We start from the raw sequence: 57,671 nt of genomic DNA on the forward strand, positions 1-57,671 counted from the left end.
CCACGGCGGCTTTCAAAGCCCGTAGGCTGGGCAGTAAGGGACCACGGGGGCGGCAGCCGCCTCCGCCGTTGACGGAGGGAGATGCCGGGTGATCGAGCTGGAAGACCTTCCCGAGTTGATCGACCCGGTGATGATCTGCGCCTTCGAGGGCTGGAACGACGCCGGCGACGCGGCCTCGGCCGCACTCGGACACCTCGACGAGACCTGGGGCGGCAAGGTGTTCGCCGCGCTCGACGCCGAGGACTACTACGACTTCCAGGTCAACCGGCCGACCATCTGGCTCGACGGCGGGGTCCGGCGGATCACCTGGCCGACCACCCGGCTGTCCGTGGTCCGGGTCACCGACCCCAAGCCGCGCGACCTGGTGCTGGTCCGGGGCATCGAGCCGAGCATGCGCTGGCGCTCGTACTGCAACGAGATCCTGGGCTTCGCCCACGAGTTGGGGGTCGAGCTGGTCGTCGTCCTGGGCGCCCTGCTCGGCGACACCCCGCACACCCGGCCGGTGCCGGTCTCCGGCGTCACCTCGGACCCGACGGTGGCCCGCTCGCTGGACCTGGAGGAGAGCCGCTACGAGGGCCCGACCGGCATCGTCGGCGTCCTCCAGGAGGCCTGCGCGCACGCGGGCGTCCCCGCCGTCACCTTCTGGGCCGCCGTCCCGCACTACGTCTCGCAGCCGCCCAACCCGAAGGCCACCCTGGCCCTGCTCAACCGGGTCGAGGACCTGCTGGACCTGCGCATCCCGCCGGGCGAGCTCGCCGACGACGCCCGGGCCTGGCAGCTGGGCGTCGACCAGCTCGCCGCGGAGGACTCCGAAGTCGCCGAGTACGTCCAGCAGTTGGAGGAGGCGCAGGACACCGCGGAGCTGCCGGAGGCGTCCGGCGACGCGATCGCCCGCGAGTTCGAGCGCTACCTGCGGCGGCGCGACAACCAGGGGCCCAAGGGCGAGAAGCCTGCCACGGGGCACGCGACGGAGCGGCCGAAGGACGAGGACGAGGAGTAGGCGCCGGGCGCGGAGCGGGGCGCAACGCGGATCGGCCCGAGGAGGGTGGTGCTCTCCTCGGGCCGATCCTGCTGTCGGTACCGGGTTGCTCGCGCAGTTCCCCGCGCCCCTGGCGGGGCGCGGGGGGTTCTACAGGGCCACGCCGAGCAGGGCGTCGACGGTGCGGGAGACCAGGCCCGGGGCGCCGGTGTCCTCGCCGCCCTCGGTGGCGGCGGTCGCGGCCCAGCGGTCGACGGCGGCCAGGGCGGCCGGGGCGTCGAGGTCGTCGGCGAGGGCGGCGCGGACCTCGGCGAGCATCGCCTCGGCGGGCGGGCCGTCGGGGCGGGAGACCGCGGCGCGCCAGCCGGCCAGGCGGGTCAGGGCGGCGTCCAGGTCGGCGGCCGTCCACTCCCAGTCACTGCGGTAGTGGTGGGCGAGCAGGGCCAGCCGGATCGCGGCCGGGTCGACGCCGTCGCGGCGCAGCGCCGAGACGAACACCAGGTTGCCGCGCGACTTGGACATCTTGTGGCCGTCCAGGGCGACCATGCCGGCGTGCACGTACGCCCGGGCGTACGGGTGCTCGCCGAGGGCGACCTGGGCGTGCGCGGCGCCCATCTCGTGGTGCGGGAAGGACAGGTCGCTGCCGCCGCCCTGGATGTCGAAGTCCATGCCGAGGAACTTCAGCGCGATGGCGACGCACTCGATGTGCCAGCCGGGGCGGCCGCGGCCGAGCTCGGTGTCCCAGGCGGGTTCGCCGGGGCGGGCGGCCAGCCAGAGCAGGGCGTCCAGCGGGTCCTTCTTGCCGGGGCGCTCGGGGTCGCCGCCGCGCTCGGCGAAGACCGGGAGCATCTGCTCGCGGGTCAGGCCGGAGACCTCGCCGAAGCGCGGGTCGGACGCGACCGAGAAGTAGACGTCGCCGTCGACCTCGTAGGCGGCGCCGGAGGCGAGCAGCCCCTGCACCAGCGGGACGATCCACGGGATGGACTCGACGGCGCCGACGTAGTGCGCGGGCGGGAGCATCCGCAGCGCGGTCATGTCCTCGCGGAACAGCGCGGTCTCGCGCTCGGCGAGCGCCGTCCAGTCCTGGCCGGTGGCCTCGGCGCGCTCCAGCAGGGGGTCGTCCACGTCGGTGACGTTCTGGACGTACAGGACGTCGTGGCCGGCGTCCTTCCAGACCCGCTGGACCAGGTCGAAGGTGGTGTAGGTGGCTGCGTGGCCCAGGTGGGTCGCGTCGTAGGGAGTGATGCCGCAGACGTAGAGCCGGGCGGTCGGGCCGGTGGGCACGACTTCTCGGACACTGCTCGTGGCGGTGTCGTAAATGCGCAGGGGAAGCCCCTGACCGGGCAGGGCGGGAACCTCGGAGGCGGGCCAGGCATGCATGGGACCGACTCTAACCTTGCGATCATTTGAAAGACCAACCTACGGACGTGATCGGCCGGAATCCGTTCGTCCTCGGTTTCGGATCGGTATCAGACCGGCGGCCAGGGAATAGACGGCCACTCCGCCGACGGCAGCGGATGCCGTCCGTCGGCCAGCAGCGCGGCGGTCCGGGCCGCCAGGGCGGCGATCTCACCCGCCGTCAGATGCGGGCGCAGCCGCTCGCCGAGCGGTCCGGCCAGGTCGGCGGCGAGCCGGTCGAGCGCCTCGCGGGCCTCGTCGGTCAGCGGCTGCCCGGCCCAGCCCCAGAGCAGGGTGCGGAGCTTGGGGGCGGGGTGGCAGGTGACGCCGTGGTCGATGCCGTAGATCCGGCCGTCGGCGGCCGACAGCCAGTGGCCGCCCTTGCGGTCGGCGTTGTTGAGCACGGCGTCCAGGACGGCGAGGCGGCGCAGCCGTTCGTCGTCGCGGTGCACCAGCCAGGCCAGGCGGCCGCCGTCGACCTCGGCGCGCAGGATCGGCAGCCAGCCCGGGCGCGGCCCGGTCTCCAGCGGCTGGAGGTCGAGCAGTTCCGGGGCGTCCGGGTCGGGCTCGATCCACAGCTGCACCATCCCGGGCCCGGCCGGGCCCTCGCGCAGCAGCGTCGGCGGGACCAGCCCCCAGCCGGTGGCGGCGGACACCTCGTGGGCGGCGGCCTCCCGACCGGCCAGGGTGCCGTCCGGGAAGTCCCACAGCGGGCGTTCCCCCGCGACGGGCTTGTACACGCACGGGGCGGTCAGCCCGTCCAGCGTGACGGTGCAGTACAGGACGGCGTTGGACGCGTCGGTGACCCGGCCGTGCACGGTCAGGACGCCCTCGCGCAGCAGCGCCAGCGCGGTGTCCGGGTCGGCGGCGAGCGCGGCGCTGGTGGCCGGGTCGGTGCCGGGGGCGTCCGGGGCCTGTTCCTCGGTGCCGGGGGCGGTCTCGGTGCCGGGGGCGGTCTCGGTGCCGGTCTCGGTCTCGGTCTCGGTGCCGGGGGCGTCCGCGGCGGGCTGCTCGCTCAGCGCCGGTACCCGTTCGCGCGCGGGCACAGGTGGCCCTCCGGGTCGAGCGGCAGGTTGCAGAACGGGCAGGGCCGGCGGCCGGCCGCGACCAGGTCCAGGGCGCGCTTGGCGAACACCCGGGCCATCGCGCCGCTGAGCCGCACCCGCAGCATGTCGGGCCCGTTCTCGTCGTCGAAGACCGCCTCGCCGCCGTCCTCGTCCTCGTCGGACTCCTCGACGTACGCCTGCGCCTCGACCACCAGGCACTCCTCGCGGGCGTCCCAGGCCAGCGCCATCGTGCCGACCCGGAACTCCTGCTCCAGCGGCACGTCCAGCGGCGCGGTGTCGAGCAGTTCGGCCGGGGCGACGGCCGGGATCGGGGCCTCGCCGCCGCTGCGCCGCAGCGCCTCGTCGAGGACCTCCTCGATGCGCTCGGCGAGCGCCATGACCTGGGTCTTCTCCAGCAGCACGCTGGTGATCCGGCCGCGCGAGGACGCCTGCAGGTAGAACGCGCGGGCGCCGGGCTGGCCGACGGTGCCGGCCACGAACCGCTCGGGCTGGTCGTAGAAGTGGACCTGACGGGACACGCTGCTCGCTCCGAATGGGTTGCGGTGTTCTCGATCTCACCCTACGGCCAAACCGACCGGAGGTGGGGCCGGGGGCGGCCGGTTTCCGCGCACTGCCGGGGAGTTCGCTCCGTCCGGGGTGCGCGGCGGCGCCCCGGTGCTGCCCGGCGCTCAGGCGGTGCCGGTCTCGCCGCCGACCACCGCGTCGTCCCCGGCGGAGCGGCCGTGCGGGCGCGGGGCCAGCGCGCCGAGGTCGCCGGTGTCGCCGAGGCGGAGCAGGTAGGGGCGGTGCGGGGTGTAGCGGATCGCGGTGACCGAGCAGGGCTCGACCGAGATCCGCTGGAAGTGGTCCAGGTGCAGGCCGAGCGCGTCGGCCACGATCGCCTTGATCACGTCGCCGTGGGTGGCGGCCACCCAGAGCGCGTCCGGCCCGTGGTCGACGGCAATCTTGTCGTTCCACTCCCGGACGGCGTCCACCGTGCGGTGGCTGAGCGCGCGCAGCGACTCGCCGCCGGGGAAGGCGGCGGCCGAGGCGTGGTCCTGGACGGTGCGCCAGAGCGGTTCCTGGGCCAGCTCGGACAGCGGGCGGCCGGTCCACTCGCCGTAGTGGCACTCGCCCAGTCGCTCGTCCGGCTCCGGTTCGGCGAGCTCGGGGCGGGCCGCGCGCAGCGGCTCCAGGGTCTGCCGGCAGCGCTCCAGCGGGCTGCTGACCAGCCGGGCGATCGGCAGCCCCGCGAGGCGGCCGGGCAGCGCGGCGGCCTGGGCGCGGCCGGTCTCGTCCAGGTCGATCCCGGGGGTCCAGCCGGCCAGGATTCCGGCCGAGTTGGCGGTGGACCGGCCGTGGCGCACGAGCAGCAGGGTGGGCATGCGGACAAGGGTACGACGCCGAACGCGCCCCGCGGGCGGCCCGGCCGGGTCACAATGGCGGGCATGATCGTGGATTGCGGCATCTACCGGGACGGGCGGCGCACCGAGGGCCCCGCGGACTTCTCGGACGCCCTGGCGGAGGTCCGGGCGGCCGGCGACGGCTTCCTCTGGATCGGCCTCGCGGACCCGACCGAGGCGGAGTTCGACCACGTCTCGGAGGAGTTCGGCCTGCACCCGCTGGCGGTGGAGGACGCGGTGACGGCGCATCAGCGCCCGAAGGTGGACATCTACCAGGACTCGGTGTTCACCGTCCTGAAGACCGCCGCGTACCACCAGAAGGACGAGACGGTCTCGATCGGCGAGCTGATGATCTTCCTGGGCGACTCGTACGTGATGACCGTCCGGCACGGGCCGGAGAGCCCGCTGGCCGCGCTGCGCGGCGACCTGGAGAAGCAGCCGGAGCTGCTGGCCCACGGCCCGGCCGCGGTGCTGTACGCGATCTGCGACATGGTGGTCGACCAGTACCTGGACGTGGCGACCGAGCTGCAGACCGACCTGGACGAGCTGGAGGCGGAGATCTTCTCCCCCGGCCGCTCGCGCGGCGCCGCCGAGCGGATCTACGGCTTCAAGCGGCAGGTGGTCGGCTTCCGGAAGGCGACCTTCCCGCTGATGGAGCCGGCCCTGCGGCTGACCCGGGCGGGCAGCGCGGGCGAGGTCAAGGTCCCGTTCGTGGCGGACGGCCTGCGGCCGTACTTCCGGGACGTCGCCGACCACCTGGCCAAGGTCAACGAAGTGGTGGAGAGTCTGGACCGGCTGCTCTCCGACATCCTCTCCGCCAACCTGGCGCAGGTCAGCGTCCAGCAGAACGACGACATGCGGAAGATCTCCGCCTGGGCGGCGCTGGCGGCCGTCCCCACCATGATCGCCGGCATCTACGGCATGAACTTCGAGCACATGCCGGAGCTGCACCAGCCCTGGGGCTACCCCGCGGCCGTCGCCGTGATGGTCGGGGTCTGCCTGGTGCTGCACCGGCTCTTCAAGCGCGCGGGCTGGCTGTAGGGCCTCCCGGCCCGCGCGCTCGTCGACTCGGCGTCAGTCCTGCTGCTGCCTGCGGCGGGCCGCGACCAGGGTGCCCGCGCCGAGCAGCAGCGCGGTGGCGCCGCCGACGGCGAGGGTGCCGAGCGGGGCATCGGTGCCGGTGGTGGCGAGCTGCGTGCCGGTGGCCGTGGCCGTGGCCGTCGGCGTGCCGGTGGTGCCGGTGGTGCCGGTGCTCTGCGGGGCCGTGGTGGTCGGGGTGGTGTCGGCGACCGGGGTGACGGTGCTGCCGCCCTGGTTGCCCTGGTTGCCCTGGTTGTTCTGGTTCGCCTGCTCGGCGGCGGCGTCCACGGCCTTGGCGGCGTCCCAGCCGTGCTCCAGGAACGCGCGGATCGCCTCCGGGCTGCCGTCCTCCAGCGCGGCGCGCGCGGCCTTGCGGACCTCCGGCCCGCCGGTGGCGATGATCTGCGCGATCCGGACCCGGTCGTCGCTCAGCCGGAGCTCGGGCAGCTTCTGGAGGAAGGCCGCGACCTCCATGTCGGTGCCGTCGATCGCCTTCTCCGCACCCTCCCGGGCGAGTCGGCCGAGCGTCCTGTCCTCCAGCAGCTGCGAGACCCGGACCCGGTTGTCGGACGCGGCGGCGGGCCAGGCCACTTGGAGGAAGTGGTCGACGGCGGCCTCCGTGTGCGCGGTGAGGGTGTCCTGGGCGGCCTGCCAGATCGGGCTCCGGTACTCGGACACGCTCATCAGCTGGGTGACGCGGATCATCTTGTCGTCCATGATCACCGTGTGCAGCGCCTTGTCCAGGAAGGGCTGCCACCCGGAGGCCGGGCCCGCCAGCACCCTCACGATCTCGTCGTGGAAGTACTTGTAGTGGTTGGGCTCGACGAGTAGTTGCTCCAGTCGCGCTCGGGCCGCGGCCTCGCCCGCGCTCGGGTCGACCGGCGCCGGGTTCGCGGGCGCCGGGTCGGCGGCCGGGGCGGGCTCGGCTGGAGCGGGGTTCGCCGGGGCGGGCTCGGCGGGAGCCGGGGCGTCCGGCTGGGAGGTGCCGGGGGTGGGGGTGGGGGTGGTGTCGGCCATGGCCTGGGTGGTGCCGAGGACGGTCGGGGCGGAGACGGCGGCCACGAAGACGGCGGCGGCTATGGATCGACGGATGCTCAAGGTTCCCCCGGGGAGATGCGGATCGTGCGTCGGACGCCGCCGTGGCCGATGGTCACACGGCGGCGGACGCGCAGATCGTATCGGAACCTTTCACACCGTCATAACGACTTCTTGTGCGTCCCTTTACTCAGGCCAGGCCGGACCGCTCCAGGGCGGCGACGCCCGTGCGGAGGGCGGCGATGCGTTCGTCGAGGGTCCAGCCGGCCGGGGCGAGGGTCAGGGTGGTGACGCCGGCGGCGGCGTAGGCCTGCATGCGGTCGGCGATCCGGGCGGTGTCGCCGAGGAGGGAGGTGGCGTCGATGAAGTCGTGCGGGACAGCGGCCGCGGCGGCGGCCTTGTCGCGGGCCAGGTAGTGGGTCTGGACGTCGTCGGCGGCCTGCTCGAAGCCCATCCGGCGGGCGAGCTGGCTGTAGAAGTTCTTCTCCTTGCTGCCCATGCCGCCGAGGTAGAGGGCGGTGTAGTCGCGCAGGGTGTCGGCGGCGGCGCGGACGTCGTCCCCGACGGCGATGTTGACGGTGGGGCAGAGGTCGAAGCCGTCCAGGGTGAGCCCGGCCTTGGCGCGGCCGGCGGCGAGGGCGTCGGTGGAGAGGGTGGCGTGCTCGGGGGCGAAGAACAGGCCGAGCCAGCCGTCGGCGATCTCACCGGTGAGTTCGAGGTTCTTCGGGCCCATCGAGGCGATGTACAGCGGGATGTGCTCGCGCACCGGGTGGACGGTCAGCTTGAGCGCCTTGCCGGGCCCGCCGGGCAGCGGCAGCGTCCAGTTGGCGCCGTCGTGCACCAGCCGCTCGCGGGACATCGCCTTGCGGATGATCTCCACGTACTCGCGGGTGCGGGCCAGCGGCTTGTCGAACCTGACGCCGTACCAGCCCTCGGAGACCTGCGGGCCGGAGACGCCGAGGCCGAGCCGGAAGCGGCCGCCGGAGAGGGTGTCCAGGGTGGCGGCGGTCATCGCGGTCATCGCCGGGGTGCGGGCCGGGATCTGGAAGATCGCCGAGCCGACGTCGATCCGCTCGGTCTTCGCGGCCACGTAGGACAGCACAGTCGCGGCGTCCGACCCGTACGCCTCGGCGGCCCAGCAGACCGCGTAGCCCAGGCGGTCGGCCTCCTGGGCGACCGCGATGTTGTCGGCGTCCAGGCCGAGTCCCCAGTAGCCGAGGTTGATCCCGAGTCGCATGTGCCCAAGCCTTCCAGTCGGGTGGTGCCGGTGAGCGTAGCCGTCCGGCCGGAGCCATGCTACTGAGCGGTAGTGATGGTGCGGGTCACATCCGGCCGACCGGGGCGCGGCGCGCGGGAGCGTCCTCCGCGCGGGTCGTCCCGGGCCCGGAGGGGTTTCGCCGCTACCCTCACTGCTCGTGGGGGACAGCGCCCCCGACCTGCGCCATCCCCCTTTGGCACAGCACGTTGACGGAGGGCCAGATGGAACTGCGACAGCTCGGCCGGACCGGACTGCGGGTCTCCCGGTTCGGCCTGGGCACCCTCACCTGGGGCCGGGACACCGACGAGCAGGACGCCGCCGAGCAGTTGAAGGCGTTCGTGGACGCCGGCGGCAACCTGGTGGACACCGCGGACGTGTACGCCGACGGCGGCGCCGAGTACCTGCTGTCCCGGCTGACGGACGGTCTGGTCCCGCGCGCCGAGCTGGTGATCGCCTCCAAGGCGGGCTCGCTGCCCGGCACCCGCCGCCCCGACGCCTCCCGCGGCCACCTGCTGACCGCCCTGGACGCCTCGCTGCGCCGGCTCGGCACCGACCACGTCGACCTGTGGCAGGTGCACGCGTACGACCCGGCCACCCCCGCCGAGGAGACCCTGCACGCCCTCGACCTGGCGGTCTCCTCCGGCCGGGCCAGGTACGCGGGCGTCTGCCACTACAGCGGCTGGCAGCTCGCCAAGGCCGCCGCCCACCAGCGGATCTCGCCCGGCAGCGCCCCGCTGGCCTCGGTGCAGCTGGAGTACTCGCTGCTGCAGCGCGGCATCGAGCGCGAGGCGCTGCCCGCCGCCGTGGACGCCGGGGTCGGCCTGCTGGCCTGCTCGCCGCTCGGCCGGGGCGTGCTGACCGGCAAGTACCGGCACGGGGTGCCGCCGGAGTCGCGCGGCGCCTCCCCGCACCCGCACCTGGCCGGTTCGGTGCAGCCGTACCTCGGCGAGGGCTCCCGCCGGATCGTCGACGCGCTGGCCACCGCCGCCGACGGCCTGGCCTCCACCCCCCTGAAGGTGGCGCTCGCCTGGGTGCGCGACCGCCCGGGCGTGTCGGCGGCGCTGCTGGGGGCCCGCACCGCCGCCCAGTTGCAGTCGGCGCTGTCGGTCGAGGCCCTTACGCTTCCGGGTGAGATCCGCGCTGCCCTGGACGACGTGTCGGCCCCGGTGCACCGCTACCCGGACCAGGGCTGGACGGAGCTGTGACCGTCCCGCCCGCTGAAGGAGCCTTCCCGCGATGACCACCCCCGAGGAGAGCCCGGCCGAGCAGCGCGCCGAAGCGCCGTCCGCCGACGCCTCGTCCGCCGAAGCGCCGACCGCCGAAGCGCCGACCGCCGGCACGCCGCCCACCGGTGCGGAGCGTGCCGCCGCGGTGGCCGCGCTCGCCAAGGCGATCGGCGCGATCAACGCGAACGACATCGTCGCCCCGCCCCGGCCCCCGCGCGACGCCGACCTCCCGGTCGACGACGAGCCGTCCGACGACAGCGCAACAGCCGTTGCGGAGCCGGTGATCGACGAACCGGCGGCCGACGAACCGGTGACTGACGGGCCGTCGGCCGACGGGGCGCCGGTCGAGCGGGTGGTCCGCCGTCCCGCCGCGCCCGCCGCCGTCCCGCTCGACGACGCGCAGCGCCGGGCCGCGCTGGCCGCCGTCGCCGAGGTGCTGGCCGCCGGCGGGGCGCCCGCCGAGCTGGCGGAGGCCGCGCTGGCCGAGTTCGGCGAGGGCGCGGCCGAGGAACTGCGGGAGGACCCGTGGGCGGTGCTCGCGCTCCCCGGGGTGCGCCCCGAGCACGCGGACGGTTTCGCCAAGGGCCTGCTGGGCCCCGCCGCCCGGCCGGACGATCCGCGCCGCGCGCAGGCGCTGGTCGCCTGGCTGCTGGAGCAGGCCGCGCTGCACGGGCACTCGGCGCAGGAGCTCGGCGAGGTCGCCGCGGCGCTGCGCGCCCAGCGGGTGCCGGACGCGGAGGCCGCGCTGCAGGCGGTGCTGGAGGACGGGCGGGTGATGCCGTTCCAGGAGGAGCTGCCGATGCCGCCCGGCAGCCACGACGAGGACGAGGAGCCGCCGGTCCGCACCCTGCTGGCGCTGGAGCGTCTGGCACTGGCCGAGGAGAGCCTGGGCGAGGGCCTGGTCCGCCTGCTGTCGACCTTCGTCCCTGGGCAGTTGGAGGAGCCGGAGGAGGAGGCTGACGCCGCGTCGGCTCCCGACGCCCCCGCCCAGCCCGGCCCGGCGGCCTGGGAGGAGGCCGCGGCCGCGGCGCCGCGGTCCGCGCAGGAGCTGGTCCGGGCGGTGGCCGGCTCCGGGCTGGTGCTGCACACCGGCGGCGAGGCGGCCCGGGCCGAGCCGGCCGCGCTGCTGCACGCCGTCGCCGGGCTGGGCCTGCGGGTCCGGGCGGCGACCTGGACGGGCCAGGGCCGGGACGCACTGGCCGCGCTGCTGCCCGCGGACTCCCCCGCCGCCGGGCGGATCGGCACGCTGGCCGACCTGCTGGGCGGCGCGGACGTGCCGCGCGCCGTGGACGGCACCCTCGCGCTGGACGTGCTGGTGGTGCTGGACGCCCCGCTGCTGGACGTGGAGACCGCGGCGACGCTGCTGGAGGCGCTGCCGGACGGGGCCCGGCTGGTGCTGTCCGGCGACCCGCACGGCCTCTGGTCGGCCGGTCCGGGCCGGTTCTTCGCCGACCTGCTGGCTGCGAAGCCCTGCCCCGCCGTGGCCTCCCGCACCCCCGACTTCGGGCCGATCGGCGAGCTGGTGTCCGGCATCGGCATCGGCGAGCTGCAGCCGGTGGACGCCCCCGACAAGGAGGTGGTGATCCTCACCGCCAAGGAGGGCGGCGAGGCCGTCCACCGGGCCGTCCAACTGCTCACCGACTCGATCCCGCGCGCCCTGTCCATCCCGTCCGAGCAGACGGTACTGCTGACCCCGGGCCACGGCGGCCCGGCCGGGACGCGGGCGCTGAACGCCGCCGCCAAGGCGAAGCTGAACCCCGGCCCGGGCCGGTTCGGCGGCTTCGACCCGGGCGACCGGGTGGTGCACTCCCCCGCGCTCGGCGTGAACCTGCCCGGGCGGGTGCTGGACGGCGACGCGCGCGGCCTGCACCTGGAGCTCGCCGACGGCGGGCGGCTCACCCTGACGCCCGCGCAGACCGCCAAGCTGCGCCACGGCTGGGCGGTGACCGCGCACCAGGCGGTGGGCCGGCGCTGGCCCGCCGTGGTGGTGGTGCTGCCGGAGGACGCGGCGGCCCGGCTGAGCCGCCAGTGGGTGTACTCGGCGTTCGGCCGGGCGGAGCGGCACCTCTCGGTGGTGCACGCGGTCGGCCCGGCACTCGCCCAGGCCGTCACCGAGCGGCCCGCCCAGCCCCGGACCACCCGGCTGCGCTCGGTCCTCGCCGACCAGTAGCGGCCGACCAGTAGCGCGTACGAGTGCTGTGACGAGTGCTGTGAGGAAGCGGAAGGGCCCGGCGGGTGCCTGTGCACCGGCCGGGCCCTCGTGCGTCCGCTGTGTCCGCTGTGTCCGCTGTGTTTTCGCTGCGTTCGCTGCGTCCACTGTGTTCGCGTCGTCGGGTCGGGTCACGGGGGCGGGCCGCCGGGCCTCCCGACCTGCCCACCCCGCCCGCCTCAGTCGTCGAGCTCGTCGTCGTAGACCTCGCTGACGTCGAAGCGGCAGATCAGCAGCTCCGGGTCGGTGCCGTCGAAGGGCTCGGGCAGCCATTCGCCGGGCTCGGCCGGTTCGGTGGCGGACACCCACAGCGTGGAGTCGCCCTCCTCCAGGCCGAACTCCTCGGCGCGGGCGGCGATCTCGTCCGGCTCGAACTCGCCGAACAGCACGCCCAGCGCGGCCGTCACCTCGCCCTCCCCGCCCCCGCCCGGGGTCAGCGACTCGTCGACCCGCTCGGCCTGGGCGCGCAGGCGCTTCGGGTCGGCGATCAGGTAGTCGCGGCGGATCAGCACGCTGATCGCCTCGGGCTGCTCGGGGCCCTGGTAGCCGGCCCCGCCCTCGTCGCCCGGGATCTCGAACGGGGTGACCTCGTCGTAGACCTCGTAGAGGATCTGGTCGTAGGCGATGGCGGCCGCCGCGAGCTCCTCGTACGCGTGGACGACGACCGGATCGCCGGGTTCGGTGGAGCTGGAGACAGCCTGCAGGTGGCGGTCGATGGCGGCCTTGACCGCCTCTGCGGCGGCCCGTACCTCGGTGATGGTCAGCTGCGCGGCATCAGACATGGTGCAGACGCTATCCCCACCCGGCGACGACACGCACAGGGGTTGTCACCTACGGCCGTTAAATCCGGGCAAGTTCACCCCCGATGTCCGTTCCGCGTGCATCTGTGCCCGCGTTTTCGGTCCGCACCGTTCCGGAGCCGGGCCCTCCGTCGACCGTTCTCCGACCGTCCTCGACTCCGCCGCGACTCCGCCGCGACCCCTCTTCGACCTTGCTTCGACCTCGCTTCGATGCTCCGCCGCCCTTCTGGTGCGTCGGCGGGGTGCGGCGCGGGTATCCCTGGTGGCGAGGGAAAACTGATTGACGATCAGCTCCGAGCGGGGCGAGGCTCGGACCGTCCGTCGTGTCGGGCGTACCCGAACCGGCCGCCGCTCGGGGACGCGCCGTAGGCTTGCAGGCAGCACAGCAGCGGAGGAGACGCCTTGATCCCTACCAAAACGGTCCGGCTTCCGGAGTACGAGTACCAGTCGCTTCGCCTTCCGCGCGGCACCACCCGCAACGCCGCGCGCCAGTTCCTCACCGAGCAGGCCGAGTACGGCCACTGGGAGCTCGACCGGCTCCGGCTCTACCCGGACGGGAGCCGTACCGTCCGGCTGAAGCGACGCGTGATCCGGCAGGTCCGCCCCACCTGGTAGCACCTCGTAACCCCTCGTAGCCCCTCGCCGCAGACGGGCGGCTCTTCATCCGCTCTTCATCCGCGCGGACGCCCGCGCCCGGGACCGTCCCGCCACCGCACGGTGGTGGGGGTCCCGGGCGCGGGCGTCCGTGGTGCGCGGCCGCGCTGCGCCTCCGGGGCGCGGTTGCGCGGCCGCGCCGGGGCCCCGGGGTCGGGCCGGTGCCCGGGGCCTCAGCGCCGGGCGAGGGACCGCGAGCGGCGGTACAGCACGCCGCCGCCGAGCAGCAGCAGGGCACCGGCCGGGGCCAGCACCTCCAGCGCGGAGGCGCCGGTGTGGGCCAGCTGCGCCTCGGCCGGCATCGCGGCCCGGGCCTGGACCACGGCCGGGGGCGTGCTCGGGGTGGACGGCGGGGTGGGCTGCTCGCCGTTCTGGCCGCCGTTGCGGTCCGTGCCCGGGGTGCTGGGCGTGCCCGGGGTGCCGCCGTGCTCGCCGCCGGTCTCGGGCGGGCAGTCGTCGGTGGGCGGCGGGCAGTCGTCACCGGGCGGGGTGACCGGCGGGGCCGGCGGCTGCTGCGGCGGCGGCGCCTGGACGTTGCCGCACTCGTTGCCGAAGGCCGGGTTGCCGACGCCCGCCACGTTCGCCGAGTTGCCGCAGGCGTTGACCGGGGCGCTGATCGGCGCCTGCACCTGGTTGCCGGAGAGGACGCCGGGCGAGTTCGCGGTCGTGCCGCTCGCGCCGGAGCCGGAGCTGCCGGTGCCGGTGCCGCCCGAGTCGGTGCCGCCCGACCGGGTGCCGCCGGAGCCGGTGGAACCCGAACCGGTGGAACCCGAGCCGGTGGAGCCGGAGCTGCCGGACCCGGTGGAGCCGGACCTGCCGGTGCCGGTGCTGTGCGTGCTGACGTTGGAGCAGTCGTTGCCGTACGCCGGGTTGAGCAGGCCGATCACATTGATCGTGTTGCCGCAGGCGTTCACCGGGATGTTCACGGGGACCTGCACCGCGTTCCCGGACCCTACGCCGGGCGAGTTCGTCGCGGCGCCGTGCGCGTCGGCGACGGCGTGGGCGTACCCCGCGGTCGAGGCCAGCACGCTGCCGGTGGCCATGGCCGTGAGGAGGCCCTTCCTGGCGACCTGTCGCATTGACTCCCCTTGGTTTCTCATCCGATGGTCTGACTGAATTTTTTGGAGTTCTCGCACTCCGACCTCCGGAAACGCTTGCCGATCCGATAGTCGGAATTGCTCACCGCCACGGCGGAGGCATTACTTCAACGACCCCTATCGGTGATGGTTGAGCCATCCGCAGTCGGTTCATCCGATCGAGTGAGGTGTCCAGTAACCCGGGAACAGCTCCTTTCACCCGATCGGGGCGGCCGCGTCCAGCGGGACCCCGAAAACGAATCCGCCCCCGGGCGGCCCAGGAGGCCGCCCGGGGGCGGGAGTTCGGTGTTCGACGCGGCCCCCGTCCGTCAAGGACGGGGCCGGCTCAGCCGTTCTGGCAGCTGTTGCCGAACGCCGGGTTGAGCAGGCCGATCACGCTGATGGTGTTGCCGCAGACGTTGACCGGGATGTGCACCGGCACCTGGATCAGGTTGCCCGAGAGCACGCCCGGGGAGTTGGTCGCGGCACCGTCGGCGTGCGCCCCGCCGTGCGCCGAGGCGACACCCGCACCCGCGAGCACCAGACCGCCGGTGGCGGCGACGACGGCGGCAAGCTTCTTGGCCTTCATCTGACTGTTCCTCCTGATCGTTTCCAGCCCGTTCCCCCGGGCTGCACACGGAAGAACGAAGCCCCGGCGACCGGGATACGGTGCCGGGGCTGCATTCACCCGTTGAAGCGATCGAACGAACAGATGATCGCCATTCCAGATGTCGATAATTTCTGATACTGCTCAGCTCTGATGCTCTGATGCTGCTCAGTTCTGATGCTCGACCGATTAGTAGGACCGGCCGCCGGGGCTGGGCGTGCGGGGCGGACGGGGGCTCAGGCCAGGTCGATGAACCGGTCCAGCACCCGGACGCCGAACTTCAGGCCGTCCACCGGCACCCGCTCGTCCACGCCGTGGAACATGCCGGCGAAGTCCAGGTCCGGCGGGAGCTGGAGCGGGGCGAAGCCGAAGCAGCGGATGCCCAGGTCCTGGAAGGACTTGGCGTCGGTGCCGCCGGACAGGCAGTAGGGGACGGCCCGGGCGATCGGGTCCTCGGCGCGCAGCGCGGTCTGCATCGCCTCGACCAGGGCGCCGTCGAAGCTGGTCTCGATCGCCTTGTCGTGGTGCAGGCTCTCGCGCTTGACGCGCGGGCCGAGGACGCTGTCCAGCTCGGCCAGGAACTCCTCCTCGTAGCCGGGCAGGAAGCGGCCGTCCACGTGTGCGGTGGCCTGGCCGGGGATCACGTTCACCTTGTAGCCGGCGCCGAGCATGGTGGGCTGGGCGGTGTTGCGCAGGGTGGTGCCGATCATCTTGGCGATGCCGCCGAGCACGCGCAGCGTCTCGTCCATGTTCTCGGGGTCGAGCGGCACGCCGAGCGCGTCGGACAGCTCGTCCAGGAAGGCCCGGACGGTCTTGGTGATGCGCAGCGGGAACTGGTGCCGGCCGAGGCGGGCCACCGCCTCGCACAGCTCGGTGATGGCGTTGTCGTCGTTCTCCATCGAACCGTGGCCGGCCCGGCCCTCGACGGTCAGGCGCATCCAGTGCATGCCCTTCTCCGCCGTCTCGACCAGGTACAGCCGGGCCTGGTCGTTGACGGTGAAGGAGAAGCCGCCGACCTCGCCGATCGCCTCGGTGACGCCCTCGAACAGGTCGGGGTGCTGGTCGACCAGGAACCGGGCGCCGTAGGTGCCGCCGGCCTCCTCGTCGGCGAGGAACGCGAGCACCAGGTCGCGCGGGGGCTTGCGGCCGGTGCGGAGCCGGTCGCGGACCACCGCGAGGGTCATCGCGTCCATGTCCTTCATGTCGACGGCGCCGCGGCCCCACACGCAGCCGTCGGTGATCTCGCCCGAGAACGGGTGCACCGTCCAGTCGTCGGCGTTGGCCGGCACCACGTCGGTGTGGCCGTGGATCAGCAGGCCCGGACGGGACCGGTCCTCGCCCTCGATCCGGACCACGGTCGAGGCGCGGCCCTTCGCCGACTCGAAGATCTGCGGTTCCAGGCCGAACTCGGCGAGTTGCTCGGCGACGTACTCGGCCGCCTTCCGCTCGCCGGGGCCGGAGCCGTCGCCGTAGTTGCTGGTGTCGATGCGGATCAGGTCCCGGCAGATCTCGGCGACCTCCGACTCGGCCGTCACCGTGCGCTCGCTGCCCACACTCATCGCTCCCACCTCGTGTCTGCCCAGCTCGTGTCTGCCCGCCCCGGCGCGGCTGCGGCCCGCGCCGCCCCGACCCGGCCGGGGCCGCGGGCGTCGTCCCGCCATCCTCCCCCAGCACCCGTCCGGCCCCAAGGGCATATCCCCCCGACACTCCTTACCCCCGCCCGCCGCCACCCGCTTTCGAAGCCCGTCCCGCCCCACGACCCCCGGTTTTGGGTCTGCCAGGCGATCTTTGCTACTGTTGTCCATGTCAGCACGGGGAACACACCGCGCGGACGACACCCCGTCCGGGTGGCGGAATGGCAGACGCGCTAGCTTGAGGTGCTAGTGCCCTTTATCGGGCGTGGGGGTTCAAGTCCCCCCTCGGACACCAGCTAAGACCCCAGTCCATCTGGGGTTTTTCTGTTTTCCGGGCGCCGTGCTGGGGTTGCATGACCCACCGCGTGACCCACAGAAATGATGTTGCTCTGGACCAGAGCCGCGAGACCCGTCCGGCTCGACGTGTTCGCCGCCAGACTCCGGGCCCCGTCCTTACGGCTGTGCCCGTACCGGCTCATCGTGTAGCCCGGTGAGTGGTGCCGGACGTTGGCGGACACCTTCACCGGGTTCTCCCCTGCCTCCAGATCGTTTGTCACCTTGCTGACGCTACTGAACTTGATTGGGTGATGTCGGTGCCATGTGCCTGGCAGTCGGTATTCGCCACCGGTATCCCTGGGAGCGTGCGGTATGCGCAAGGTGGAGGGCTGACCGACGCCGAGAGAGCGGGACGGGAGCGGTTACGGCTCCAGGCTGTGGAGCGCTTCGAGGCGGGACAGAAGAGCTCGGAGATCGCGACCGCGCTGCGGGTCAGCGAGCGGTCGATCGAGCGGTGGCGCCGGGCCTGGCGCGAGAGCGGCGAGGCCGGGTTGCTGTCGAAGGGATCACCGGGAAGACTTCGGCTCAGTGAAGCCCAGATCGTCAGGCTGGAAAGGGAGTTGGAGCGTGGTCTGCTGGCCCACGGCTGGGCAGACCAGCGGTGGACCCTGGCACGGATCAAGACCATGATCGGTCGGTTGTTCCACGTCTCCTACACGGTCGAGGGCACTTGGCGGCTGCTGAAGCGGCACGGCTGGAGCTGGCAGCAGCCGGCCCGGCAGGCGATCGAGCGCGATGACACGGCTGTGGAGGTGGGGAAGAAGGAAACCTGGCCGCGGGTAAGACCGTCGCGGCAGAGCGCGGGGCCTGGCTGGTCTTCGAGGACGAGGCCGGGCAGTCGCTGACTCCGCCGCGAGCGAGGGCTTGGGGGCGCCGGGGCTGCACGCCGGTCGTCAGGGTGCGTGGCCGGGGCTCCGGGCGGGTGTCGATGGTCGGAATGACCTGCTACAAGCCGGGCCAGCAATCGCGGCTGTTCTACGCGGTCCGGGAGCACACCGGATGCAAAGACCAGCCGAAGGGCTTCGGCTGGCGCGACTTCCGAGGCCTGATCATCCGGGCCCGCATCCAGCTCGGTGGGCCGATCGTGCTGGTCTGGGACAACGTCCGGATGCACCTGACGAAACCCCTGCGCGAGTTCATCGAAGCGAACTCCGAGTGGCTCACGGTGTTCCAGTTGCCGACCTATGCTCCTGACCTCAATCCCACCGAAGGGATCTGGTCGCTGGTCAAGCGCGACATCGGCAACCTCGCCGCGGCCAACCTCGCAGAGATCACCCGAGCGGTGAAGCGCCGACTGAAGACGCTCCAGTACCGGCCGACGGTGGTTGACGGCTGCCTGGGTGCCACTGGGCTGAGCCTTCAGGAGTATGTGGCTCAGGCCGTGGCCTCGTCCTGCGACGCCGCTGTCACGCGGAAGCCATGCAGTTCAACGTCCCAGATGTCCACGATCGGCTCGGGGGTGTCATCGTCCTCGCCGGAGAAGCCTTCGACATAGAAGCCGAAGAACTCCAGCAGAGCTCGCTCGCCCAGCTCCAGCGGATGGAAGGGCAGCGGGTACGGCTCCTCGTCCTCGAAGGGCGGATAGGGCTCCACCGGGTGCCGGCCTTCCCAGTACGGCAGCTCGAACGGGAACCGTTCACCGATGTCCTCGATGATGCCGTTGTCCGGGGACAGGCTCAGTGAGCGTACGAGTTTGCCGTCGTCCCAGACTGCGAAGGCCAGCCAGTCGACGACGCTGTGCATGGCGTGGAGATAGAGGCGTCGGCCCTGGCTGGCCGCTACCAGGTGCTGCGGCAGTTCCGAGGGCCGGTCGAGCATGACCTCCTGGTCGCAGACCAGGTCGAGGCCCGGCGCCGACAGCGCGCAGACGGTCCCCTCGGGCGGGTAGAGCGCGTCCGCCAGTTCCCAAGCCTCTTCGTTGTCCGCGTCGATGCGGTGACCGGGGCGAACCCGAGTAGCCAGTGCCACAGCCCCGTCGATCTCGCCCTTTGACGCGCCTTGGAGCAGGTTGGTAATCGCATCGTCTGCATAGGCCAGCACCGCGGTCTTCGCTCCCATGCTCCCCGTCCTCGGTCTGTGTGAAGTCCCGCCGGGAGGCTACCGATTACCTCCGGCAGACGACCAGCAGTCCACCGATGCCCAGGCCGACATCACGAGTTCAAGTTCAGTAGTGATCATGGTCTCCGCAGGAACCGACTCCCCCTCAACGTCCCATCGCCGCTGGTCAACGGAACTTTTGAACGACCCACCGGCCAAGACCCCAGTTGATCTGGGGTCTTTTGCGTTCCCGGGCACCGACGGGGCCGGTCGCGTGAGCGGTGGGCGGCGGGCGGGCTCACTGCCAATCCTCGTCGGCCGCGGGTGCTCCGCCGACTTCGAGCCAGAGGTACTCCCAGCCCTGCGTCTTGCGGTGCCCGAACCGGTCGGCTCGGGAGAGGACGCCCAGTACGGCCGTCACCAGGGCGCAGTTGTGCACCCCGCGGACTCGTACGGACACCCGGACCGCGCCGCCGGGCGTCCAGATGATCGACGGCCGCTCGCCCGTCAACACCCTTAACTGCTCGGCGAGTTCGCCTGCCTTCGCCCGCAGGGCGCGCAACTCCCCGTCCGTCGGGGGCTCGTTCGACGTGGTGTTCTCACCCATGGCCGCCACCGGGCGGGCGTTCCACTTCGACGGGCACGGTTCGGTTCCCCTTTGGTTCTCCGTCTGTTCCGGACCAAGGTAGGCCCTTCTCGCCGGCCGGGAGGCAGGACTCGGTGGTTCCGGTCGTGACGGAGGTGGGTGTCCTCGAATTTTCGCCGGCGCTGTCCACGGATGCAGTGGATGGATCGCAGGCCGACGGTTTTCGGGTTTCCACTATCGTTGCGCTGTTGTGCTGGTGGAGGCAGGGGATTGACGGGGCGTCGGTTCCGCGGGGCGGGACCGCGACGATGGTGGAAGTACGGCGGAGCGAGCAGGGGGAGGTCGGAGAGTGTCGAACGGGGAGACGGCGGGGCGTCCGGTGGCGGTGGTGCCGGAGATCACCGAGGAGGAGCGGAACCTCGCTGCCCGGCAAGGGGGTTGGGTGTTCCGGTCGGACCCGGGCGGTGGTGACGGGGCCGGGCCGGTGCCGCCGGAGGCGGTGCTGGGCGGGTGGCGGGTCGACGCGTACGGCGGGCCGCCGCGGTTCCGGCCGAATCCGCGGTACGGCGCGCACGTGGGCGAGGGGGCGGAGGTCGCCGGGGCGGTGGCGCTGCCGCCGTTGCGGGCGGGGCGGCATCCGGCCGGGCTGGCGCTGCTGGGCTGGCTGGACGACGCCCGGGCGCCGCGGCTGTGCCGGATCGCCGGGTCCAGCGGCTCCGGCCGCTCGCACCTGCTGCGCTGGCTGGCCGCCGCCTGCCCGTCCGACCATCCGCGGGCCGGGCGCCGGGTGCACGCGCTGCTGGACCCCGTCGAGGCGACGCCCGAGGGTTTCGTGCGGCGGCTGGCGGCGCTGCTCGGCGTGGTGGCGGCCACCCCGGACGACCTGGTGGCGGCGCTGGCCGACGGCGTTCCCCGGGTGCTGGTGGTCACCGATCTGGACCGGGCCAGCGGTGACGGGCTGCTGCCGGACGCGGCCGGGCGGATCGCCGCCGAGGTGCTGCGCCCGCTGCTCGCCGTGCCGTGGCTGCGGATCGTGGTGGAGTCCGCCGAGCAGCTGACCGACCTGCCCGCCGCCGTCCTCGACCTGGACCGGCCGGAGTGGACCGACCCGGTGGCGTTCGCGGACTGGGCCGCCGGGCTGACGGGCCGTCGGCTGCCGGCGGGGGTCTTCCCCTCCCCCGCGCTGGCCCTGCTGGCGGCGCGCACGGTGCCCGGGTCGGACGCCGACCCGGCGGCCGCTGCTGCCCTGGAGGCGGCCCTCGTCCCGGACGCCCCGCTCGCGGAGCGGGCCGAGGCGCTGGCGGCGCTCTGGTGGGCGGGCCTGTCCGGCTGGGAGCGCGCGCCGATGATCGCGCTGGCCTCCATCGGCGGCGGCCTCGAACCGGACGTCTGGGCGGAACTGCCCGGCGGCGGCGGGCCGGGTGCCGTGAAGGACGCGACGGGCCGGCTGCTGCCGCCGGACGGGCGGGGCCGGTACCGGATCTGGCCCCGGGACTTCGGCGCCCGCCTGGACGAGTGGGGCATGGACCACCTGAGCCTGTGTCAGAACCTGCTCCCCGAACGGCCGGGCCCCGCCGACGCCGCCCGCCTCGGCCTGCTGCTGCGGCACGCCGTCCGGACCGGGAACTCCGCCGAGGAGTTGCTGGGCGATCCCGCCGTCCTGGTGCACGCCGACCCGTCGGCCGTCGAGCTGGCCCTGGCACGGGCGGACGACCCGGCGAGCAGTGCGGAGGATGACGGGGCCGGACCGGCCGGACTGGCCGCGTTGCGCCGGGCGTGGTGGGCGGCCGGGGCGGTGGTCGGGGCCGCCGGGACCGCTCCGGAGCTCCGGGCCGAGGTGCTGCACGCCTGGCTGGCGGACGCGGACCGGCCGCTCGCCGACCGGCTCGCGGGTCTCACCGGCCAGGCGTGGCACTCCCGTTGGTCCTTCGTCCCGCCGACCGGCCTGGTGGACTTCGCCGTCCGGGAGAACGGTCCGCTGTCCGAGTCCGGGCTGACCATGGTGGCCGGTGGGGAGCTCGGGACGCTGGACGCGGGGAGCGGGCGCGGGCGCAGTGCCGGTCCGCTCCCGGCCGCGTCCGAGCCGGTCGGCCTGGCCACCGGCCCCGACGGCACCCTGCACCTGGTGCTGCCCGGCGGCGCGGTGGAGTCGGTCCGGCCGCCGGGCGCCGAGGACGTGCCGTCCGGCGGTCCGGCCCCGCTGCCGGAGGTGCCCGGCGGGGGCGTCACCGCGATCGCCGCGCGCGGCGGCGAGCCCGGGGTGCTGGTGCTCGGCGACGCGGGCGGGCGGCTCCACCTGCGGGAGGGCGACGGCGCGACGGTCCCCTCCCCCGGCCCGTGGGTCGGCGGCCCCGTGACGGCGGTGGACGTGGTCCGGCACGCCGGTGCCCTGCTGGTGATCGCGGGCGGCCCCGACGGCGGGGTCCGCACCTGGACGCCCGGCCAGGAGACCCCGCCGGAACCGCTGTTCGGCCACCCGGCCCCCGTCACCGCCGTCGCCCTCGCCTCGACCCCGCAGGGCCTGATGGCCGCCGCGGCCTGGGCCGACGGCGAACTGCGCACCGCCCGCTGGGGTGAACACCCCGCGCTGGTCCGCCCGCGCCTGGGGGCCCCGGTGCTCGCCCTGACCGTCACCGACGGGGGCCGGATCTGCGCCGCGACCCGGACGGGCGTCCTCGGCCTCGACCTGGACGGCCCGGCCGCGGGCTGAGGCACCGGCCGCGCCCCGCGCCGGGTCATACCCTGCGCGGGGCGCGGCCGGGCGGGGACGGCGGGGCCCGGAGCGCCGGCGGGGTGTCAGGCTGCTTCGTCGGCGAGGGCGGTGAGGGCGGTGCGGCCTTCGAGCAGGGCGAGCCAGGGGGCGGGGAGGGCGGCTTCGCCGTGCAGGGCGCCGAGGAGGTTGCCGCAGACGGCGCCGGTGGAGTCGCTGTCGCCGGAGTGGTTGACGGCGAGGAGGAGGGCCGCTTCGACGGGGGTGCGGGTGGCGCGGCCGGCGGGCGTCTCGGCGAGGGCGGCGTAGAGGGCGATGGCGAGGGTCTCCTCGGCGGTCCAGCCGCCGCCGAGGCGTTCGACGCGGTGGGAGTCGGCGGGGCCGTCGGCGGCGAGGGCAAGGGCGGCGCGGATCGCGGTGCCGGTGTCCCGGTGGCCGGGGTACCGGGCGAGCAGGGCGAGGGAGGACCGGACGGCGTCGGGGAGGGGGCGGCCGGCCAGCAGGTGGCGGACGATCACCGCGAGGGCGCCGGCCGGGTAGTAGCCGGTGGGGTGGCCGTGGGTGATGGTGGCGCAGCGGACGGCGAGTTCGAAGGCGTGGCGGTCGTCGGCGCCGGCCGGGAGCAGGGTGGGGAAGCCGAACGGGGCGGAGCGGACGAGGGCGCCGCAGCCCTTGGCGTCGGGGTTGACCGGTCCGGGGCGGCCGTCGACGGGGGTGCGCGGGTCGGGGAGGTGGCGTTCGAGGACGCCGTACTCGCAGGCCCGGCCGGGGGCGCGGCGGGCGTACAGCCAGGGTTCGGTGCGCAGGCGGCCGGTGCGGTGGGGGTGGCCGTCGGGCGGGGGCGGGGTGGCGTGGCGCTGGGTGTCGTGCCAGCGGAGGTAGGCGTCCAGGGCGCGGGCCTCGGGGTGGCCGGTGCGGCGGGCGTCCAGCAGGGCCTCGACGGTGAACAGGGTCAGCTGGGTGTCGTCGGTGATCCGCCCGGTGACGCCGTGCCGGTCGGGGACGGGGCCGGTGATGCCGTCCGGTCCGTGCTCGGCCTCGACGGTGACCATGGAGCGCATCTCGATCGGGTTGCCGAGCATGTCGCCGAGCGCGCCGCCGAGCAGGCAGCCGCGCAGCCGTTCCCGGTAGGTGGTCATGGCGCGGTCTCCCCCGGCGGTGCGGTCGTTCGTCCCTGCGGGCACCTTACGGGGCGGGGCGCGGCGGGCGTGCGCCGGGTGTGACTGCGCCGTGGCCGGGGCGTGACGAGTGATCGGCACACTGGTTCCTATGCGGACGACGGTGGGGGCGGCACTGCGGTGGGCCGGGCATCCGGGGACGGTGCTGGCGGTGCTGGTGATGGTGGTCAACGACCGGGTGGGGAAGCCGGGTTGGCCCGGCCCGGTGACGGGGAAGCTGAGCGATGCGGCCTGGCTGGTGGTGGCGCCGCCGCTGTGCGGGCTGCTGGCGGCGCTGGTGCTGCCGCGGCTGCGCGGGGACGGTCCGGCGGTGGTCGGGTCGGTGCTGGCGGGGCTGGTGTTCACGGTCGCCAAATCGTCCGGGGCCGGGGCCGAACTGGTCTCCCGGGCCTGCTCGTTGACGGGTTTCGCGGTGGGTCGGACGGTCGCCGACCGGAGCGATCTGCTGGCGCTGCCCGCACTGGCCGTCTCCTGGTGGCTGTGGCGGGACCGGTCGCTGCGGTGGCCGTCCGGGCGGCGGCTGCGGTGGCCGTCCGGACGGCGACTGCGGGACGTGCTGCGGCGACTGCGGCGGCTGTGGGGCGTGCTGGCGGTGCCGCTGGCGGTGGCCGCGCTGGTGGCGGACACGCCGGGCGCGGCGGAGATCGCCGGCCGACAGCCGGTGCTGCGGACCGAGGACGGGAAGCCGGTCATGATCCGGCTCCACCACCGGTGGACCACGCCCGACGGCGGGCTGCACTGGGCGGCCGCCGCCGGCAACGACCGGTGGGCGGTCCCGGCGGACCCGGCCCCGCCCGCCGAGCAGGGCGTCTGCCTGCCGGAACCGGACGGGCCGTGCTTCCGCAGGACGGACGAGGACCGGCCGGTGGAGGTCAGCGCGGACCGCGGGCGGACCTGGCGGGTCGACGAGTCCGCGCCCCGGCCGCCGGAGTGGACGACGACGTCCGGGCCGCCGGAGCCCGCGCGCCCGTCCCGGCTGGTGCTGGCGGACGCGCCGGGCGGCGGGCACAACGTCTTGGCGGAGTCCCCGGACCACTACTGGGGCACCGTGCTGGTCCGCTCCCCCGACGGGCGGTGGAGCCGGTCGGAGCTGCCGGACGATCTCGCCCCGCTCCCCGTGGAGGCCGATCCCGGGGTGGCGGCGGGGATACCGGCGATGTGGGCTGTCGGCTGTGCGGGGGCGTTCGCGGCGCTGGCCGGCCTGCGGGTCTTCCGCTCCCGGCCGGGCGAGCGGTGGCGGCCGGTCGGGCCGCTGATCCGGCGTCAGCTCGCGGTGCTGGCCTGGCTGCCGCTGAGCACCGCGCTGCTCGCCCACGGCCTGCCCGGGGTGTCGAACCGGGGCGCCGACCGGCCCGTGGCCGTGCTGGTGTCGCTGGCGCTGACGGCCCTGGCCGTGCTGCCCCGGGACCGGACGGTCCGTGGCACCGGGGTCGCGCCCGGGCTGCTGATCGCCGGGTACGGCGTCCTGGCGGGGCTGCTGGCCGCCGCGCCGTTCGCCGCCTGGGGCGAGGGCGGCATCCGCTCCTGGTGGGCGGCGTCCGGGACGGCCTTCGGCATCGCGCTGGCGGCCACCGCGGTCGGGCTGCTGCTCGGTGCGCTGCTCGCCGCGACGTTCCACGGGCGGCCCCGTCCGGACCTGGCGCTGTTCGAGTCTGCCGCGCCGTTCGCCGCGCGGTGGGGCCGCCATCGGTGACGCGCGCCACCAGGTGTGCTTCCCATGCCATCCGTGCCGGTGGGAGCCGGGCCGTCCGTGGGCAAGCCAGGGCGGACACGGGGGCGCCCGTTCGAGGATGGGCGGGTGGTCTCTCGACGTGGACTGCCGCTCGATGCGGACTGCTGCTCGGCCCGGGCAGCGCGATGACGGCCGCCGCACCGGCACGTCTCGCAGTCCTGGCTGCGCAACCGCTGGGCGCTCGGCGAGGCCGTGGTGGAGACGCCGGGCCAACTGCTCTCGCCGGGCCCGCACGTGGCCTCCCCCGTGGACGGGCGGCTGTTCTTCGCCGGGGACCACGGCCAGCCCCGCTACCACGCCTGGATCGCCGGGGCGATCGCTTCCGGGGTGGAGGCGGCCGTCCAGCTGGCGGGGCGGGCCGATGAGGCCGGGAGCGGGCTGACGGGGCGTCGGCCGGGGCGGGTTCTACTGACAGGTAGTCAATTTTCGGTGTGGCGGGCGGCGGGCGGAGGACGCCGCTACCATCGGCTCATGCCTGAAGCAGGCCCGGCCACCAAGCCCTCCGTGCTGCTGGCGTTCCGCTCGGCGGTGGCGCTGCACCGACTGCTGGACGTGTTGCCGGTGTTCGAGGGCGATGATCGGATCGATCGCTGGTTCACCCAGGTGCCCGGCTCCGAGTTCGACCTGGACGCGTGGGCGGCGCTGGACCGCTCGGGCGCCCGGACAATGGATTTCGAGCAGGCCCGGGAACGCCACTTCGACCTGATCGTCTTCGCCAGCCCCAAGGGTGAGCTGAGGAGCCTCTCCGCCCGTACCAGGGCGCTGTTGCCGCACGGGGCCGGGTTCAACAAGACGTTCCACAGCGAGGGCTCCCCGGGCCTCCCGTCCGGCTTGGACCCCGCGTTCCTGCTGGAGGACGGAGAGCCGTGGGCCGACCTGCACGGTCTCGGACACGGCTCCGAGCTCGCCCGGCTCGCCGAACACTGCCCGCTGTCGGTCCCCCGGGCCGTCGTGGTCGGCGATCCGACGCTGGACCGGCTGCGGGAGTCCCAGGGGCTCCGGGAGAGCTACCGGGACGAACTCGGCGTCGGCGACCGGACCCTGTTGGCGGTGCTGAGCACCCACGGGAAGGAGAGCCTGCTGTCCCGCCACCACGGCCTGCCGCTGGAGCTGGTGCTCCACCTGCCCGTGGACAGCTACCGGGTCGCCCTGGTGATCCATCCCAACACGGTCAGCGCACTGGGCCCCCACAACCTCGCCGAGTACCTCCGGCCCGCGCAGCGGGCCGGTCTGCTGCTGCCCTCCTCGTACCAGGAATGGGCGTCCGTCCTGGTCGCGGCGGACGCGGTGCTCACCGACCACGGTTCGACCGCCCTGTACGCGGCCGCACTCGGCCACGCCGTGATCCTGGACGGGTACGACGGCGGGTCCGAACTGATCCCCGGCACCCCGATGGCCCGGCTGCTCGCGGCGGCACCGCGTTTCACCCGGGTCGCCGAACTGCCCGAGCTGCTGCGCAAGGCCACTGGGTCCGATACGTCGGAATTCACCGCCGAGACCTTCGCCCATCCCGATCGGGCGCTGCCGCGGTTGCGCACCGAACTGTACCGGCTGCTCGGCCTGACGCCCCCTCGGACGCCGCCGAAACCTCGGCTCCTGCCGCCCCCCGCGGCACCGCACGCCCCTGCCTCGTCCCTGGTGGTGCGGGCCGAGGTCGACGGCCGGCGGGTGTACGTGGAACGTTTCCCGAACGGCATCGAACTGCCCGTGCACCACCGGGTCGCGCAGCACGGCGCCGCGGGGTTCACCGAGCAGCGCAGCGCCGAGGTCCTGTGGCGCCGCCCCGGCACGGGGCGCTGGTCCGTGGCCGGCTGGGCCGCGCACGTCCTCGACGAGCTGCCCGGCTGCCGGATCGCCGCGGCCCTGCTCTCCCACGAGCGCTGCCTGCTGGTGCACCGTCACCACGGCGCGTTCGCCCTGCACGTGCCGCCGTACCGGGCGGACGGCCGGATCCGCCGGATCGATCCGGACGCGGCGGTCTCGGCCGTCTACGCGTGGCTGGTGGCGCACCCCCGGCTCGTCGGAGAGCTCCCGGTCGAGATCGAGTGCACGGTCGACACGGTGACGGTGCGGCTGGAACTGGGCGCGGCCGACCCGGAGGACCTGGACGCCGAGTTGTGACGTCCGGTGGCACCGGCCGGGCGGCCGGGGCTCCCGGTGGCGGGCAGTGTCAGGCGGCGTCCCGGCCCGCCTCGCCCGCGGCCCGCAGGGCGGCTGCCCGGGCCCGGTGCCGGGCGGCGTCGGAGGGTCGTCCGACCTGGTCGGCGAGTTCAGCGAGTTCGACGCTGATCCGGGCCTCGTCGTAGCCGGAGCCCCGGACGACCGCGGCGGCCAGCGCCTCGGCCAGCAGGGCCTCGGCCTCCGGGTGGCGACCGAGTTGCCGCAGCGCCCGGGCCAGCCCGAAGGCGGTCCGGGCAGTCATCCGCTCCCGCCCCGGCAGTGCCGTGAACTCGGCCCGCGCCCGCTCGAAGAGTTCGGCGGCGGCGGACTGGTTCCCGGCGGCGGCCTCGGTCTTCGCCAGCTGGTAGGTCTGGAGCGCGGCGCCGTAGGCGTTGCCGATCGCGCTCTGGATCGCCCGGGCCGCCGTGAAATCGGCGCGGGCGGCGGCGAAGTCGGCGAGCGCGGCGCCCCGGTCCCCGTACTTGGCGGCGGCTTCTCCGCGGGCGAGGGCGAGTTGGCCGCGGAAGTCGATCGCCGACCCGGCCATCCGCCGGTGCTCGTACGAGTCGTCGAGCAGTCCGGCCAGCGCGCAGGCCTGGTCCAGGGCGGCCGCGGCCTCGTCGAAACCGCCCTGTTCCCAGAGCGGGCGGGCCAGCATGCTGCGGGTCCGCACCCGGGCGAGCAGGTTCCCGGTGCGGTCGGCGGCGGCGACGCCGGTCCGGAAGGCGTCGATCGCGTCCGAGCGGTAGCCCTCGACGGGGTCGATGACCTCGACGTGCCTCGGGTGGTCGAGGAAGTGCGTCCACAGGGACTCGGCGAGGGCGACGGCGTCCTCGTCCCGGCCGCTGTCGTAGGCGAGGCCGACCGCACCGTAGAGGGCGTGCCGGTTGGCTTCCATCCAGCGCAGCGCGTCGGACCTCGCACTGCCCAGGTCGGCGTCCGGGACCCCGGGCAGCGGCGGGAGTTGGGCCTGGACGGTGGCCCGGGACCCGGCGATCAACAGGTCGGCCAGGGCGGTCTGCCGGCGCAGCCAGTGCAGCAGCCGGGCACGGGCCTCGGCGCGCTCCGTCCCGTCGGGGTCGGCGGCGCGTCCGACCCGGCGGGCGTGGCTGCGGACCAGGGCGTGCTGCCGGTAGCCGCCGGCCCGGTAGTCGAGGAGACCGGCTCCGACGAGTTCGGCGAGGGCGTCCTCGGTGTCGAACAGGTCGAGGCCGAGCAGGGCGGCGGCGGTCGGCAGGATCGCGAACGGTCCGGGGCATTCGGGCAGGTAGCGGTACAACCGGGCGGTGTCCGGGGCCAGTTCGGCGTAGGCCGTGTCCCAGAGCGCTTCCACGGGGGCGCTGCCCCGCTCGTGGAGGTCCGCGGTGAGGCGTTCGGCCAGGGCGGCCAGACTGCGGTGCGGGAGCCTCCGGGCGAGGTCGCCGGCCACTTCCGCGGCCTTCGGGAGTCCGCTGCAGACCTCGGCCAGGGCCTGCACGGCGGCCGGGTCCGCGCTGGACCAGCGCTGCTCGCCGAAGCGCAGGCGCAGCAGTTCGGTGATGTGCGTGACGCTGAGCGGGGACAGGGTCAGCTCCTCGGCGGCCGGGCCGAGGTCGTGCAGCGGGCCGTGGCTGGTGACCAGGACCAGGCTGCGGGCGGAGGCCGGCAGCAGGGGCTCGACCTCGGCCGCGGTACGGGCGTTGTCGATCACCAGGAGCAGGCACCTGTTCCTGGTCCGGTCCCAGAACTGGCGGACCAGGCCGCGGAAGTCGTGGCGCAGCCATTCGCGTTCCACGCCCAGCGAGAGGAGGACGTCGATCAGGATGGCGGCGAGGTCGACCACCCCGTCGCGCCGGTGCTCGTCCAGATCGAGGTAGTACGCGCCGCCCGGGTAGGCCTCGGACAGCCGGTGGCCGATCCTGACGCACAGGGCCGTCTTGCCCACGCCGCCGATGCCGCTGACCGCGACGATCCGCGGCCGGGTGCCGTCACCGGTGCCACCCGGTCCGGTGTCTTCGCCGCTCGGGGCCCCCAGGGCCGCGATCCGCTCCTGCTCCTCCTCCCGGTCGACGAAGTACGCGCGCTCGGGCGGGAGTTCGAAGGACGGCAGGTGGGTGAGGAGCCGGGGCTGGTGGATGTTCACGGTGCCGACGTGGTGGGCCTGTACGACGGTGTCCACCTGGGCGTGGTCGCCGACCACGTTGCGCGTCTGCTCAGTCACCCGGCCTACCCTACGCGGTCCGCTCCGGGTGCGGCCGGGAGTCCGGCGGACAGGTCGGGCGGATCGATAAGCAGAGGTGTTCGGTTCCGATCACAAGTCGGCGGTGGACGTACGGTGTTGGGATCGACCAGACTCGGGGTCATGTCCGGGAACGCGTGTGCGGTGATCGGCGGTCGGAGTGCGGCCGCGGTGTTCGCCTGCCCTCGGCTGTGTCCCGCGCCGGCGCCGCTGCTGACCAGTCGGCGCGCCGTCGACTTCGGTTTCGTCGGTTCCGCCCGCTGTCGCTGAACCCGACCGCCGGACGCTGATCGCCGGCCGCCTGCCCGCGGTCCCCGGTGTCCGTGCCCCGTTCCGTCCGCTCCGTCCGGCGTGTGCGCCGCGCCCGTCCGGCGGCCGGGCGCCGACCGGTTCCGCGTCGCCACCCGTCTGCTCGCCCGTCCGCCCGTCCGCCCGTCCGTGCGTCGGCCGGCCCCTGTTCGAGGATGCGTCATGACCAGCACCGCCCCGCCCGTTTCCGACTCCCCCGCCGCGGACGGCTTCCGGCTGCCGCGGCCCGACCTGTCCCGGCTGGACGAGATCACCGCGGCGCTGGCCGCGACCGCCGGCGAGTACGACCGGACCGGCGAGTTCCCGTACGCGGCGGTGCAACTGCTGCACGACGCCGGGCTGTTGACGGCGACGGTGGGCAAGGAGTGGGGCGGCCCCGGGGTCGGGTTCGCGGACCTGGCGCGCATCCTGCTGGCGCTGGGCCGGGGTGACACCTCGGTGGCGCTGATCGCCACGATGACGCTGGTGCCGCACGCGCTGGAGAGCGGCCGGCCGTGGCCGCCGGCCCTGTACCGGCGCATCCTGGCGGAGTCGGCGGAGCGTCCGACGCTGATCAACCACGCCCGGGCGGAGCCGGACGCCGGCCCGGGCGGCGGCACGGTGGCGCGGCGGACCGCGAACGGCTGGGCGATCACCGGCCGGAAGCGGTTCGTGACCGGCGCGGAGGGCCTGGCGTACTTCCTGCTGTGGGCGGTGACGGACGAACCGGCGCCCCGGCTGGCGGTGTTCGTGGTGCCGGGCGGTTCGCCGGGCATCGAGATCCTGCCGACCTGGCAGCAGTTGGGGATGCGGGCGACGGTCAGCCACGAGGTGGTGTTCACCGACGTGGAGGTCGGCCCGGCGGACCTGATCGAGTTCAACGACTTCGGGACGCCGGAGCGTTCGGGCTCCGGCCCGGAGCCGGACCGGGAGCACGCCAACGCGGTGCTGCTGATCTCGGCGGCGCTGTACCTGGGCGCGGCCCGGGCGGCGCAGGACGTGGTGCACCACACCGGGTACACCAAGGTGCCGAGCCAGTTGGGCCGTCCGGTGGGCAGCACCGAGCGGTTCCGGCGGGCGGCGGGCGAGATCGAGGTGCTGCTGTCGACCTCGGAGCAGCTGATCCTGGCGATCGCCGGGAAGCTGGACCGGGGCGAGGAGGTGGCGGCGGCGGAGGCGCTGTCGGCGAAGGTCGCGGTGATCCGCGACCTGACCCGGGCGGTGGAGCTGTCGGTGCGCCTGCTGGGCAGTGCGGCGCTGTCCCGGACCGGCCCGCTGGAGCGGATCTTCCGGGACGTCCAGGCGGCGGGCGTGCACGCCCCGCAGGAGGACTCGGCGCTGCTGGCGGTCGGGACGGCGGCGCTGACCGACTACGGGCGGCGGCTCGGGTGAGCGCCCGCCCCGGCGTCCGGCCGTTCCCGTCAACTGCCGCTGCCGACAAGGCCGCTGCCGCTCAGGGTGTCCAGGGCGGTGCGCAGTACTCCGGCCAACTGCCGCGGGGCGCCCGCGCGGTAGCGCAGGTAGAGGGGTTCGGGCGGGACGGCGGGGAGTCCGCGCAGGCGGACCAGGCCGGGCGGCGGCGGGCCGTGGTCGGCGAGCAGGGCGACGCCCAGTCCGCTGCGCACCGCGCTGATCACGCCGACGAGTTGGGCGGCCTCGGCGATCACGGTGACGGTGCGGCCGCCGGTGCGCAGCGCGCTCAGGGCGCGGTCGCGCAGCACGCAGGGTCCGTCGATGGCGACCAGCGGGACGGGCGTGCCGGGGGCGGGGTGGTCCCATTCGGGGGCGGCGAACCAGGACAGCGGGACGCCGCCGGCGAGTTCGCCGGGCCGGCCGCCGTTGTCGCCGATGAAGACGGCGGCGTCGAGCGCGCCCTCGTCCAGCGCCTGGTGCAGCCGGCCGCCCCGGTCGAGCCGGAACCGGACGGTGCGGCCCGGGAGTTGGGTGCTGGCGGTGCGGGTGATGGCAGGCAGGACGCGTTCGGCGACGTGCTCGGTGGAGCCGATCAGGTAGCCCGTCGCGGCGGGTTCGGTGACGCCGAGCCGGACGAGTGCCTCGTCGTGGACGGCGAGCACCCGGCGGGCCTCGGTGAGGGCGAGTTCGCCGGCCGGGGTGAACCGGATGCCGCGGCCGCTGCGCTCGACCAGGGGGCGGCCGAGGGTGCGCTCCAGGCGGCGGACGTGCTGGCTGACGGCGGACTGGGAGATGCCCAGGGCCGCCGCGGCGCGGTGGAAACCGCCGTGGTCGCCGATCGCGGCGAGGCTGCGCAGCACGCCGATGTCCAGTGTTCCGGTCATTCGTCGAGGTTAACAGCGGGGTGGCCGGACGACGCTCCCCTTCGCTCCGGATGGCACGTCAACTCTCTTTTGCGAAACGGCTGTTGGCGGAGGCCCTGGTCTCCGTCCCGTCATCAGAACGCAACACCGGGAAACAGCGGTCGCGTTCGTGAACAGTTCGAAGGCTTCGAAAGCTCGGAGGAAAGATTTCCATGCGCATCCACAGACCCGGCCCGGCCCGGGTCCTCGCCGTCGCGGCCGCCGGTGTCCTGCTGCTGGCCGGCTGCTCCGGTACCGGCGGCGGCGCCGCGGACGCGGGCCGGCCGGTGGCCGGCGGCACCCTGACCTACGCGGTCGACACCGAGCCGGTGTCCTGGGACCCGCACGTGTCGACCCAGGACCTGACGGCGGAGCTGCAGCGGCAGGTCTTCGACTCGCTGGTGTCGGAGGACGCGGAGGGCACGTTCCATCCGTGGCTGGCCACGTCGTGGGAGGTCGCGCCGGACCTGAAGAGCTTCACCTTCCACCTGCGCACCGACGTGAAGTTCCACGACGGCACGCCGTTCGACGCGGCCGCGGTGAAGGCCAACTTCGACCACATCGTGGCGAAGGAGACCAAGTCGCAGTACGCGGCGAACCTGCTGGGCTCCTACACCGGCACCACGGTGGTCGACCCGGCCACCGTGAAGGTGGAGTTCGCCCAGCCGTCCGCGCCGTTCCTGCAGGCCGCGTCCACCGCCTACCTGGGTTTCTACTCGCCGAAGGCGCTGACCGAGAACGCGGTGAAGCTCGGCCAGGGCGGCACGGCGGACGTCGGCACCGGGCCGTTCCGGTTCGTGTCGTACAGCAAGGGCCAGGAGGCGGTGTTCGAGAAGAACCCCGACTACGCGTGGGGCCCGGCGACGGCCGCGCACACCGGTCCCGCGCACCTGGACAGGTTCGTGGTGCGGTTCCTGCCCGACGCCTCGGTCCGGGTCGGCGCGCTGAGCAGCGGCCAGGTGCAGGTGGCCAAGGCGGTGCCGCCGCAGAGCGTCGCCGGGGTGAAGGCCAACTCGCAGCTGAAGCTGCTCAGCCAGGCCGCGCCCGGCGGCAACTACAACCTGTGGCTGAACGGTTCGCTGGCGCCGCTGGACGACCAGAAGGTCCGGCAGGCGGTGCAGCGCGGCATCGACCTCGAACTGGACGTGAAGACCGTCCAGTTCGGCCAGTTCCCGCGCGCCTGGAGCCCGATCTCCGCCAGCACGCCCGGCTACGACAAGGCGCTGGAGAACTCCTGGCCGTACGACCGGGCGCTGTCCGACCGGCTGCTGGACGAGGCCGGTTGGACCGGCCGGGACGGCGAGGGCTACCGCACCAAGGACGGCAAGCGGCTGACCCTGACCTGGCCGCAGCTGACCGCGAACGCCACCCAGCAGAGCCGCGACATCCTCGGCCAGGCCATCCAGGCCGACCTGAAGAAGATCGGCGTGGAGGTGCAGCGCCCCGCGCTCGACGTCGGCGCGTACTCGACCCTGGTGTACGGCGGCAAGGCGAACGTGGTGGACCTGGCCTGGGCCCGGTTCGAGCCGGACGTGCTCTGGCTGTTCTTCAACTCCGCCTCGCAGCCCGCGAAGGGCGGCATCAACGCGACCTTCCTGGCCGACCGGCAGCTCGACGAGTGGACCGACCGGGGCCGCGCCACCCTCGACCCGGAGCAGCGCGCCAAGGCGTACCGGCAGGTGCAGGCCCGGGCGATCGACCTGGCCACCGTGGTGCCGGTGTACACCCCGTACGCGCTGACCGGCGTGTCCGCGAAGGTCGGCGGGCTGGGCTTCGACCCGGACACCTGGCTGAACTTCTACGACGCGTGGCGCACCCCGTGACGGCCGCGCCCCCCGTCCCTCCCGGCCTCGCGGCGGCGGCAGCGCCGTCGCGGGGCCCGGCCCTGCTGCGGGGACCGGCCCTGCTGCGGGGTGCGCTGCACCGGCTGGCCGGGGCGGTGGCGGTCCTGTTCGGCGCGGCGACGCTGGCGTTCGTCGCGTTGCAGCTGATCCCGGGCGACCCGGTGGCGGTGCTGCTCGGCCCGTCGACCACCACCTCGCCGGAGGTCCGGGACGAGATCCGTCGCCAACTGGGCTTCGACCGGCCGGTGTGGACGCAGTACCTGGACTTCCTGGGCCGACTGCTGCACGGCGACCTCGGGCAGTCCTACCAGTTGCAGCGCCCGGTGGCCGAGCTGGTCGCCGAGCAGCTCGGCCCGACCCTGCAACTGGTCGGCGCGGCCGTGCTGCTGGCGCTGCTGCTGGCGATCGCCTCGGCGGTGGCGACGGCCGGGCGGCGGCCCGGGCTGCGGGCGCTGACCGGCGCCTGGGAGCTGGTCGCGGTCTCCACCCCGTCGTACTGGCTGGGCCTGGTGCTGCTGACGGTGTTCTCGTTCCGGCTGCGGCTGTTCCCGGTGGCCGGCGCGGACGGCTTCGGCTCGCTGGTGCTGCCCGCCGTGACGCTGGCCCTGCCGCTGGCCGGGACGCTCGCCCAGGTGCTGCGCGAGGGCCTGGAGGCGGCGCTGGCCCAGCCGTTCGCGGTCACCGTGCGGGCCCGCGGGCGGGGCCGGAGCGCGCTGGTGCTGCGGCACGCGCTGCGGCACGCCGCAGTGCCGCTGGTGACGCTGACCGGCTGGCTGACCGGCGCGCTGCTGGGCGGGACGGTGCTGGTGGAGTCGGTGTTCGGCCGCCCCGGGGTGGGCGCGCTGGTGCTGGGCGCCGTGAACAGCCGGGACGTGCCGGTGGTGATCGGCGTGGTGCTGCTGTCCGCGCTGGCCTTCGTGCTGATCTCCGCGCTGGTGGACCTGCTCGGCGCCGTGCTCGACCCCCGGCTGCGGAACGGGTGACCGGGCCGGTGTCCGCTTCCCTTTTCTTCGTCTCCGTGTCCGTCCTCCGATCCGGGAACAGGTGATCCGGTGTCCCTCGCCCTTCCGACCCGGCGGTCCGCCGCCGCCCGGTCCCTGGTGCCGCCGCCGTGGGCGGTGCTGGCGGCCGGCGCGGTGCTGGCGCTGATCGTGCTGGCCGCGGCCGCGCCCGGCCTGTTCGCGGCCGCGCCGCCGACCGCCACCGACCCGGTGCACGCCCTCCAGGGCCCGGGCTCCGCCCACCTGCTGGGCACCGACCAGTTGGGCCGCGACCTGTGGTCGCGGCTGGTGCACGGCGCGGGCCCGGCGTTGGCCATCGGCTTCGGCTCGACCGTGCTGGCGGTGGCCGGCGGCGCCGTCCTCGGCCTGGCCGCGGCGCTCGGCGGCCGGTTCGCCGACCAGGTGCTGATGCGCGCCGCCGACGTGCTGCTGGCGCTGCCCGCGACGCTGCTGGCGCTGCTGGTGATCACCGTGCTGGGCACCGGCACCGGCAACCTGATGCTCGCCATCGGCTTCGCCCTGGTGCCCGGCTACGGGCGGATGGTGCGGGCCGAGGCGCTGCTGGTGCGCCGCTCCGGCTACGTGGAGGCGGCGGTCGCGCTGGGCGTCCCCCGGTGGCGGCTGGTGCTGCGGCACGTGCTGCCGAACTCGCTGGCCCCGCTGCTGACGCTGGCCACCGTCGGTTTCGGCACCGCGCTGATCGCCGCGTCCGCGCTGAGCTTCCTCGGCCTCGGGCCGCGCCCGCCGTCCCCCGAGTGGGGGGCGATGCTGGCCGAGGGCCGGGGCTTCCTGGAGACCGCCTGGTGGCTCGGGGTGTTCCCGGGCGCGGCGGTCACCGTCACCGTGGTCGCCGTCACCGTGGTCGGCCGCCACCTGCAGCAGCGCTTCACCCGGAGGTCCGCATGAACACCCCTGCGCCCCTGCTCGCCGTCGACGGCCTGCGGGTCTCCTTCGGCGGTGCGCCCGTGGTGCGCGACGTCGGGTTCCGGCTGGAGCGCGGCGAGTGCCTGGCGCTGGTCGGCGAGTCCGGCTCCGGCAAGAGCGTCACCGCCCGCACCCTGGTCGGCCTGACCGGGCGCGGTGCCGAAGTCGCCGCCGAGCGGCTGGAGTTCGACGGCACCGACCTGCGCGACCCGGGCGAGCGGGCCTGGCGGCGGCTGCGCGGGCGCCGGATCGGCCTGGTGCTGCAGGACGCCCTGGTCTCGCTCGACCCGCTGCGCACCGTCGGCGCGGAGATCGGCGAGGTGCTGGACCTGCACCGGCCCGGGCCGCGCCCGCAGACCCGCAAGCGGATCCTCGACCTGCTGGCCGCCGTCGGCGTGCCCGAGCCCGAGCACCGGGCCGGCCAGTACCCGCACCAGCTCTCCGGCGGCCTGCGCCAGCGCGCCCTGATCGCCTCCGCGCTGGCCGGCGGCCCCGACCTGCTGATCGCGGACGAGCCGACCACCGCGCTCGACGCCACCGTGCAGGCCCAGGTCCTGGACCTGCTGGGCGAGTTGGTGGACGACGGCACCTCGCTGCTGCTGATCAGCCACGACCTGGCGGTGGTCGGCCGGCTCGCCCACCGGGTCGCGGTGATGTACGCGGGCGACGTGGTCGAGCACGGCCCGGTCGAGCAGGTGCTCGGCGACCCGCGGCACCCGTACACCCGGGCGCTGCTGGCCGCCGTCCCGCGCCGCGACCGCAAGGGCGGGCGGCTGTCCGTCCGCCCCGCCCCGGCCGACCTCCCCGCGCCCAGCCCCGGGGGCTGCGCCTACGCGCCGCGCTGCGCGCTCGCCGAGGAGCGCTGCCTGACCTCGCTGCCGCCCGCCGCCGCGCCGGAGGGCCGCGGGGCGCGCTGCTGGCGCCCGGGCGAGGAGCTGCCGCCGGCCGTCGAACTCCCGCGCGCCGAACCGGCGTTGCGGGCGACGGCCGCGGCCCTTCCGCTCGCCGACCGGCCGGTGCTGCTGGCCGCCGAGGGCCTGTCCAAGGCGTACCGGGGCCGGCCGGTGGTGCGCGACGTGTCCTTCCGGGTGGCGGCGGGCGAGACCCTGGGCCTGGTCGGCGAGTCCGGCTCCGGCAAGACCACGGTGGCCCGGATCGCGCTCGGCCTGCTGGAGCCGGACGCGGGCACCGTGCGCTTCGCCGACCGGCCCTGGTCCGGCCTGCCGGAGCGTCGGCGGCGCCCGCACCGCCGCCTGCTCCAGGTGGTGCAGCAGGACCCGCTGAGCTCCTTCGACCCGCGCCACGACGTGCGCCGCGTGCTCGGCGACGCGCTCGCCGCCACCGGCCTGCCCCGGCGCGCCCGGGACGCCCGCGCCCGCGAACTCCTCGACCGGGTCGGCCTGCCCGGCACCGTGCTGCACGCCCGCCCGGCCCGGCTCTCCGGCGGCCAGCGCCAGCGCGTCGCGATCGCCCGGGCGCTGGCCGCCGAACCGCGCCTGCTGGTCTGCGACGAACCGGTGTCCGCGCTGGACGTCTCCGTGCAGGCCCAGGTCCTCGACCTGCTCACCGAGCTGCAGCGGGAACTCGGCCTGGCCATGCTGTTCATCTCGCACGACCTCGGCGTGGTGCACCACCTGAGCGACCGGCTGATCGTGCTGAAGGACGGCGAGGCCGTCGAGACCGGCGACGTCCACGAGGTCTTCGACCGCCCCCGCCACCCCTACACCGCGAGCCTGCTGGCCGCCGTCGACGCCGGGAGCCGGGTCGGATGAGGCACCTCCGCGACCGGCGACCCGCGTACGATCCGGATCATCAGCGCGGCCGGTGGCGTCCGACCGCCGCTACCGAGGGGAGCCCGACCGTATGAACTCCGACCTGTGGCTGCGCCGCTACCACTCCGCGCCCCCGGCGGCGCCGCAGTTGCTCTGCCTCCCGCACGCGGGCGGGTCGGCGAGCTTCTGGCACCCGCTGTCGGCCGCGCTGGAGGGCCGGGTCGCGGTGACGGCCGTACAGTACCCGGGGCGCCAGGACCGGTACGCCGAGCCGCCGGTGGACGACCTGCACCGGCTCGCCGACCTGCTCGCCGAGGTGCTGCTGCCCGAGTGGACGTCCGGCGCGCCGACCGCGCTGCTCGGCCACTCGATGGGCGCGCTGCTCGCCTACGAGACCGCCCGCCGGCTGGTCGCCGCGACCGGGCGCGGCCCCCGGCTGCTGGTGGTCTCGGGGCGGCGCGCCCCGTCGACCGTCCGGGCCGTCCGCGAGCTGCACGACGCGCCCGACGACCTGCTGCTGGCCGAACTCGCCGAGCTGGGCGGGACGATGCCGACCGTGCTCGCCGACCCGGAGCTGCGCGAGCTGTTCCTGCCGCCGCTGCGCGCCGACTACCGGGCGGTGGAGACCTACGCGCACCGGCCCGGACCGCTGCTGGAGTGCCCGGTGACGGTGCTGACCGGCGACCGCGACGACAAGGTGACCCCGGCCGAGGCGGCGGCCTGGTCCGCGCACACGAGCGGCCCGACCGAGGTCCGCAGCTACCCGGGCGGGCACTTCTTCCTGACGGACCACCAGCAGGCGCTGGCCGACCTGCTGGCGGGCCTGCTGGCCGCCGACCCGGCGGGCCGCCCGGCCTGACCCGCGGGCCGGTTCCGGGCCGGTTCCGGGTGGTACAGCCCGATCCGGGCCGGTTCCGGGTGGTACGGCCCGACCCGGGGTCGTCCGGCCCGGACCGGTCCCGACCCCTCCGGCCGGACAGCGCCGTCCGACGGACACGCGACACCCAGCGACAGCACCGGGGCGGGCGCCGGCGGCCGCCCCGGTCCGACCCACCGGGAGCAGATGTGGTCCCCGTCGAACGACACGGCCAACTCGACCGATTCACCCGCCTGTTGGACGCCTGCACCGAGGGTGTCGGGGGCGTGCTCGCCGTCACCGGCCCGGCCGCCTGCGGGAAGACCGAGCTGCTGCGCGCGCTGACCGGGCACGCCGCCCGGCGCGGCGCGGTGGTGCTGTCCGCCACCGGGCGCTGCTCGGAGCGGTCGGTGCGCTTCGGGGTGCTCCAGCAGCTGCTGGGCCGGCCCGGGCTGCCCGCCGGGGTGCGGGCCGCCGCGACGGCGCTGCTGGCAGCGCCGGAGCCGACCGAGTCCTGCCCCGCCGACCCGCTGGCCGCGGGCCGGGTGCCGTCCCGGGTACACCAGGAGCTGTGGGCGCTACTCGCCGACTGGTCGGCCCGGGTGCCGCTGGTGCTGGCCGTGGACGACCTGCGGCACGCCGACCCGGCGTCCCAGCAGGCCCTGGTGCAGCTCGCCGCCCGGGCCCCCGAGGCCCGGGTACTGCTGCTGGTCACCGAGCCGGACCCGCCGGGCGACCCGGGCGCGGACCGCGACTGGTGGACGGCGCTGCTGCGGCTGCCGGAGCTGGCCCGGCTCCGGGTCGACCGGCTCTCCCCCGCCGGCACCGCCGCCCTGCTGGAGCGGCTGCTGCCGGGCCGCCGCACCGACGCCGCGGCCTGGTACCGGACCACCGGCGGCAACCCGCTGCTGCTGCGCGCCCTCGCCGAGGACAGCGCCTCCGCGCCTTTGGCGGGCAGCGCCTCCGCCGCTCCGGCGGAAGGACCTGCGACCGGCCCCGTCGTGGCGCCCTCCCCCGGGCCGGCGTTCGCGCTCGCGGTGCGGGCCTGCCTGCACCGGGTCGGCCCGGCCGCCGCCGAACCGGCCCGGGCGCTGGCCGTGCTGACCTGCTCCGGTTCGACGGCGCTGCTGCCCCGGCTGCTGGGCCGCCCCGCGCCGGGTGCGCTGGCGGCGCTGACCGCCGCCGGGCTGGTCGAGGAAGGCCGGCTGCGCGACCCGGCGGTGGCCCGGGCCGTGCTGGACGGCCTCGGCGACGCCGAGCTGACGGCCCGTGAGCTGCGCGCGGCCCGGCTGGTGTACGAGTCGGGGGCGGACCCGGAGGCCGTCGCCGGGCACCTGCTGGCGGCCCGGGACGGCTCGGCCGGCTGGGCGGGGCAGGTGCTGCGGGAGGCCGCGGCGGCGGCGCTGCGCCGCGACGACCCGGCGTTCGCCGAGTCCTGCCTGGTGCTGGCGGCCGCGGCGGACCCGGCGGACCCGGAGCTGCTGCTGGCCCGGGCCACCGTCCGCTTCCGCGCCGACCCGCGCTCCGCGTACCGGCACGTGCGGGTGCTCGCCGAGCGGCCGCAGGAGCTGACGGACCGTCAGCGCACCGGCGTGCTGCGGATGCTGGCCTGGCACGGCACCGAGGGCGAGCTGTCCCGGCTGGCGGCCTGGCCGGAGCCCGCGGCCGCCGCGGACCGGGCCGACCGGACCCGCGCGCTCGAACAGCTGCGGGCGCTGTCCCCGCACCTGGTGCCGGCCGACCGACCCTCCCCGCCGCCCGGCCTGCCGCTCGGCGAGCCGCAGCAGCGCTCGGCGCTCGCGCTGCCCCGGGTGCTCCGCGAGGGCGCCGCCGAGGAGGACCTGCGGACCGCCGAACTGGTGCTGCGCACGACGCCGTTGGAGGACGGCACGTTCGGCGCGCTGATGTCCGCGCTGTACGTGCTGCTGTACGCGGACCGGGCGGCCGACGCCGAACCGTGGTGCGCCGGGCTGCTGCGCGAGGCCGGGGCGCGCCGGATACCGGTCTGGCAGGCCCTGTTGACCGCGACGCTGGCCGAGATCGCGGTGCGCACCGGGGAGTTGCGGACCGCCGAGCGGCACGCGGCCCGGGCGCTGGAGCTGCTGCCCCCGGACGGCTGGGGGGTGTGGGTGGGCGCGCCGCTGTCCGCGCTGCTGCTGTCCGCCGCCGGGCTGGGCCCGCGCCCGGACGCGGAGCGCCGGCTCCCGGCGCTCCCGGAGCGGCTGGAGCGCTCCCGCTACGGCGCGCAGTTCCTGCACGCGCGGGGGCGGCACCGGCTGGCGGCGGGCGCGCCGGACGCGGCGCTGGAGGACTTCGCCCGGTGCGGGCGGCTGCTCCAGGAGTGGGGTTTCGACGTGCCGTCCTTCCTGCCCTGGCGGGGCGACGCGGCCCGGGCCCTGCTGGCGCTCGACCGCCCGGCCCGGGCCCGGGAGCTGGCCCGGGAGCAGCTCGCGCACCCGGCGGCGGGCGCGCCGCGCACGGCGGGCCTGTCGCTGCGGGCGCTGGCGGCCTGCGAGCCGGCCGACCGGGTCGAGCTGCTGACCGCCGCCGCGGACCGGCTGGAGGGCGTGGATGTGGCCGAACTGGCCTGGACGCTGGCCGAGTTGGGCGAGGCGCAGCTGGCCGGGGGCCGGGAGCGGCCGGGCCGGGAGGCGCTGCGCCGGGCCCGGGAGCTGGCGGAGGCGGCCGGGCTGCGGCCGCTGCTGGAGCGGCTGCGGGCGTCCGCCGACGGGGACGAGTGGGGGCTGAGCGCCTCGGAGCGGCGGGTCGCCGCGCTGGCCGCGGCCGGGCACTCGAACCGGGAGATCGCCGAGCGGCTGTTCATCACGGTCAGCACGGTCGAGCAGCACCTCACCCACACCTACCGGAAGCTGCGCGTCAAGGGCCGTTCGGAGCTGGGTCGTTCGGCGGCGGTCCGTTCGGAGCTGGGCCGCCCGGCGGCGGCCTGCTCCGAGTCGGCCCGCTCCGAGTCGCCCCGGGCTCCGGGCGGGGCGGGCGGTCAGGGGGCGCCGAGACCGAGCCGTTCGCGCAGGGTCTCCTCGGCGTAGGCGGTGCGGTGGACGCCGCGGCGCTGGAGTTCGGGGGCGAGGCCGGTGGCCAGCGCGGGCAGGTCGTGGGCGGTGGTGGCGGGGCGCAGCCGGTAGCCGGTGAGCCCGGCGGCCTGCCAGTCCTGGAGCAGATCGGCGAGTTCGGCGGGGGTCCCGGCGAAGACCAGGGCGTCGGAGGCGTGCTCCTCGCCGAGGGTCTCGTCGAGGCGGGCGCGCCGGTCGGCGGCGGCGCCGGGCTTCTCGTCGAGGTGGACGAGCAGGTCGGCGAAGACGTGCACGGTGCGGTCGGCCCGTCCGGCGGCGTCCTGTTCGGCGCGGATCACCCGGACGGCGTTGCGGACGTCCTCGACGCTGTGCGGGGTGACCGCGACCACGTCGGCGGCGCGGGCGCCGTAGCGCCACGGGACGCGGATGTGGGCGAGGGTGAAGACCACGGGGTGCCCCTGCGGGGGGCGGGGTGCGGTGGACGGCGACGGGTCGGGGCTCCACTCGCCCGGGGCGTCGGGGCCGGTGGCGAACCGGCCGGGGGCGAGTGCGGCCAGCGCCGCCTCGTCCTCGGTGCCGTCCCACAGGGCGCGCAGCACGGCGACGAGTTCGGCGGCGCGGTCGAAGCTGCGGCCGAGCTGCTCCTGCACCTCGGGCAGGAACAGCGTCTCCAGCGGGATCGGCCGGGCCGGGCTGAGCTGGGTGCGGACGCCGGCCCGGCCGCCGCTGAGGTGGTCCAGGGTGGATATCGCCTTGGCGAGCGGTGCGGGCCGGGCGGTGTTGAGGACGGCGGTGGGGACGATGCCGAGGTGCCGGGTGCGGGCGGCGAGCGCCCCCGCCAGGGTGAGCGCGTCGAGGCGGCGCAGGGTGTGGCCGAGGCGGCGGTCCAGGTCCTCGGCCGGGCCGGGGAGCCGGGACAGCGGGTCCTCGACGGTGACGAAGTCCAGCAGCGCGGCCTCCGCGAGGGCGGCCTGCCCGGCCCAGTGGTCGAGGTCGAACTGCGGTGCGCCGTCGGCCTGGTGGCGGGCGGCCGGGTGCCAGCCCGCTCCGTCGAGGGCGGCGGACAGGTGCAGCTGCTGCGGTGTGCTCACGTGCGGTGCCTTTCGGGCGGACGGCTTCTTCGGGACGGGAGGGGGTGGCGCGCCCGTCGTCGGGGGCGGGCGCGCCGGCCGGTCTGCGCTGCCTGACGTGGCGTCAGTTCTTCTTCTGCGCGCGGGTGATGACGAACAGGGCGATCAGGACGGCGAGTCCGCTGAACGCGGCGGCGGCGGTGACGGCGGTGGCCAGGCCGTGCGCGAGTTCGGGGCGGCCGGGGTGGGCAGCGCCGTGCAGGGCGCGGCCGTAGACGGTGACCAGGACGGCGACGCCGAGTGAGAGGCCGATCTGCTGGACGGCCTGGAGCAGGCCGGAGGCCGCGCCGGTCTCCTTCGGGGCGAGGCCGGAGAGGATGGTCATGTTGAGCGGGACGAAGCCCAGGCCGAGGCCCGCGCCGAGCAGCACCAGCGGCCCGAACAGGCCGTCCCAGTAGCCGCTTTCGGGCCCGGTGGCGGCCAGCCACAGGCTGTCGGCGAGCAGCAGGGCGGCGCCGGTGACGATCAGCGCCTTCGCGCCGAACCGGGGGATCAGCTTCGCGGCGTTGCGGGCGGCGGCGAACTGGGCGAGCGCCAGCGGCAGGAACGCCAGTCCGGCGGTCAGCGGGTGCAGGCCCAGGCCGTCCTGGACGTACAGCGAGAGCAGGAAGTAGGTGCCGCCCATCGCCGCGAACAGCAGCAGGAACACCGCGTAGGCGGCGGAGCGGTTGCGGACGGCGAACAGCGACAGCGGGATCAGCGGCCGGGCCACCTTCGCCTGGCTCAGCACGAACGCGACCAGCAGCAGCGCGCCGCCGACCAGCGCGGTCACCGTCGCGGCCGAGCCCCAGCCCGCCGAGGAGGCGTGGATCAGGCCGTACACGACGGCCGTGGACCCGGCGGTGGAGGTGAGCGCGCCGAGCACGTCCGGGCGGCCCGGGTGCTTGGCGGTCTCCGGCAGCTGACGGTACGCCAGCAGGACGGCGGCCAGGCCGATCGGCACGTTGACGAAGAACACCAGCCGCCAGGACAGCGTGGTCAGCAGGCCGCCGAGGATCAGGCCGAGCGTGATGCCGAGGCCCGCGACGGTGGAGAACACGCCGAGCGCCCGGTTGCGTTCGGGGCCCTCGGCGAAGGTCACGGCGATCAGCGAGAGCGCGGCGGGCGCGGCGAACGCGAAGCCGATGCCTTGCAGGGCGCGGGCCGCGATCAGCACGCCCGCGTTCGGGGCCAGCCCGCCGAGCAGCGAGGCCGCCACCACGGTGAGCAGCCCCCAGACGAACATCCGGCGGCGGCCGAGCACGTCGCTGGTCCGGCCGCCGAGCAGCAGCAGGCCGCCGAAGGCCAGCGAGTAGGCGCTGAACACCCAGGCCAGGCCGCCCGGCGAGAAGCCCAGGCCGGACTGGATGCGGGGCAGCGCGATGTTCACGATGTTGCCGTCCACCGCCACCATCAACTGGCAGGTGACGATGACCGCGAGGGCGAGCGCGCCGGCCTTCGCGGCGGGCGGCGGTGTGGCCGGGGACGACGCCGACGGGAACTGCTGTGCCGGGGGGTCGAGCGGGGGGCCGGCGACGGGGGGTGACTGGTCATGAGTCGTCATGACGGGCTCCTGGAGCGCAGGGCGGAGGAAGCGTCGAGGGTTCGACCGCGGTCGACGCTTGTAGACTGCTTCATGGTAGGGACGACCCGATCAATGGTCAACGAGCGTTGAACTTCCGGCCCCGAGGAGGCGGCATGACGGCACCCGAGCAGGACGGCCCCGGCGCCCGGCGGACCCGCAGCCGGCAGGCGATCCTGGCGGCCGCCCGCGAGCTGTTCTCCGCGCACGGCTACGAGCAGACCACCGTCCGGGCGGTGGCCCACCGCGCCGGGGTCGACCCCGCGCTGGTGATGAAGTACTTCGGCTCCAAGGAGGGCCTGTTCGACGCGGTCTCGGAGATCGCCCTCTCCTTCGGCGGCGCGCTCTCCGGCCCGCCCGAACAGCTCGGCGAACGCCTGCTGGCGCACGTCCTCGCCGACATCGACGGCCGGCCCGACCGCAGCATGCCCGTCCTGCGCTCGATGCTGACGCACCCCCAGGCCGCCGAGGCGGTCCGCTGCGCGGTCGCCGACCCCGGCAACAGCCCGGTCGCCGACGCCCTCACCGGCGAGGACGTCGAACTGCGCGCCACCCTGGTCGGCACCGTGCTGCTCGGCCTGCTGGTCTCCCGCTACCTGCTGCGCGTCCCCGAGATCGAGGACGCCCCTGCCGAACGCCTGACCGCCCTGCTCGCCCCCTGCCTGCGCCCCCTGCTCGCCGCCGAGACCGCGCCCGGCCCGCTGGCCGCCCTCGCCGCCGCCGAGACCGAGCGCCGCACCGCCGCCGCCCGGGTCGACCGCCTGGCCCGCGAAGCCCTCGCCGCCGGCGCCTCGTACGCCGAGGTCGGCCAGCTGCTCGGCATCACCCGCCAGGCCGCCCGCAAGCGCTGGCCTCGCCCCGAAACCACCCTTGCGACAACCCAGGTTGTCATCCACTCCTGACCTCCTTCCCGACAACCCAGGTTGTCATCGACTCGCTGCACTCCGACGCCGGGTCCCCCGCGCAGCGGCTCCACCGAAGGTGGCGGCAGCTGAAGCCCAGGGGGCGGCTGCCGCGCAGCGGCGTGCTGTCGCACCCGCCGGGCAGCCCCGCGCAGCGGCCCCGCCGGGGGCGGCCGCTGCTCCGGCCCCGCCGGGCTCCACGGCGGAGCCCGTCCCGCTGCGCGGCTGCTGCGCCCGTGGCTTCAACAGCCCCGCGCAGCGGCGATCCCCCGCCGGAGTCCGTCCGGATCGAAGCCCCGTCCCGCTGCGGCCCGGGGCTTCCACTCCTGCTTCCGCCCGCCGGCCCCACCGGAGGCGGGTGTTGTTCCGGCCGGGTCGAGGCTCCGCGCTGCAGCGGTTCCCCGCCGGAGTCCGCTGCGGTCCCGCCGGCGGAGGCGGTCAGGTGCCGACGAGGGCGCGGAGCCCGTCCCACTGCACGGCTGCTGCGCCCGTGGCTTCAACAGCCCCGTCCACCTGTCGGCCCCGCGCAGCGGCGATCCCCCGCCGGAGACGGGTGTTGTCCCGACCGGGCCGGAGTTCCGCGCGGCGGCGGTTCCCCGCCGGGGTCCGCTGCGGTCCCGCCGGCGGGGGCGGTCAGGTGCCGACGAGGGCGCGGAGCCCGTCCCGCTGCGCGGCTGCTGCGCCCGTGGCTTCAACAGCCCCGTCCACCTGTCGGCCCCGCGCGGCGGCGGTTCCCCGCCGGGGTCCGCTGCGGTCCCGCCGGCGGGGCGGTCAGGCGCCGGCGAGGGCTTCGACGACCGGGGCGAAGGCTTCCTGGTGGATGTCCATCACGGTGAAGTAGGAGAAGCCGAAGGTGTCGCGGAGTTCCTTCACCTGGTCGGTGATCTGCTGGACGCTGCCGATCAGGAGGAGCGGGGTCTGTTCCAGTTCCTGGTGGGGGACGGGGAGTTGGGTGGCGGCGACGTGGCGGATCGCGGCTTCCCGGTCGTCGGTGACGATGACGGCCTGGAGCAGCAGGTTCTTCTCGACCTTGGCGGCCCGGTCCCCCACCACCCGGTCGAAGTAGGCGACGCGTTCGGCGAGTTCGGTGCGCGGGATGAGGCGCAGGCCGCCGAACGCGGTGGGGTCGTAGCGCATGCCGATGAAGCCGGCGATGTCGCCGTGCTGGGCGGCGAGCCGCAGCACGCGGTTGCCGTTGCCCGCGATCAGCAGCGGCACGGGGTCCTGGGCGGCGGCGGGGACGTGCTCGGGGTCGCCGAGCAGGCGGCGCAGCTCGTGGACGGTGCGTTCCAGGGTGTCGACCCGGTCCTTGGGGGTGCCGGGGTCGAGGCCGAGGGCCTGGAACTCGGCGTGCACGTAGCCCGTTCCGAGGCCGACCTCCAGGCGGCCGCCGGTGAGGCGGTCGACGGTGGCGATGTCGCGGGCGAGCAGCGGCGGGTGGTAGAAGCCGGTGTTCAGGACGAGGGTGCCGACCCGCAGGCGGGTCGCGGCGGCGGTGGCGACCAGCGGCGGGAAGGGCGCGGTGCGGCCGAGGTGGTCGGGGACCAGCAGGACGTCGTAGCCCTGGGACTCGACGTCCTTGGAGAGCTTCTGCCACTGCTCGGCGTCGTCGGGAACGGCCAGCTTGCCGAGGCCGAAGCGGAAGGGTCGGGTCATCGGGTCTCTCCTAGCGGGGCGGGTGCGGCGGTGGTGGTCAGGGCCGTGAGCCAGTCGTGGACGGCGTCGGCGGTGGTGGCGGAGTGCTCCTCCAGGACCGTGAAGTGGTCGCCGGGGATGTCCCGCACCTGGTGCGGCGGGCGCCAGAACGCCCGCCAGTCGGGGGTGCGCGGGGGTGTGCCCGGGAGCGGGGACCCGGCGCGCAGCAGCAGGGTGGGGGTGCGGATCGGGGTGGGCTGCCAGGGGCCGAAGGTGCGCAGGTAGGCGCCCATCGCGGTGAGGCCGGTGTCGGTGAAGGTGAGGTCCTGCTCACCGATCCGGTCGAGCATGCCGTTGACCATGGCGGGCATCCACCACTCCAGGCCGGGCAGGGTCGCGGTGTCCATCGGGAAGCTGTCGACCAGCGCGAGCCCGAGCGGCCGGGCGCCGCGCCGTTCCAGTTCGGCGGTGACGGCGTGCGCCACGCACCCGCCGAGCGAGCGGCCGAGGACAGCGAACGGCCGGTCCCCGTAGAGCTGTTGGACGGCGTCGGCCTGCAGGGCGACGAAGGCCTCGGCGCTGTCGGGCAGGGCGCTGTCGGGGCGGTAGCCGGGGGCGGGGACGGCGTGCGCGGTGCGCCGGCCGTCGAGGGCGCGGCCGAACCGGGCGTACTCGTGCGGGCCGGAGAGCGCGGTCAGGGCGGGGAAGCAGACCAGGGCGGGGCCGGGTCCGGCGGCGAGCGCGACCGGCGGGACGGCGTGCCCGGTGCGCTCGCCGGTGCCGAAGCCGGTGCGCACCTCGGACGCGGCCAGCAGGACCTGGGTGGCGGCGGGGATGCGGCCGGCCCGGCAGAGCCGCAGGTAGACCTCGGCCAGCGGTTCGGCGGCGGCCGGGCCGGCACCCCGGTGGTCGGCCAGCTCGCGGTGCAGGTGCTCGGCGAGGGCGGCGGTGTCGGGGTGGTGGATGGTCAGCGCGCCGGACAGCCGCAGGCCGGTGGCGGCGGAGAGCCGTTCGGCGAGTTCGGTGGCGGTGAGCGAGTCGAAGCCGAGTTCCACGAACGGGGCGTCGGCGGGCAGCCCGGCCGGGTCGGGGTGGCCGAGCACGGCGGCGGCCTCGGCCGTCACCAGGTCGTGCAGGGCGTCCAGCCGTTCCCGTCCCGTCAGCCCGTCCAGCCGTCCGGTGACGACTGCGGGGGCGGGTGCGGCGGCGGGTTCCACTGCCCGGGCGGCGGCGGGTGCGGGGGCGGGTCCGGCGTCCAGCCAGTAGCGGCGGCGGTCGAAGGGGTAGCCGGGGAGGGCGGTCCGCCGGGTGGGCGGGCCGCCGAGCGGGGCGGTCCAGTCGACGGGGGCGCCGGCGGCGTGCAGGCGGCCGACGGCGTCGAGCAGGGTGTCCGGTTCGGGGCGGCCGCGGCGCAGCGCGGTGGCGAGGACGGCGGGGCGGCGGCGGGCCCGGTCGGGGTCCTCGTCGGCGAGGGCGTCCTTGGCGAGGGCGGTGAGGATGCCGTCGGGGCCGAGTTCGAGGAAGCGGGTGGCGCCCTCGGCGCGCAGGGCGCGGACGGCGTCCAGGAAGCGGACGGGGCGGCGGGCGTGCGCGGCCCAGTACTCGGGGTCGGCGAGTTCGGCGGGGGTGGCGGGGCGGCCGGTCAGGTCGGAGACCACCGTGACGGTCGGCTCGTGCGGGGTCAGTCCCTTGACGGTGGTGCGGAGTTCGTCGAGGACGGGCTCCATCAGGTGCGAGTGGAAGGCGTGGCTGACCCGGAGCCGGGTGGCCCGGCGGCCGCGGGCGCGGAACGCCTCGGCGACCTGTTCGACGGCGTCCGCGCGGCCGGAGACCACCACGGCGCGCGGGCCGTTGACGGCGGCCAGGTCCACCGCGCCCGCGTGGTGGGCGAGTTCGGCCAGTGCCTCGGTCTCGTCGGCCTCCAGCGCGGCCATCGCGCCGCCCGCGGGCAGCTCCTGCATCAGGGTGGCGCGGGTGGCCACCAGGGCCGCGGCGTCGGCGAGTTCGAGGACCCCGGCGGCGTGCGCGGCGGCCAGCGCGCCGATCGAGTGCCCGGCGACCAGGTCGGGGCGGACGCCCCAGGACTCCAGCAGCCGCAGCAGCGCGGTCTGCAGGACGAACAGCGCGGGCTGGGTGTACGCGGTGCGGCCGAGCAGTTCGGCGTCGCCGGTGCGCAGCACCGCCTCCGCGACGGAGTACGGCAGGTGCGGGTCGAAGGCGGCGGCGGCCTGGTCGAAGGCGGCCGCGAAGGCCGGGTACGTCCCGTACAACTCGGCGCCCATGCCGGGGCGCTGGGCGCCCTGGCCGGTGAACAGGAAGGCGGTCCGCCCGCCCGTCCCGGCGGGACGGGCCACCGGCGGGACGGCCCGGGCGAAGGCCGCCAACCGTTCGGCGGCCTGCTCGGGGCGGGCGGCCAGCACGGCGCGCAGCGGGTGGCGGGGCAGCGCGGCGGCGGCCCGGGCCAGTTCGGCGGCGGCGCCGGGGCCGTCCGCGGCGAGCAGGTCGGCGAACTGTCCGGCGCGGGCCCGCAGCGCGCCCACGCTGCGGGCGCTGAGCACCCACGGCAGCGGCGCGTCGGCGGGTTCCGCCTCCGGCGCGGGCGTGTCCTCCGGCGCGGGCGTGTCCTCCGGCTCGGTCCACTGCTCCAGGATCACGTGCGCGTTGGTGCCGCTGACACCGAACGCGGAGACCCCGGCCCGGCGCGGGCGGCCGTTCTCCGGCCAGTCCTGACGCTCTGTCAGCAGGGCGACGCCGCCGCCGTCCCAGGCCACGTGCGGGGTGGGCGCGTCCACGTGCAGGGTGCGCGGCAGCACGCCGTGGCGCAGCGCCTCGACGGTCTTGATCACGCCGGCGACGCCGGCCGCAGCGGCGGTGTGGCCCAGGTTGGACTTCAACGAGCCGAGCAGCAGCGGCCGTTCGGCGCTCCGTCCGGTGCCGTAGACGGCCTGCAGGGCCTGCGCCTCGATCGGGTCGCCGAGGGTGGTGCCGGTGCCGTGGCCCTCGACGGCGTCGACCTCGGACGGGTCGAGTCCGGCGTCGGCGAGCGCCTGCCGGATCACCCGCTGCTGGGCGGGGCCGGACGGGGCGGTCAGGCCGTTGGAGGCGCCGTCCTGGTTGACGGCGCTGCCCCGGACCACGGCGAGCACCCGGTGCCCGTGGCGGCGGGCGTCGGAGAGGCGTTCCAGCACCAGGACGCCCGCGCCCTCGGCCCAGCCGGTGCCGTCGGCGGCGGCCGCGTAGGAGCGGCAGCGGCCGTCCGGGGAGAGGCCGCGCTGCCGGGAGAACTCGACGAAGCCGGTGGGCGAGGACATCACGGTGACGCCGCCGGCCAGGGCGAGGTCGCTCTCCCCCGCGCGCAGGGCGCGGACGGCCAGGTGCAGGGCGACCAGCGAGGAGGAGCAGGCGGTGTCGACGGTGAGGGCGGGGCCGGACAGGCCGAGCAGGTAGGAGATCCGGCCGGAGGCGACGCTGGGGAGGTTGCCAAGGCCGAGGTGTCCCTCCAGTTCGGGGCGGGCCGCGCCGGGGCGGGTGTGGTAGTCCTGCGCGGTGAGGCCGGTGTAGACGGCGGTGCGGCTGCCGCGCAGGCCCTCCGGGTCGAGTCCGGCGTGCTCCAGGGCGTGCCAGGTGGTCTCCAGCAGCAGGCGCTGCTGCGGGTCGGTGGCCAGCGCCTCGCGCGGCGAGAGGCCGAAGAACGCGGCGTCGAACTCGGCGGCGTCGTACCGGAATCCGCCGCGGACGGCGTAGCTGGTGCCGGGGACGGCCGGGTCGGGGTGGTACAGCGCGTCGAGGTCCCAGCCGCGGTCGGTGGGCCAGTCGCCGGTGGCGTCGCGCTCGTCCAGCACCAGCTGCCAGAGCTGTTCGGGCGAGTCGGCGCCGCCGGGGAGGCGGCAGGCGGTGCCGATCACGGCGATCGGCTCGGTGCGGTCGAACTCGGCCTGTTCGAGCTGCTGCTGGGCTTCGCGCAGGTCGGTCAGGGCGCGCCGCAGGTACTGGCGGAGCTTCTCCTCATCGGCCACCGTCGCGGCTCCTTCCGGTGCGGGCGCCGGCGGGGCGGGCGCGGTCGAGTGCGGCGAACAGGTCCTCGTCGTCAGCCAGTTCGAGGTCGAGGTCGGGTTCCCGAAGGGGTTCGGCGCCGGGGCCGAGGCGGGTGGCGAGGGCGGCCAGTCGGGCGGCCAGCTCCCGGCGGTCGGCGTCGGTGCCGGGCAGTGACTGCTCCAACTTCTCCAGCAGGGAGGTCAGTTCGGTGTCCCCGGCCGGGGCGGCGGCGCGGTCCAGCTGTTCGGCCAGGTGGGCGGCGACGGCGGTCGGGGTGGGGTGGTCGAAGAGCAGCGTGGCGGGCAGCTTCAGGCCGGTCGCGGTGTTCAGCCGGTTGCGCAGGTCGACGGCGGTCAGCGACTCGAACCCCAGCTCGCGGAACGGCCGTTCGGCGGACACCTCGTCCTCGTCGGGGTGGCCGAGCGCCACGGCGGCCTGCCGGCGCACCAGGTCGAGCAGGGCGGCGTCCCGTTCGGCGGCGGGCAGCGCGGCCAGCCCGGCGGCGAACGCGCCGACCTCCGGGGTGTCCTCCTCGGCGGGCGGCTCCACCGCGAACGCGGCGGTGAGCGGCCCGAGTTCGGCGTCCAGCCAGTAGCGGCGGCGCTGGAACGGGTAGGTGGGCAGCGCGGCCGGCACCCGGCGGGCCCCGGCGGTGAGCGGGCCGAAGTCGACCGGGACGCCATGGGTGTGGGCCTCGCCGAGCGCGCGCAGGAAGCGGTCGGGTCCACCCTGGTCGCGGCGCAGCGTCTCGGCGGCGGCCCCGCCGCCGCTCCCGGCGTCCAGGGTGTCCTGGATCGCGCCGGTGAGCACCGGGTGCGGGCTGACCTCGATGAACAGGGTCCGTGCGGTGTCGGCGAGTTGCTGCACGACGGGGGCGAAGCGGACGGTCTCGCGCAGGTTGCGGTACCAGTGCGCGGCGTCCAGTGCGGTGCCCTCGATCGGGGCGGCGGTGACGGTGGACCAGAGCGGCAGCCGTCCGGCGCGCGGGCGGACCGCGGCCACAGCGGCGAGCAGTTCGTCCCGGACCTGGTCGATCACCGGGGAGTGCCCGGCCAGGGTGGCGTTGCGCAGCCGCTTGGCCCGGACGCCGTCGGCCTCGCAGGCGGCGAGCAGCTCGTCCAGGGCGTCCTGCTGCCCGGCCACCACGACCTGGCCGGGGCCGTTGACGGTGGCCACCGAGAGGCGGCCGGGCCAGGCGGCGAGGCGCTGTTCGGCCTGCTCGGCGGAGAGCGCCAGCGAGGCCATCGAGCCCTGGCCGACCAGCCGGGCCAGGATGCGGCTGCGGGCGGCGACGATCAGCGCGGCGTCGTCCAGGCCGAGCGCCCCGGCGACGGTGGCGGCCGCCACCTCGCCCTGGCTGTGCCCGACCACGGCGTCCGGGCGCACCCCGTAGGACTCCCAGAGCGCGGCGAGCGCCACCAGCACCGCCCACAGGGCGGGTTGGGCGACCTCGACCCGGGCCAGGTCGGCAGCGTCCTCGTCCTGCCGCAGCACGGCGAGCAGGTCGAAGTCCAGGTACGGGGCGAGGGCCCGCGCGCACTCCTCGATCCGGGCGGCGAACACCGGTGCGGTGGCGAGCAGTTCGCGGGCCATCCCGGCCCACTGGGAGCCGTGCCCGGGGAACACGAACACCACCTGCGGCGCCCCGTCGGCCCGGCCCCGCACCACGTTCTCGGCCGGTTCCCCGGCTACCAGGGCCCGCAGTCCCGCCGCCGCCCCGGCCGCGTCGGCGGCCACCACGACGGCCCGGTGCTCGAACGCGGCCCGGCCGTCGGCCAGCGTCCGCACCAGGTCCGCGGGCGCGTACCGCGACCCGTCCAGCCGATCGGCCACCCGCCCGGCCTGCGCGACCAGCGCGGCCGCGCTCCGGGCGCTCACCACCCAGGGCAGCGGCACGCCGCCGGCGGCAGCGGTGTCCGTGTCGGTGTCGGTCGATGCCTCGGCCGGTGCCTCCGTCAGTGGCTCGACCGGTGTCTCGGCCGGCGGTTCTTCGATGATCACGTGGGCGTTGGTGCCGCTGACGCCGAAGGCGGAGACCGCGGCGCGGCGCGGGCGGCCGGTGGCGGGCAAGGGGCGGGCCTCGGTGAGGAGGCGGACGCCGCCGGAGGACCAGTCGACCTCGGGGGCGGGCTCGTCGACGTGCAGGGTGGCGGGGAGGACGCCGTGCCGCAGGGCGCCGATCATCTTGATCAGGCCGGCGGCTCCGGCGGCGGCCTGGGTGTGGCCGAGGTTGGACTTCAACGAGCCGAGCCAGAGCGGCTGTTCGGCACTCCGATGCTGTCCGTAGGTGGCGAGCAGGGCCTGTGCCTCGATCGGGTCACCGAGCCGGGTGCCGGTGCCGTGCGCCTCGACGGCGTCGACCTCGGACGGGTCGAGCCGGGCGGCGGCCAGGGCCTGCCGGATCACCCGCTGCTGGGCGGGGCCGGACGGGGCGGTGAGGCCGTTGGAGGCGCCGTCCTGGTTGACGGCGCTGCCGCGCAGGACGGCGAGCACGGGGTGGCCGTGGCGGCGGGCGTCGGAGAGCCGTTCCAGCAGGAGGAGGCCGACACCCTCGGCCCAGCTGGTGCCGTCGGCGGCGGCGGCGAACGCCTTGACCCGGCCGTCGGGGGCGAACGCCCGGTGCCGGGAGGTGGCGACCATCCCGGCCGGGGAGGCCATCACGGCGACGCCGCCGGCGAGCGCGAGGTCGCTCTCGCCGGTGCGCAGCGCCTGCGCGGCGAGGTGCAGCGCGACCAGCGAGGAGGAGCAGGCGGTGTCGACGGTGACGGCGGGGCCCTCGAAGCCGAAGGCGTAGGAGATCCGGCCGGAGGCGACGGAGGCGGCGCTGCCGTTGTGCAGGTAGCCCTCCAACTCCTCGGGGAGGGTGTGGAGTCGGCCCGCGTAGTCGTTGTACATGACGCCGAGGTGGACGGCGGTGCTGCTGCCGCGCAGGGTGTGCGGGTCGATGCCGGCGCGTTCGAAGGTCTCCCAGGCGGTCTCCAGCAGCAGGCGCTGCTGCGGGTCGGTGGCGAGGGCCTCGCGCGGGGAGATGCCGAAGAACGCGGCGTCGAACTCGGCGGCGTCGTGCAGGAATCCGCCGTACTGGGTGTAGGTGCGGCCGGGCCGGTCGGGGTCGGGGTCGTAGAGGGAGGCGTTGTCCCAGCCCCGGTCGGTCGGCCAGGGGGTGATGGCGTCGCGGCCCTCGGCGACCAGCTCCCAGAGCTGTTCGGGGGTTTCGACGCCGCCGGGGAAGCGGCAGCCGGCCGCGACGATCACCACGGGGTCGTCCTGGTCGACGGCGGCGACCGTGCCGGACGGCTCACTGGCCTCCACGGCCGTTCCGCCGGGCAGGAGTTGGTCGATCCGGGCGGCGAGGGCCTGCGCGGTGGGGTGGTCGAAGACCAGGGTGGCGGCCAGCCGCAGGCCGGTCGCGGCGGCCAGGCGGTTGCGGAGTTCGACGGCGGTGAGCGAGTCGAACCCGAGTTCCTTGAAGGCGCGTTCGGCGTCGACGCCGTCGCCGCCGGTGCGGCCGAGGACGGCGGCGGCCTCGGTGCGGACCAGGCGCAGCAGGGTCTGCTGCCGGCGGGCCGGGTCGAGGGTGCGCAGCCGGTCGGCGAGGCCGTCGCCGGTGCCGCCGGTGCCCGCGCGGCGGCGGGCGGTACCGGTGCCGGTGCTTCGGGGCAGGACGTCGCCCAACACGGCCGGGACGTCGGCGGGTTCGGCGGCGGGGCGGAGGGCGAGCGGGACGGGTGCGGGGTGGTCGGCGGCGAGGGCGGCGTCGAGCAGGGCGCGGCCTTCGTCGGCGGTGAGCGGGCGGACGCCCCGGCGGGCCAGGCGGGTCAGGTCGGTGGCGGCGAGGTGGCCGGTGAGGGCGCTGCTGTCGGCCCACAGGCCCCAGGCGAGCGAGGTGGCGGGGCGGCCGTGGGCGCGGCGGTGGGCGGCGAGGGCGTCCAGGAAGGCGTTGGCGGCGGCGTAGCCGGACTGGCCCTGGGTGCCGAGGACGCCCGCCGCGGAGGAGTACAGCAGGAAGGCGGTGAGCGGGAGTTCGGCGGTGAGTTCGTGCAGGTGCCAGGCGGCGTCGGCCTTGGGGCGCAGCACGGTGTCCAGCCGGTCCGGGTCGAGGGCGGTGAGCACGCCGTCGTCGAGCGCCCCGGCGGTGTGCACGACGGCGGTGAGCGGGTGCGCGGCGGGGATCTCGGCGAGGGCGGCGGCGAGGGCGTCCCGGTCGGTGGCGTCGACGGCGACGGCCCGGGCCTCGGCGCCGGATGCGGCGAGTTCGGCGAGGAGTTCGGCGGCGCCGGGGGTGTCGGCGCCGCGGCGGCCGAGCAGCAGCAGGTGGCGGACGCCGTGCGCGGCGACCAGGTGGCGGGCGGTGAGCGCGCCGAGCAGGCCGAGCCCGCCGGTGATCAGGACGGTGCTCTCGGGGTCGAAGGCGACGGCCTCCCCGGCGGGGGCGGCGGTGAGCCTGGGCACGTGCAGCCTGCCGTCACGCAGCGCGAGTTGGGGTTCTCCGGCGGTGTCGGCGGCGGCCAGGGCGCGGGGCAGGGCGGTGCGGGTGGCGGCGGTGCCGTCGAGGTCGACCAGCAGCAGCCGCCCGGGGTGTTCGGCCTGGGCGCTGCGCAGCAGGCCCCAGGCGGGGGCGGTGGCCAGGTCGGGGTCCTCGCCGTCGAGGGCGGCGGCGTTCCGGGTGGCGACGGCGAGCCGGGTAGCGGCCAACTCGGGTTGCTGCAGCCACTCCTGAATGGTCGTCAGGAGCTGGTGCAGCACGTCCCGGGCCCGGTCGGGCGGGGTGCCCGGCCCGGCCGTGACGGGCAGCCAGGCGAGCGCGGGCGGGGTGGCGCCCGTGCGCAGGGCGGCGGCGAGCGCGGCCGGGCCGGAGTACGGGGTGCCGCCGAGGCCGAACGGGTCGTCCGGGCCGAGCACCGCCCACTGCTCCGGTCCGCCGTCCCCGAGCGGGAGTTCGCGCCAGCCGGCCACGTACAGCGGGGTGGCGGTGGCGAGTTGGGCGGCGGTGACGGGGCGGGAGACCAGGCCCGCGACGGAGAGCACGGGGGCGCCGTCGGGGTCGACGGCGTCCAGTGCGAGGGCCCCGTCGGGGGTGGTGCGCAGCCGGACCTTGAGGGTGTGCGCGCCGGTGGCGTGCAGGCGGACGGCGTTCCAGGCGAACGGGAGCGGGACGGTGCCGTCGGCAGCGGGTGAGGCGGCGGGATCGGCGAGGTCGGCGAGGTGGAAGGCGGCGTCGAGCAGCGCGGGGTGCAGGCCCCAGCGGGCGGCGTCGGCGTGGTCCTCGGCGGGGAGTTCGAGCTCCGCGTAGTGGGTGTCGCCGTGCCGCCAGGCGGCCTTGAGGCCCTGGAAGTGCGGGCCGTAGGCGCGGCCGGTGGCGGCGAGGCGCGGGTAGAGGCCGTCGACGGGGACGGGCCGGGCGCCGGGCGGCGGCCACTCGGCGCCCGTGGGCGGGGCCGCGTCGGGGTGCGCGGCGGCGAGCAGGCCGTGGGCGTGGCGCTGCCAGGGGCCGGGGTCGGCGTCCTGCGGGCGGGCGTGCACCTCGACGGGGCGGCGTCCGGCGGGGTCGGCCGCGCCGACGGTGACCTGCACCTCGACGGCCTGCCGGCGGGGCAGCAGCAGCGGCGCCTCCAGGACGAGTTCCTCCAGGACGGGCAGTCCGGTCTCGTCGCCCGCGCGAACGGCGAGTTCGACCAGCGCGGTGCCGGGGACGACGGTGCGGCCGTGCACGGTGTGGTCGGCGAGCCAGGGGTGGGTGTGGGCGGCGAGCCGTCCGGTGAGGGTGGCGCCGCCGGTGGTGGTGCCAAGGACGGCGCCGAGCACGGGGTGTCCGGCGGGGCGCAGGCCGAGGCCGAGCGGGTCGCCAGCCGCCCCGGCGGGGCGTTCGATCCAGTGCCGGGTGCGCTGGAAGGCGTAGGTGGGCAGGTCGGTGTGGCCGGCGGGGCGCGGTCCGAGGACGGCGGCCGGGTCGTGCGGCGCGCCCGCGGTGGTGGCGGCGGCGAGCGAGGCGAGGAAGCGGGCGGGGCCGCCCTCGTCGCGGCGCAGCGAGCCGGTGGCGGTGACGGGCTGTCCGGCGTCCTCGGCGGTGGCCTGGACGGCGGCGGTGAGCACGGGGTGCGGGGAGGCTTCGACGAAGATCCGGTGGCCGGTGTCGAGCAGGCGGCGGGTGGCGTCCTCGAAGCGGACGGTCTGCCGGAGGTTGGTGTACCAGTAGGCGCCGTCGAGCAGGCGGGTGTCGATCCAGTCGCCGGTGACGGCGGACAGCAGCGGGAGGCGTCCGGTGCGCGGGGTGATCGGGGCGAGCGCGGCGGCGAGTTCGGCGCGCAGCGTCTCGACCTGCGGGGAGTGCGAGGCGTAGTCGACGGGGATGCGGCGGACCCGCAGGCCGGTGGCTTCGCCGTGGGCGAGGAGTTCGTCCAGGGCGGCGGTCTCGCCGGCCACCACGACGGCCTCGGGGCTGTTGACGACGGCGATCGAGAGCCGGTCCGCCCAGGGGGCGATCAGTTCCTCGGCCTGTGCGCGGGGCAGCGGGACGGAGGCCATGCCGCCGGTGCCGGCCAGCGCGGTGATGGCGCGGCTGCGCAGGGCCACCACCCGGGCGGCGTCGTCCAGGTCGAGGGCGCCGGCCACGGCGGCGGCGGCGATCTCGCCCTGGCTGTGGCCGACCACCGCGTCGGGGCGCACCCCGTGGGACTCCCAGAGGGCGGCGAGCGCGACCATCACGGCCCACAGGGCGGGCTGGACGACGTCGACCCGGTCCAGGCCGGGGGCGCCGTCGCGGCCGCGCAGCACGTCCTCCAGCGACCAGTCGACCCAACGGGAAAGCGCTTTCCCGCAGGCTTCGATCCGCTCCGCGAACACCGGTGCGGCGTCCAGCAGCCCGGTGGCCATGCCGAGCCACTGGGCGCCCTGGCCGGGGAACACCAGCACCACCTTGGGGTCGGCGGCGGCCCGGCCGCGCACCACGGCGGGCGAGGGCTCCCCGGCGGCCAGCGCGTCCAGCGCGGCGAGCAGCGCGGGCGCGTCGGCGCC

Annotated in this window: 35 protein-coding genes, 1 tRNA gene and 4 pseudogenes (1 of these 40 cut by a window edge); 20 read left to right on the forward strand and 20 right to left on the reverse strand. The window is 75.6% G+C overall.

The annotated features are described in order from the left end of the window. The first annotated feature begins 88 nt into the window (after positions 1-88). Positions 89-1,000, forward strand: coding sequence for a PAC2 family protein (locus ACIOHG_RS13995; protein WP_400949516.1), 912 nt, complete (start codon positions 89-91; stop codon positions 998-1,000). 129 nt (positions 1,001-1,129) lie between these two features. Here ACIOHG_RS13995 and mshC read toward each other — a convergent pair whose 3' ends face one another. The 4 genes from mshC to ACIOHG_RS14015 all read right to left on the reverse strand — a co-directional run bounded on the left by mshC (position 1,130) and on the right by ACIOHG_RS14015 (position 4,808). Next, positions 1,130-2,359 carry a cysteine--1-D-myo-inosityl 2-amino-2-deoxy-alpha-D-glucopyranoside ligase gene (mshC, locus tag ACIOHG_RS14000; protein ID WP_400949518.1) on the reverse strand — a complete coding sequence of 410 codons (1,230 nt, stop codon included), beginning with the start codon at positions 2,357-2,359 and terminating at the stop codon, positions 1,130-1,132. Positions 2,360-2,448: 89 nt separating this feature from the next. After that, positions 2,449-3,225, reverse strand: coding sequence for an SCO1664 family protein (locus ACIOHG_RS14005; RefSeq protein ID WP_400949953.1), 777 nt, complete (start codon positions 3,223-3,225; stop codon positions 2,449-2,451). 167 nt (positions 3,226-3,392) lie between these two features. Further along, the gene (locus tag ACIOHG_RS14010) at positions 3,393-3,962 is read right to left on the reverse strand and encodes a DUF3090 domain-containing protein (RefSeq protein ID WP_400949520.1); all 570 of its coding nucleotides are present in this window, start codon (positions 3,960-3,962) and stop codon (positions 3,393-3,395) included. 150 nt (positions 3,963-4,112) lie between these two features. After that, positions 4,113-4,808, reverse strand: coding sequence for a histidine phosphatase family protein (locus ACIOHG_RS14015; protein ID WP_400949523.1), 696 nt, complete (start codon positions 4,806-4,808; stop codon positions 4,113-4,115). Between the two features lie 63 nt (positions 4,809-4,871). Here ACIOHG_RS14015 and corA point away from each other — a divergent pair, with 63 nt between their 5' ends. Next, positions 4,872-5,867, forward strand: a complete 996-nt coding sequence (gene corA, locus ACIOHG_RS14020; RefSeq protein ID WP_400949525.1) for a magnesium/cobalt transporter CorA — start codon at positions 4,872-4,874, stop codon at positions 5,865-5,867. 33 nt (positions 5,868-5,900) lie between these two features. Here corA and ACIOHG_RS14025 read toward each other — a convergent pair whose 3' ends face one another. Both ACIOHG_RS14025 and ACIOHG_RS14030 read right to left on the reverse strand, forming a co-directional pair. Further along, positions 5,901-7,004 (reverse strand): ALF repeat-containing protein, encoded by a 1,104-nt coding sequence (locus tag ACIOHG_RS14025; protein ID WP_400949528.1) that lies wholly within the window; start codon positions 7,002-7,004, stop codon positions 5,901-5,903. A gap of 127 nt (positions 7,005-7,131) precedes the next feature. Beyond that, positions 7,132-8,178, reverse strand: a complete 1,047-nt coding sequence (locus tag ACIOHG_RS14030) for an LLM class F420-dependent oxidoreductase (protein ID WP_400949530.1) — start codon at positions 8,176-8,178, stop codon at positions 7,132-7,134. Positions 8,179-8,420: 242 nt separating this feature from the next. On the opposite strand from ACIOHG_RS14030, the gene ACIOHG_RS14035 reads away from it, so the two are divergent. Further along, entirely contained in the window at positions 8,421-9,404 is a 984-nt protein-coding gene (locus ACIOHG_RS14035) for an aldo/keto reductase (protein WP_400949533.1), read from the forward strand. A gap of 31 nt (positions 9,405-9,435) precedes the next feature. Continuing rightward, a complete protein-coding gene (locus ACIOHG_RS14040; RefSeq protein WP_400949534.1) occupies positions 9,436-11,595 on the forward strand; it encodes a helix-hairpin-helix domain-containing protein in 2,160 nt (719 codons plus the stop codon). Between the two features lie 218 nt (positions 11,596-11,813). Here the strand turns inward: ACIOHG_RS14040 and ACIOHG_RS14045 are convergent, their stop codons facing one another. Continuing rightward, complete coding sequence (locus ACIOHG_RS14045) at positions 11,814-12,416, reverse strand: hypothetical protein (protein ID WP_400949537.1); 603 nt, start codon at positions 12,414-12,416, stop codon at positions 11,814-11,816. A gap of 423 nt (positions 12,417-12,839) precedes the next feature. On the opposite strand from ACIOHG_RS14045, the gene ACIOHG_RS14050 reads away from it, so the two are divergent. After that, a complete protein-coding gene (locus tag ACIOHG_RS14050) occupies positions 12,840-13,049 on the forward strand; it encodes a DUF5703 family protein (RefSeq protein WP_400718336.1) in 210 nt (69 codons plus the stop codon). A gap of 212 nt (positions 13,050-13,261) precedes the next feature. On the opposite strand, the gene ACIOHG_RS14055 is transcribed toward ACIOHG_RS14050, so the two are convergent. The 3 genes from ACIOHG_RS14055 to ACIOHG_RS14065 all read right to left on the reverse strand — a co-directional run bounded on the left by ACIOHG_RS14055 (position 13,262) and on the right by ACIOHG_RS14065 (position 16,330). Next, complete coding sequence (locus tag ACIOHG_RS14055) at positions 13,262-14,167, reverse strand: chaplin (protein WP_400949538.1); 906 nt, start codon at positions 14,165-14,167, stop codon at positions 13,262-13,264. 343 nt (positions 14,168-14,510) lie between these two features. Next, a complete protein-coding gene (locus tag ACIOHG_RS14060; protein ID WP_400949541.1) occupies positions 14,511-14,753 on the reverse strand; it encodes a chaplin in 243 nt (80 codons plus the stop codon). Between the two features lie 254 nt (positions 14,754-15,007). Continuing rightward, a complete protein-coding gene (locus tag ACIOHG_RS14065) occupies positions 15,008-16,330 on the reverse strand; it encodes a M20/M25/M40 family metallo-hydrolase (protein WP_400949544.1) in 1,323 nt (440 codons plus the stop codon). Positions 16,331-16,612: 282 nt separating this feature from the next. Between ACIOHG_RS14065 and ACIOHG_RS14070 the strand changes: the two genes are divergently transcribed. The 3 genes and pseudogenes from ACIOHG_RS14070 to ACIOHG_RS14080 all read left to right on the forward strand — a co-directional run. Continuing rightward, positions 16,613-16,700, forward strand: a tRNA-Leu gene (locus tag ACIOHG_RS14070). 346 nt (positions 16,701-17,046) lie between these two features. Continuing rightward, positions 17,047-17,586 (forward strand): winged helix-turn-helix domain-containing protein, encoded by a 540-nt coding sequence (locus tag ACIOHG_RS14075; RefSeq protein ID WP_400949546.1) that lies wholly within the window; start codon positions 17,047-17,049, stop codon positions 17,584-17,586. Further along, a pseudogene (locus tag ACIOHG_RS14080) lies at positions 17,583-17,927 on the forward strand (transposase); the annotation flags it as partial. The gene ACIOHG_RS14075 and the pseudogene ACIOHG_RS14080, both read left to right, overlap by 4 nt. Before the next feature lie 188 nt (positions 17,928-18,115). On the opposite strand, the gene ACIOHG_RS14085 reads toward ACIOHG_RS14080, so the two are convergent. After that, positions 18,116-18,799: a DUF6928 family protein gene (locus ACIOHG_RS14085; RefSeq protein WP_400949548.1), complete on the reverse strand. Its 684-nt coding sequence runs from the start codon at positions 18,797-18,799 to the stop codon at positions 18,116-18,118. Between the two features lie 277 nt (positions 18,800-19,076). Continuing rightward, complete coding sequence (locus tag ACIOHG_RS14090) at positions 19,077-19,385, reverse strand: hypothetical protein (RefSeq protein ID WP_400949551.1); 309 nt, start codon at positions 19,383-19,385, stop codon at positions 19,077-19,079. Between the two features lie 328 nt (positions 19,386-19,713). Here ACIOHG_RS14090 and ACIOHG_RS14095 point away from each other — a divergent pair, with 328 nt between their 5' ends. Beyond that, positions 19,714-22,074 (forward strand): hypothetical protein, encoded by a 2,361-nt coding sequence (locus ACIOHG_RS14095; protein WP_400949553.1) that lies wholly within the window; start codon positions 19,714-19,716, stop codon positions 22,072-22,074. An 86-nt stretch (positions 22,075-22,160) separates the two neighbouring features. Here ACIOHG_RS14095 and ACIOHG_RS14100 read toward each other — a convergent pair whose 3' ends face one another. Next, positions 22,161-23,213, reverse strand: coding sequence for an ADP-ribosylglycohydrolase family protein (locus tag ACIOHG_RS14100; RefSeq protein WP_400949555.1), 1,053 nt, complete (start codon positions 23,211-23,213; stop codon positions 22,161-22,163). A 130-nt stretch (positions 23,214-23,343) separates the two neighbouring features. Here ACIOHG_RS14100 and ACIOHG_RS14105 point away from each other — a divergent pair, with 130 nt between their 5' ends. From ACIOHG_RS14105 to ACIOHG_RS14115, 3 genes and pseudogenes are all read left to right on the forward strand, one after another. Then, complete coding sequence (locus tag ACIOHG_RS14105) at positions 23,344-24,945, forward strand: hypothetical protein (protein ID WP_400949557.1); 1,602 nt, start codon at positions 23,344-23,346, stop codon at positions 24,943-24,945. A gap of 186 nt (positions 24,946-25,131) precedes the next feature. Continuing rightward, positions 25,132-25,320, forward strand: a pseudogene (locus tag ACIOHG_RS14110) (FAD-dependent oxidoreductase); the annotation flags it as partial. 135 nt (positions 25,321-25,455) lie between these two features. Further along, a complete protein-coding gene (locus tag ACIOHG_RS14115; protein WP_400949560.1) occupies positions 25,456-27,105 on the forward strand; it encodes a translation initiation factor 2 in 1,650 nt (549 codons plus the stop codon). A 49-nt stretch (positions 27,106-27,154) separates the two neighbouring features. Here ACIOHG_RS14115 and ACIOHG_RS14120 read toward each other — a convergent pair whose 3' ends face one another. After that, positions 27,155-29,344 (reverse strand): hypothetical protein, encoded by a 2,190-nt coding sequence (locus ACIOHG_RS14120; RefSeq protein WP_400949562.1) that lies wholly within the window; start codon positions 29,342-29,344, stop codon positions 27,155-27,157. Between the two features lie 489 nt (positions 29,345-29,833). Here ACIOHG_RS14120 and ACIOHG_RS14125 point away from each other — a divergent pair, with 489 nt between their 5' ends. Next, positions 29,834-31,042 carry an acyl-CoA dehydrogenase family protein gene (locus tag ACIOHG_RS14125; RefSeq protein ID WP_400949564.1) on the forward strand — a complete coding sequence of 403 codons (1,209 nt, stop codon included), beginning with the start codon at positions 29,834-29,836 and terminating at the stop codon, positions 31,040-31,042. Between the two features lie 29 nt (positions 31,043-31,071). Here ACIOHG_RS14125 and ACIOHG_RS14130 read toward each other — a convergent pair whose 3' ends face one another. Continuing rightward, the gene (locus tag ACIOHG_RS14130; protein ID WP_400949565.1) at positions 31,072-31,947 is read right to left on the reverse strand and encodes a LysR family transcriptional regulator; all 876 of its coding nucleotides are present in this window, start codon (positions 31,945-31,947) and stop codon (positions 31,072-31,074) included. A 191-nt stretch (positions 31,948-32,138) separates the two neighbouring features. Between ACIOHG_RS14130 and ACIOHG_RS14135 the strand changes: the two genes are divergently transcribed. The 6 genes from ACIOHG_RS14135 (at position 32,139) to ACIOHG_RS14160 (ending at position 41,409) form a co-directional block, all read left to right on the forward strand. Then, positions 32,139-33,788 carry an ABC transporter substrate-binding protein gene (locus ACIOHG_RS14135; RefSeq protein ID WP_400949567.1) on the forward strand — a complete coding sequence of 550 codons (1,650 nt, stop codon included), beginning with the start codon at positions 32,139-32,141 and terminating at the stop codon, positions 33,786-33,788. Next, the gene (locus ACIOHG_RS14140) at positions 33,773-34,792 is read left to right on the forward strand and encodes an ABC transporter permease (RefSeq protein ID WP_400949570.1); all 1,020 of its coding nucleotides are present in this window, start codon (positions 33,773-33,775) and stop codon (positions 34,790-34,792) included. The genes ACIOHG_RS14135 and ACIOHG_RS14140 overlap by 16 nt, the downstream gene beginning before the upstream one ends. Positions 34,793-34,861: 69 nt before the next feature. Beyond that, the gene (locus ACIOHG_RS14145; RefSeq protein WP_400949572.1) at positions 34,862-35,716 is read left to right on the forward strand and encodes an ABC transporter permease; all 855 of its coding nucleotides are present in this window, start codon (positions 34,862-34,864) and stop codon (positions 35,714-35,716) included. After that, entirely contained in the window at positions 35,713-37,506 is a 1,794-nt protein-coding gene (locus ACIOHG_RS14150) for a dipeptide ABC transporter ATP-binding protein (RefSeq protein WP_400949575.1), read from the forward strand. Before ACIOHG_RS14145 ends, ACIOHG_RS14150 begins: the two co-directional genes overlap by 4 nt. Before the next feature lie 91 nt (positions 37,507-37,597). Next, positions 37,598-38,365, forward strand: a complete 768-nt coding sequence (locus ACIOHG_RS14155; protein WP_400949577.1) for a thioesterase II family protein — start codon at positions 37,598-37,600, stop codon at positions 38,363-38,365. Positions 38,366-38,571: 206 nt separating this feature from the next. After that, positions 38,572-41,409, forward strand: coding sequence for an AAA family ATPase (locus tag ACIOHG_RS14160; protein ID WP_400949579.1), 2,838 nt, complete (start codon positions 38,572-38,574; stop codon positions 41,407-41,409). On the opposite strand, the gene ACIOHG_RS14165 is transcribed toward ACIOHG_RS14160, so the two are convergent. Together ACIOHG_RS14165 and ACIOHG_RS14170 are read right to left on the reverse strand one after the other, a co-directional pair. Beyond that, positions 41,361-42,485, reverse strand: a complete 1,125-nt coding sequence (locus tag ACIOHG_RS14165) for an LLM class flavin-dependent oxidoreductase (RefSeq protein ID WP_400949581.1) — start codon at positions 42,483-42,485, stop codon at positions 41,361-41,363. The two genes, ACIOHG_RS14160 and ACIOHG_RS14165, sit on opposite strands and share 49 nt — an antisense overlap. Positions 42,486-42,588: 103 nt before the next feature. Beyond that, entirely contained in the window at positions 42,589-44,067 is a 1,479-nt protein-coding gene (locus ACIOHG_RS14170; RefSeq protein ID WP_400949583.1) for an MFS transporter, read from the reverse strand. A 134-nt stretch (positions 44,068-44,201) separates the two neighbouring features. Between ACIOHG_RS14170 and ACIOHG_RS14175 the strand changes: the two genes are divergently transcribed. Further along, a complete protein-coding gene (locus tag ACIOHG_RS14175) occupies positions 44,202-44,987 on the forward strand; it encodes a TetR family transcriptional regulator (RefSeq protein ID WP_400949585.1) in 786 nt (261 codons plus the stop codon). A 771-nt stretch (positions 44,988-45,758) separates the two neighbouring features. Here ACIOHG_RS14175 and ACIOHG_RS14180 read toward each other — a convergent pair. The 3 genes and pseudogenes from ACIOHG_RS14180 to ACIOHG_RS14190 form a co-directional block, all read right to left on the reverse strand. Continuing rightward, the gene (locus ACIOHG_RS14180) at positions 45,759-46,643 is read right to left on the reverse strand and encodes a TIGR03621 family F420-dependent LLM class oxidoreductase (RefSeq protein WP_400949587.1); all 885 of its coding nucleotides are present in this window, start codon (positions 46,641-46,643) and stop codon (positions 45,759-45,761) included. Beyond that, positions 46,640-50,638: pseudogene (locus ACIOHG_RS14185) on the reverse strand (type I polyketide synthase); the annotation flags it as partial. The gene ACIOHG_RS14180 and the pseudogene ACIOHG_RS14185, both read right to left, overlap by 4 nt. 268 nt (positions 50,639-50,906) lie before the next feature. Then, a pseudogene (locus tag ACIOHG_RS14190) lies at positions 50,907-57,671 on the reverse strand (type I polyketide synthase); its annotated part runs 1,638 nt beyond the window's last position; the annotation flags it as partial.

The sequence above is a fragment of the Kitasatospora sp. NPDC088134 genome, from assembly GCF_044741705.1.
Classification (GTDB): domain Bacteria; phylum Actinomycetota; class Actinomycetes; order Streptomycetales; family Streptomycetaceae; genus Kitasatospora.

What these genes read in the sequence shown, in the direction of transcription:
- mshC (WP_400949518.1), bottom strand. Translation starts at nt 2,359, where the DNA reads ATGCATGCCTGGCCCGCCTCCGAGGTTCCCGCCCTGCCCGGTCAGGGG.
- ACIOHG_RS14015 (WP_400949523.1), bottom strand. Translation starts at nt 4,808, where the DNA reads ATGCCCACCCTGCTGCTCGTGCGCCACGGCCGGTCCACCGCCAACTCG.
- corA (WP_400949525.1), top strand. Translation starts at nt 4,872, where the DNA reads ATGATCGTGGATTGCGGCATCTACCGGGACGGGCGGCGCACCGAGGGC.
- ACIOHG_RS14030 (WP_400949530.1), bottom strand. Translation starts at nt 8,178, where the DNA reads ATGCGACTCGGGATCAACCTCGGCTACTGGGGACTCGGCCTGGACGCC.
- ACIOHG_RS14035 (WP_400949533.1), top strand. Translation starts at nt 8,421, where the DNA reads ATGGAACTGCGACAGCTCGGCCGGACCGGACTGCGGGTCTCCCGGTTC.
- ACIOHG_RS14040 (WP_400949534.1), top strand. Translation starts at nt 9,436, where the DNA reads ATGACCACCCCCGAGGAGAGCCCGGCCGAGCAGCGCGCCGAAGCGCCG.
- ACIOHG_RS14045 (WP_400949537.1), bottom strand. Translation starts at nt 12,416, where the DNA reads ATGTCTGATGCCGCGCAGCTGACCATCACCGAGGTACGGGCCGCCGCA.
- ACIOHG_RS14055 (WP_400949538.1), bottom strand. Translation starts at nt 14,167, where the DNA reads ATGCGACAGGTCGCCAGGAAGGGCCTCCTCACGGCCATGGCCACCGGC.
- ACIOHG_RS14060 (WP_400949541.1), bottom strand. Translation starts at nt 14,753, where the DNA reads ATGAAGGCCAAGAAGCTTGCCGCCGTCGTCGCCGCCACCGGCGGTCTG.
- ACIOHG_RS14065 (WP_400949544.1), bottom strand. Translation starts at nt 16,330, where the DNA reads ATGAGTGTGGGCAGCGAGCGCACGGTGACGGCCGAGTCGGAGGTCGCC.
- ACIOHG_RS14085 (WP_400949548.1), bottom strand. Translation starts at nt 18,799, where the DNA reads ATGGGAGCGAAGACCGCGGTGCTGGCCTATGCAGACGATGCGATTACC.
- ACIOHG_RS14090 (WP_400949551.1), bottom strand. Translation starts at nt 19,385, where the DNA reads ATGGGTGAGAACACCACGTCGAACGAGCCCCCGACGGACGGGGAGTTG.
- ACIOHG_RS14100 (WP_400949555.1), bottom strand. Translation starts at nt 23,213, where the DNA reads ATGACCACCTACCGGGAACGGCTGCGCGGCTGCCTGCTCGGCGGCGCG.
- ACIOHG_RS14105 (WP_400949557.1), top strand. Translation starts at nt 23,344, where the DNA reads ATGCGGACGACGGTGGGGGCGGCACTGCGGTGGGCCGGGCATCCGGGG.
- ACIOHG_RS14115 (WP_400949560.1), top strand. Translation starts at nt 25,456, where the DNA reads ATGCCTGAAGCAGGCCCGGCCACCAAGCCCTCCGTGCTGCTGGCGTTC.
- ACIOHG_RS14125 (WP_400949564.1), top strand. Translation starts at nt 29,834, where the DNA reads ATGACCAGCACCGCCCCGCCCGTTTCCGACTCCCCCGCCGCGGACGGC.
- ACIOHG_RS14130 (WP_400949565.1), bottom strand. Translation starts at nt 31,947, where the DNA reads ATGACCGGAACACTGGACATCGGCGTGCTGCGCAGCCTCGCCGCGATC.
- ACIOHG_RS14135 (WP_400949567.1), top strand. Translation starts at nt 32,139, where the DNA reads ATGCGCATCCACAGACCCGGCCCGGCCCGGGTCCTCGCCGTCGCGGCC.
- ACIOHG_RS14150 (WP_400949575.1), top strand. Translation starts at nt 35,713, where the DNA reads ATGAACACCCCTGCGCCCCTGCTCGCCGTCGACGGCCTGCGGGTCTCC.
- ACIOHG_RS14155 (WP_400949577.1), top strand. Translation starts at nt 37,598, where the DNA reads ATGAACTCCGACCTGTGGCTGCGCCGCTACCACTCCGCGCCCCCGGCG.
- ACIOHG_RS14170 (WP_400949583.1), bottom strand. Translation starts at nt 44,067, where the DNA reads ATGACGACTCATGACCAGTCACCCCCCGTCGCCGGCCCCCCGCTCGAC.
- ACIOHG_RS14175 (WP_400949585.1), top strand. Translation starts at nt 44,202, where the DNA reads ATGACGGCACCCGAGCAGGACGGCCCCGGCGCCCGGCGGACCCGCAGC.
- ACIOHG_RS14180 (WP_400949587.1), bottom strand. Translation starts at nt 46,643, where the DNA reads ATGACCCGACCCTTCCGCTTCGGCCTCGGCAAGCTGGCCGTTCCCGAC.